Source organism: Prosthecobacter gellanilyticus, assembly GCF_007992435.1.
GTDB classification, from domain to species: Bacteria; Verrucomicrobiota; Verrucomicrobiia; order Verrucomicrobiales; family Verrucomicrobiaceae; genus Prosthecobacter; species Prosthecobacter gellanilyticus.
This window is the reverse complement of the sequence record NZ_BKAG01000037.1, coordinates 1-57,671: the sequence shown is the minus strand read 5'-3', so window position 1 is coordinate 57,671 and position 57,671 is coordinate 1. Positions and strand designations below refer to the sequence as shown.

The window sequence follows — 57,671 nt, the reverse complement described above, 5'->3', positions numbered from 1 at the left end:
TATGCTTTCGACTATGACAGTGGCAACCTGATCAGATGCCCTGCATTGCCAACCAGCGGGCATGTGACCATCTCCAAAAACCGCCTCGAATGGCTTCGTGGAGGAGCAGCGCTTGAGATCTCAAATGTTACATTTGAGCTCAGCACCAATAACGGCAGCACCTGGACACTCCTCGGAAATGCCAGCCACATCAGCGGGGGCTGGGGACTGTCAGGAATCAATCTCCCTGTCTCAGGCCGAATCCGTGCCCGTGGCCGCGCCTACCACGACAATAGTTCAAGCCTCGTTGAAACGCTGGTGGATTTTTACTGACTTGCCCAGACGTAACATGGTGGCGTCCAGATTGCCACCATGATCGGGACCTTGCCTAACATCGTTTGTGGTCGAGCCAAACCCCCGGGCTCATCAAGTCTTGTCGATGAGCAGCGAAGCAGCCCGTCTCGGATTCGGATGGAAGCCGTTCAGTCCCGCGCGGATGCGCTTCGCGCGGTCCACGCAGGCTTCGGCCTTTTGGAAGTCACCCGTGGCTTTGTACACCGCGCCGAGATTGATGTAAGTCTGCGAGAGATCGGTGGGATCGAGTTGATCGTTTGCGAGACTTTGGCGGATGCCCAGCGCATGCTCATGCATCTGCTGCGCGCGCTCCACATCCATGTTGGAATAGTAGAGCACGCCCAGGTTGTTCAGCACGCTGGCCACTCGCGGGCTCTCCCCACCATCGGTGGTGCGGAAGGTCTCCAGCGCTTCCTGATAGTACTGCTCGGCCTTCGGGTAGTCCCGCAGTTGCTTGAAGATCATGGCGAGGTTGTTCTTGATCGTCGCCACCTTGTCATTGTTCTCCAGATGAGCGTCATCGGCAATCTTCAGCGCCTTGCCATAGTACTCCGCTGCCTTGTCCATTTGACCCCAGCGATCATAGAGATGCGCCAGCAGGCTGTGAATGCCGCAAAGCAGATCCGGATCCGGCTTCTTCAGTTCCTGGGCACGATAAAGCGCTTCACGATAGAGCGACTCCGCCTTGCGAAAGTCCCCCTCCTTCTGCCGCAGATCCGCCAGCACACTGATCTGCTCCACGAGCTGGCCGATCCGTGCCGGATCACGATACGCGAGCCGACGGACCTCCTCGACACTGCGGGAGGCCGACAGAAGCTGACGCTCGAGGTTGGGGTCCATCACTAATATTCCTGATTTTACATTCCTGACTCCTGATTCAAACGGTGAAGGCAGACGAGTTGTTGAATCCTGACTCAGGAATCAAGAATCATGAATCACGAAGCGTCGCGGTAAGACTTCGCCAGATTGGCGATCGAATCACGCGCGGACGCCATCATGTCACGTGAGACGCCTGCGGCCTCATACCAGTGGGTGTAGGCGTGGTTGTCGAACATGATGTCAAACTGGCTCACCAGGCGCTCAAACACGGCTGCGATGCCCGTGTGGTTCACCAGCGCGAGACCGCTGGAGGCAAAGCCCTCCGGAGCAGTTTCAGCCACGCCGAGCTTCAGACCGCCGGCGGAAGGCATGTAGCTGGCGAAGCTCAGGCCCTTGCGGATGGAGGCCATGTTCTCATCCACGTCCTTCTGCTTGATGTCACCTCGGAAGAGCGCGCTCGCGGCAAGGTACACCCCCTGCTGCCAGTCGATGGCCGCAGTGAAGTTATCCTGGGAAAAAGTCTCGCGGGCGAGATCCGGGAAATTGCTGCGCACCTGGCCTTCCTGGCCGGCTGCGCGCATCGGCGCGAAGCTGGCGGTGAAGAAATGATTGCCCGGAAAGGGCACCAGGTTCGTCACAAACTCATTCAGGTCCGTGTTCAGGCGGCCTGGAAAACGCAGGGATGCCGTCACCGAGCTCATGATCAAAGCCACGATGTGGTTGAGATCCATGTAGTTAGGCGCGCGGTGCAGCTTCGCCTTCGCGATGCGGAAGAGCGCCTCGTTGTCCAGAATCACCGCACCGTCCGCATGATCGAGGATGCGCTGCAGCGTGAGGATCGCATTGTAAGGCTCCACCGCGGAGTCCGAGATCAGCGGCGAAGGAGCCACGGAGAACGTGAAGATCTTCTTCTTCGGATAAGCCTGGCGCAGACGCTCCAGGATCAGCGAGCCGAGACCGGAGCCGGAACCACCACCGATGGAATGCGTGATCAGGAAGCCCTGCAGGCCCTTGGTCTTCTCCACCGCGTTGTCGATGACGTTCATCACCTGGTCGATGACACGCTCGCCCTCGACATTGTAGCCGCGCGCCCAGTTGTTCGCGGCGCCCGGGATCTTGCGCACGATGCTGCTCTCATCAAAGAGCTGGGACATCTCACCGCTTTCGATTCGGGCGATCACGCCCGGCTCGAGATCCACGAGCACCGCACGCGGGACGTATTTGCCGTCACGGATCTTGTGAAAGAAGACCTCCATGTTGGCATTGTTCGCCACGCTGGCGCCGTCTTTTGGCGTGCCTTGGTCGGTGAGGCCATGCTCACGCAAAATCAACCGCCAGAAACGGTCCGCGATTTGGTTGCCGCACTGGCCGATGTGAATGCTCAGGATCTCTCTCACTGTGTTGTCGTGCTTGAAGTTAGGTAAAAAGAAGCGCTCGGGGGCGGGGCTGGATCAGCGGCGGTCCACGAGGTCACGCAGGCTGACAGACGAGGTGCGGCGGGGATCCTCGCCACCGGCATAGGCACGTGAGGCGGTCACGCTTTCGTCCTGGCTCTTCGCCTTGGCTCCGCTCTCCTCGGCCACCTGGTAGCTCTGGATCAGTTCCTGGGAGGAGGCGCGGAGGGCGATGATCTGCTCCTCGTTCATGCCTTCGTTGAGATACCAGTTCGCAAAAGCCTTGCGCTGCCAGAGCTTGTCGAAGTTGTGGCAGATCCGGTCCAGCACACGAGCGATCTCCGTGTTGTTCGCCAGCAGCACCATGCTCTTGCGGTGGGAAATGCCGGACTGCTCCACATAACCAATTTTGAAGGCAGTCGGGATCCAGTAAGTCAGTGGCAGCTTCTCGCGCATCGCCGCCAGGGAGGCATCTGCCAGCGGCTTGTCCTCCATGATGCCGCGGTAAAGCACCGCCGTGGAGAGGAAGCGGCCTTCCATCGGCGAGCAGGCGGCGAAGACGCTGCCGTTGTCGAACAGAGACTTGATCATGTCCTCAACACCCATCTCCTCAAACTTGCTGCGATCAGGCGGCGTCAGCGGCGCGAAGGCGCACATGAGGAAGTGCAGCGAAGGCTGCGGCACCAGGTTCGTCAGCAGCTCGCGCAGGCTGATTTCCACGGTGAGGAAGCCGCTGAAACGCATGGAAGCTGTGATGCCGGCCAGCGCCTCGGTGATGAGCAGGTTCAGATCATCCACCGTCGGGCTCTCGATGTTCCATTTGCGGTGAGCCAGCTCGAAGAGCGCTTCGTTGTCGAAGATCAAACACGCATCCGCCGTGCGGCGCAGGCAGTTGAGGGCAAAGACCGTGTTGTAAGGCTCCGTGACCACACTGGAGACCTGCGGGGAAGGCAGCACCGCGCAGCTCAGCACGGGCGCTTCCGGATACTTCTCCTTGATGGACTCGATCAGCAGCGAGCCGAAGCCCGAGCCCGTACCACCACCGGTGGAATGGATGACGATGATTCCGCCCACGTTGTCGCACTTGTCGATCTCAAAGGTCACGCGGCTCATCACTTCCGGCAGCACCTCGCGGCCTGCACCGGAATAACCCACAGCGAAGTTGCCACCGGCACCTTCCTGACGGCTGATGAGGTTGGCAGGATTGAAAAGCGAACCAGAGGTGGACTTCACGTGCTCGATCACGCTCGGCTCCAGGTCCACCATCACTGCGCGCGGGACAAAGCTGCCTGACCCCGATTCACCGAGCTGGGAAAAGAAGGAACTCCAGTTTCCACGCGGGCTGGTGCCTGGTGCGACGGAGCCAGAAAGAGGGTCAATGCCATGTTCCTGGCAGAGAGTTTTCCAAAAAGATGAGGCGATCTGATTGCCTGCCTGGCCGATGGAAATGACGATAGTGTTATTGACCTTCATCCGGTGTTTTCAGTTGTCGGAGTTGTTTTATTGTCAGTGAGAAAAATCGCAAGAATTGTTCCCGAATTGGAAAAAATATGTCAGGCAGCCGCCCTCAAAAGTGCGAAACCGGGAGGTTTCCGCCCATTTAAACCTGCTCGCTCTTGAGTTTTATGACGATTCGAAATGTAGCCGTTTTGCCGAGGCGGGATCAATCAAAATTGCTCTCCCCGCACACTTCGCGTACCCTGTGACCATCGCTTGTGCGCGTTGGCCAGGTGCCTCCTGACTCCAGACTCAGTGCAAAATTGTAAGTGGCAGGACCGATTTTATGCCGAATCTCGCCGCTGACGGCGTCTCAGACTCGTTGCCCGTTTTTTCAAAAAAATCCGCTGACCATGCACACACTCCGCTCCCTCGCTTGCGTCGTCACCGTCTTCGGATGGCTCTTCGCCTCAGCCTCCACCTTCGCGGCTGAGACACCCGCCTCGGCCGAGACCGACCGCCTCGCCGCCAGCCTGGAGGAAAAAGCCTCCACCATTGGCTCCCATTTGCTTTCCGGCTTCAAGGAGAACTCCGCCGTGCTGCCCGGCATCGGTCTGGCGGAGGGCGTCTCCGAGATCACCGGCGTGGCCATCAGCCCCATGCTCGGCATCAGCGCCGTCGGTGCCTGGAAATACTGGCACACCGAGGCCTCAGCCCGTGCTTCCCTGCCCTGGTACTGCCAGCCCTGGGCCTGGGGCACGGGTCTGACACTCATCGGCATCTGCCTTTTCAAGGATCTCTTCGGCGCCGCCGTGCCCGGCATCCTGAAGAAGCCGCTGGACTGGATTGAGCTCTTTGAGAACAAGGCCAGCGCCCTCGTCGCCAGCGCCGCGTTTGTGCCCCTCGTCGCCCTCGCCATGTCCGATTATGAGCGTATCCAGCCTGATCAGGCGAATGCCGTGCTCACCGGCTCCGGCCTCGCCGTGGCTCCACTGGCAAATGTGATCCATGCCTCGCTGCAGTCCCCCTGGGTCACGGTGCCCCTCTCGCTGGCCCTCTTCGGTGTGATCTGGCTCACCTCCCACGCCATCCATGTGCTCATCGCCCTGTCCCCCTTCAGCCTTGTGGATAGTGGCCTGAAGCTGATGAAGCTCTCCGTCCTGGCCCTTCTCACCGGCTGCGCCGCCATGATCCACACGGTCAGTCCGGTCCCGGCCATGGTCGTCTGCGGCATCATCGCCCTCGTCAGCCTGCTCCTCGCCCGCTGGTCTTTCCGCCTGCTCGTGTTCGGCAGTGTCATGGTGACAGACCTCTTGTTCGGCAAGAACACCGAGTCCGGCGATGTCCGCGAGCAGGGCCTCCGTGCCTTCCTCGCCCGTCCGCTCCAGGGCATCCCCGCCCGCAGCCGCGGTCGTCTCGAGATCGATGCCACCTCCGGGCAGGTCTGGTTCGTCCGCCGCCCCTGGCTGATCCTGCCCGTGAAAAAGATCGCCCTCCCCGTGGACGGCCTCGTCATGTGCAAAGGCCTCCTCTACCCCAGCCTCGGCCAGCGCCACACCCCGGATTCCAAGGTCCGCCGCCTCTGCCTCCTCCTCCCCCGCTACCGTGGTGTGGAGCTCAGCATCGCCACCCGCCTCCGCTGCACGGAGACTCTCGACAGCGCCCTCGTCCGTGGTTTCAAAGCCGCCCGCCAGTGGTTCATCGACGTGACTTCATCCGCGGCCGGAACGGAATCCAAGCTCAGCAGCTGATCGGTTTTTCGCGCAAGCGCTGCAGCCGGGGCTTCTGGCAGTGAGCGAACAAGAGTGCGTGAGTGATCGACTTCGCTTCTCGCGTATGCATGGACCCTCCATGCGTCTCCTCACTCTCGCTCTCTGTTTCCTCACCCTCACGCTTCAGGCCGCCCTTCCCCCGGAAAAGCGCATTGTCTTCCTTGGCGATAGCATCACCCAGGGCGGTGTCTACGTCGAGATCATCGAGGCAGCGCTCATCGCGCAGCATCCAGATTCCAGCAAAGAGATCATCCCCCTGGGTCTCAGCAGCGAGACCGTCAGCGGCTTGAGCGAGGATGGTCACGCCGGTGGCAAGTTTCCGCGCCCTGATCTGCACGAGCGCCTTGACCGCGTTTTGGAGAAGGCGAAGCCCAATCTCGTCTTTGCCTGCTACGGCATGAATGACGGCATCTACTACCCGCTCAGCCCGGAGCGCCTGAAAGCCTATCAGGACGGCATGAAGAAGCTGCATGACAAGGTCGTCGCCACGGGTGCGCGCATCATTCATCTCACACCGCCTGTCTTTGACCCCGTGCCCATCAAGGCCAGGACCCTGCCTGCCGGCCTCGATAAATACCCGACACCCTTTGAAGGCTACAACCAGGTGCTCGATGCTTACAGCGACTGGCTGCTCAGCATGAAAAAAGAAGGCTGGGAAGTGCTGGACATCCACGGCCCTTTCAACGCCGCCCTTGCGGAGAAGCGCAGAGCCGACCCGCAGTTCACCTATTCCAAAGACGGCATCCATCCCGGCCCTGAAGGTCATCTCATCATGGCTCGCGCCGTGCTCGATGCCTGGGACCTCAAAGTCACCGCCGATGGCAAACCTGATCACGTGAATGGAGATGCCATCCTGACGGCCATCAAAAAGAAGCAGGGCCTGCTGCGTCCCGCCTGGCTCAGTCATGTGGGCCACAAGCGCCCCGGCAATGCTCCTGGCCTGCCCCTTCCCGAGGCCGAGAGCAAAGCCGTCGTCTTTGATGCCGAGGCGCGCCAGCTCGCCAAAGGCAAGCCTGGCTCGGCCGCCGCCTCGCCTAACCAAAAAAGCTTGTGGAATGGCTATGAGAAGCGCGATCTCATCGTCGCCGGCAAACCGGTGACCCTCGTCGTTCCCAAGGCCGCCGCTCCCGGCAAGCCATGGGTCTGGCATGGCGAGTTCTTCGGCCACAAGCCCGCGCCGGACATCGCCCTGCTCGGCAAAGGCTTCCACATCGCCTACATGCAGATCAATGACATGCTCGGCAGCCCGCCTGCCGTGGCTCTGTGGAATCAATGCTATGAGGAGCTCACCACCAGGCATGGCTTGAGCAGGAAGCCCTGCCTCGTCGGTCTCAGCCGCGGCGGCCTCTATTGCTACAACTGGGCCATCGCCAATCCTGAAAAGGTCTCCTGCATCTATGCGGATGCTCCAGTCTGCGACTTCAAGAGCTGGCCCGGCGGCAAGGGCCAAGGCAAGAACGACCCGAAGAACTGGGGCTTCGTGCTGAAGCTCTGGGGCTTCAAAGATGACGCCGAGGCCCTCGCCTACAAAGGCAATCCCGTCGACAGCCTCGCCCCTCTGGCCGAACAAAAAGTGCCGCTACTCCACGTCTTCGGCGATGCCGACATCGTCGTCCCCTGGGAAGAAAACACCGGCCTCATCGAAACCCGCTACAAAGCCCTCGGCGGCTCCATCACCCTCATCCGCAAACCTGGCATCGGCCACCACCCGCATGGCCTCGATGACTCCACCCCCATCATCGAGTTCATCGCCAGGAACGCGAAGTGACGGTTGTCAGGGAGAATCCTGATCAACCCGCGCATGACACCACGCCAAAACGCGGCGATGGGAAAGGTGCTCCATGCAACGATTCACCTGTGAGTGCGGCAACGTGCTCTTTTTCAACAGCTCCAAATGTCTGGGGTGCGGGAATGCTGTGGCCTATGACCCGGCGAAGAACCTGATGGTCCGGCTGCTGCCGGAAAAGAAAATGAAGCGCTGCGCGAACGGGGTGAAGCATGGCGTGTGCAATTGGGCGCTGCCCGCGGAGGCAAAGGAATCCCTCTGCCCGGCCTGCACCATGAACCGCACCATTCCGGATCTGAGCACAGGACGGAATCTGATGCTGTGGGGACGCATGGAGATCGCCAAGCGGCGGCTGATCTACACGCTGATGCAACTGGGCATCCCCCTGCAGGCCAAGGCTCAGAATGCGCAGACAGGCCTGGCGTTTGACATCATCAGCACCGTCGCCAATCCCACCGTCACCACCGGACATCTGAATGGCGTGATCACCGTGAATCTGGAGGAGGCGGACGACACCTACCGGCAGATCAACCGCCAGCAGCTAGGCGAAAACAGCCGCACGCTGCTCGGGCATTTCCGACATGAGAGCGGCCACTACTTCTGGCAGCGTTGTCTTTCGAATCTCATGTGGGATGACCCGCTACGACTTGCCTTCCGAGAACGCTTTGGCAACGAGTGGATGGACTATGCCGCCGCCCTGAGCGGCCATTACCAGCGCGGCATCGTGCCGGGCTGGGAGCTGCAGTACATCTCGTCTTACGCGGCCTCTCACCCTTGGGAAGACTGGGCGGAGACCTGGGCGCACTACCTGCAGATTGTGGACGGCCTGGGCACCTGCGAAAACCTGGGCATCCAGGTGAAGCATCTCGCGCTTCCGCTGGTCATGCTGCCGGGCGAGGCCGGGACGCTGCCCTCCATGCTGCCGCAGAATGGCCTCGCGGATGGGGAGTTTCTCGCGTGGCTGCAGCGCTGGATGTGCATGTCCACGGTGCTGAATGAAGTCTCGCTGAGCCTGGGTGAACCTGCGGTGTATCCGTTTGTCATCTCTGTGCGTGTCGCTCAGAAGCTGCGGCTCGCCCATTATTTTGCGCAGGTTTGGAAGACGCCTGCGGCGAAGCCCGCCGAGCCGCCGCTGCCGCCGCCAGCACCTGTACCTCAGCCATGAGTCACGATCGGCGGTGCCGTGACGGTGACGTACATGTTCTGCATGGTGAATGAGCCAAACATCGTCGCCAGCGCCACATCGGCCGCATCACGACCATAAGCCACAACAATGCGATTGCCGCGGGTCGTCGGCTCCGTCGCATCAAAGGTGAACCAGCGTCCGCCGATGAAGGCCTCGAACCAGGCATGCAGGTCCATGGGATGCAGCTGATACAAAAAGCCCACCACCATGCGCGCAGGTACATTGATGGCACGACACAGCGCGATGCCGAGATGCGCAAAATCACGGCAGACCCCTTGCAAGCTGTCAGCAGTATCGAGAGCAGACGTGGAGCTGTCGCTGCTGCCTGACACATACGCGATGTTTTGATGAACCCAGGTGCGGATGGCGGCGACTCGCTCAAAGGTTTCCGGCAGATGCCCGACAATGGATTCTGCGAGCGAGGACAACTGATCGGACTGGCAGTAGCGGCTGGGCAGCAGGTAATGCAGGACGTCCGGCGGCATGTTCTGCACATATGTCAGTTGCGCACAGGGATCTGCATCGACGGTGTCTGAGACCTGCACGCGATACTTCACGGAGACATGAAAATCTCCCGGCATGATGACGACCCGCTGGCAGAGATTGCCATAGACATCCGTGAACTCGACCACCGGCACCTGGGGCTGGATGTAGAACTCCTCGCGCATGATCCACTGGGCCCAGCCGCTGCGGGGACGCAGCATGAAGATGGCTGGCACCACCTCCGTCGTCTGGTAGTCAAGCTGACATGTGGCGTCGAGAATCATGAAGTTTGGAAAGATGAGATGAGCAGAAAGCCAGCCAAGCCGTCAGCCCCCTCGTCGTTCACCGTGGAAGAGCAACCTGAATCGGATTGTCGGAGTTGATGCCTGATCGCGTGAGGTCACTCTCGTGGTCGCATGCAGACCACCAGACTCTCACTTCTTCGCACTGCGCTTCGTGTGCTCTTCAAAAGCTTCGCGTGCCTCGCTGGTCTTGCCGCCTTTCTTCAGGGCATACGCGAGGTTCTTCCACGCATTCGGATGTGTGGGGCGCAGGCGCACGGTGTTGCGATAAGCCTTCGCAGCCTCATTTGGGTCACCATTCTTGTCGAGTAGCAGGCCCTGATAATACCAAGCTTCGGAGTAGCCGGGGTTGAGCTTCAGGCTCTGCGTGATGGCGGTCTGCGCGCCTTCATAATCCTTCTGGCGGCCTTTGACATAGGCGCTGAGATAGTGCGCCTGCGCATAGTTCGGCGCGAGCAGCATGACGCGCTTCAGCGCATCATCCGCGCTGCCCAGATCACCATCACGCACACGGCGGCTGGCCAGCAGCAGCCAGGCTAGCGCATCATTCGGGCGCTGCTCCGTGGCGAGTTCGAGCGCCTCCTTGTCTTCCGTGGTGTCATCTGCCATGCCAGCCTTTTCACGCAGTTTCGCAAAGGCCAGCTGATGCCAGTAAAGACCCGCCTTGGGATCCAGCGCCACTGCCTTGCGCTGGCAGTTCAGCGCTTCCGGTGCGGCACCCAGATAAGAAGCACTGAGACCGAGCAAGGCCCAGCACTCCGCGCTGCGTGGATACTTCCGCGCCAGCGTCACGAACTGCCGCATCGCCGACTCCACCCGGCGCTTCTGCAGTGTCTCAAAGGCGCGCACAAACTCCGGATCATTCGCCACGTCACGCAGCTTCGGTGACTTCGGCAGGCTGGTCAGCGGCTTCAAAGGCGCGCGGCCTTTGCGCAACTCAAAGGCGGCCGCATCACAGGGCAGCGCGAAGTTCATCCAGCTCTTCAGCGGCACCTGCATGGCCACGATGCCGATCATCTGCCCCGCGTCATTCACCACCGGTGATCCCACACCGCCGGGCGAGTCCTTGCCGCGCACATTCAGCCAGCCCAGACCCGTCAGAGCGCCGTCCATCTGCACCGTGGCATCGGCCAGTACGAGACCGCGCTTCTCAGACATGGCCAGCACATGACTCGCCTGCTCCTGGCGGAAGTCCGTGTCAGCCTTGAGCTCCAGCGGCGTGGTATCCGTGTCCTCGCCCTGGAGCAGCGCGATGCCGCTGGTCAGATCCGCCACGTAGAAACCACTGACCTTGGTGTTCGTGCCATCCGCGCCAGTCACCGTGATGTAGTCGATCTTCTCCGCGATCTCCGGATGCAGCAAACCCGAGTCCGTGAGGATCACCCCATCCGCCGAGACATAGCAGCCCACGCCGCTCGCGAGCTGCGTGCCAAACGAATCCCATACGCGCAATCCCACCACCGAGCTCACGATCTTGATGCCGAGGCTGCGCAGACGCAGTTCATCCGGTGTCAGCGGCTTGTCCGGCGTACCCTCAGGCACCTTCTCACCTGGCAGATAGGGGGCGATCGGTGGCAGCAGATCGGGACTCGGTTCATCCGCCATCGGGATCTCCTGCTTTGCACCTTGGAAGAGCAGCAGCGGGTTCTCATAATTGTTCACGTCCACCGGGAAACCTGCGGCGCCCTCAGGCAGGTCAGGCTCCACAGAAATCACCGGCGGAGCCTTGGAGAGATCAGGCTTCGGCAGGGGCACCTGAGCGCAGAGAAACGCAGGCAAAAGGAGGGACAGCAGGCAGAGAGTTCTCATGTAGAGGCTACGCCTCCCAATGTGTCTGACATGTGACAAAACGCGGTGGCTTCCGTGTGACGAATTCTTCACATCGCAGGGATTTCCGTGAAGCAGCCCGCAGGCTAAAGGGCGCTCCGATTGTCACCTCCCATGCGCCAGCTTCTACTCACCACGCTTCTTCTTTCGGCCACGGCCCTGTCCGCTGCCGACCTGGAACTGAAATCGCTCGGCGCTGCCGCTGAAGGTCAGGCAGCCAAGCGCAAATACGGCCCCTACGTGGGTGTCTCCATGGGTGAGACCATGGGCCAGAGCGGCACGCTGCGTTCCGGCGGCAACCTGAAGGACGAAGGCGGGGCCGCCATCTTCAGCATCGAAGTCGGCAAGTCCTGGAAGTGGCAGAAACTGCCCATCATGACTTCCCTGGATGTGGAGGGCACCTTCATGTCCACCACGCTCACCGGTGACACCGTCGAGGCGGACATGAACTCGCTCTTCTTCAACCTGAACGGCACCATCGGCCTGGACCTTTACCGCTACCGTGCACGCATCGGCAAGTTCGCCGCGGGCTTCCGTCCCTATGTGGGTGGTGGTCTCGGGGGTGGCCAGGTTTGGTATCGCAATGCCACGAGCACCAACCCCGCTCAAAGCCCCTTCAGCATCGACGAGTTCGTGAACTCCTGGAACTGGTACGCCGGCCTCGAATGGACCTGGAAAGACCAGTACTCCATCTTCGCTGAGTATCGCGATCTCGGCATCGGCGACCTCGAAGACCTGCGCGGCTTCAGCACTGACGGCTACCTGGTCGGCTTCCGCTACCGCTACTAATTCCACGCTCGCGCGCTCTCTCTTTCCTTCCCCAAAACCTGACCATGCGTCCCGTCATCTCCCGTCTCCTCACCCTCGCCGCCGTCTCCCTCGCGCTGGCCTCGTGCAAGACCGTCACCACCCAGCGTGTGGTCTTCCCCAACACCCCCGTCGCCTTCCAGCTGGTGAGTGACATGGTGGATGAAGAGACGCTCGACTACACCGTGAAGTTCCGCAACGTCGGCAACCAGATCGTCAGCTTTGACTACACCATCGCCGATGAGCCGGATGTGCCTCACACCGATGCTGAAGGCCCTAACAGCGGCGTCATCGAAAACCTCTACCCAGGCGCTGAAGCCAGCGTGAAGAACCCGACGAAGAGCCAGCATGCTTATGTGGTGCTCGGTCGCGTGACGCATGGTCGCAAGTCCGGTGATGAGATCACCCGCCTCTATCGCCCGACTGCGGCCCGCACCGCCGCGGCCGCCAGTGCTGTCAGCGCCGCAGGTGCCCTGCCGCTGCTCGAGCCTGTGACCACTCCGTGATTCCTTCATGCGCCTGAGCTTCTCCAGCCATTCACTTCGCAGCCCCGGACTTCTGGGGCTGCTTTGTTTCCTGCTCATGGCAGGCGCCATCTGCGCCGTGGAGGATGAAAATGCCGTGCGCCTGTATCAGCGCGGCGTGAAGCTCATCGCCGATGGCGAGCCCGAGGAGGCGCTGGAGCGCTTCAACACCATCGCCACCAAGTATCGCCGCAGCGAGACCTGCGCGCAGGCCCTCTGGGAGGCTTACCGCATCCACGAACATCTTGGTGATGACCTGCCTGCCTTCGAAGCCCTGAACCGTCTCGCCACCGAGCAGCCCGGCCACTTTGAAAAAGCCCATGCCGCGCAGATGCGCGTGGCGCTTCGTTTGTTAGGCCGTGGCAAGGAGGCGACACGCCGCACGCTCGAGGCTCAACGCCCCTCTCAAAAGGTGGATCCAGAAATCATCATCGAGATGTTTCGCGTGATCATCAAGAACGGACCGCAGAGCGAGATCGGCATCCAGGCGCACTACTATCTCGCCATGGCCCTCGAGCAGGCAGGACAGAAACGTGAAGCCCGTGAGATGCATGAGGACTTCGCGGAGAACTTTCCGAAGCACGAGCTCGCGGACGATGCCTCCTATCAGTGCGCCTACATCGCCTACAAGGACTGGAAGCTTATGCGCGGTGACAGCCCGCATCAGCGTGAGGCAGCCGCGGTTTCACTTGCCTGGTTCATCGCCCGCTATCCCGAGAGCGACAAGGGTGCGCAAGCCCGCGCCTGCCTCGTCGATGTGCGTGTCGCGGAGCGCCGCGAGCTGCTGAGCCTCGCCCGTTATTACGAGGGCCGCGGCAATGCCAAGGCCGCCGCTATCTACTACCAGCAGATCGGCGAAAAATTCCCCGAGATCGTCGTCGCCGATGAAGACCTCCGCGGCAAGGTGGAAGGCGCTTCTGCCGAACCCAAAGACGATGTCGTGGGACCCACGCGATGAAGTGGTGAGGCGTCTTCTAAAGCCTCGGAGAGGCGAAAGGAAATAGCCCGCCGGCTTCAGCCGTGGGTCACTCGATGGACAACACCATCATCGTGTCAGAGTCTCGGAAGAGACGAAAGAGTGCATCGACTCCCACGCGACACCTTCGCATTCGCAAATTGGATGCGGGGCCTTCTTGCCCGCTCTCGCCTCTCCGAGGCTTCATGACACCACTGAAATCCTGACATATTTTTTACACACTGTTCGTTAGGCTCGATGACACATCACACACCGCCGTGACGTTTCTGACACTGCCAAAAACGTAACCGTGGTATGATTGGCAGGAGATGGCGCAGGTGGTTGCATGGTCCTCCATGACGTCCAAGAACAGCCTGCCCATCCTGCTATCACTCTGTGCCATCGGAAGTGTTGCCATGATGGTTCTGTCACGTCCGGTGGACTCGGTGACATCCGTGGAGCGCCCGGCGCCACAGGCCGTCACAGCTCCGTCACCCACACCAGCACCGGCTCCATCCTTGCGTGACTTGGCAGACGAATACGCACTGCTGCCCTTTGACGAACTCTATCAACTCCCCGCAGGCCCGAAGGGACTTGAGTTCACATCCGGGACACAAAGCCTCAACGACCAGAAAGTGCGCATGGACGGCTTCATGGTGCGGCACTTCCATGAGGATGCCGGTGTGTTTCTTTTCGCGGGTGTGCCTGCCGTGCATAACCAGGCCGAGTACATCCTCGCGGAAAGTCTTCCCACCTCGCTGGTGCATGTGCTGATGCCGGAGATCGCGGGTCGCACACCATCCTGGCGGCCACAGCGCATCACGGTCTATGGCAGGCTGGAGCTCGGCTCGCGCCAGGAGATCGACGGACGTCTCTCCCACGTGCGCCTGATCGCCGAGCACGTGGCGGACAGCAAAACCCAGGAACCCATTGAGCTGCGCCGCCCCATCGCGCTGCAGCGTGACCGCATGGCCTCCGGCGTGCGCACCGTCTTTCGCTCCTCCCAGGGCGACACTCCCCCGACAAACAACCTAACAAACACTGCTCCATCCACACTCCGATGAAACCCAGCCTCCTCCTCGCCATCTCCATGGCAGCAGCCTCCCTGGCAGGCAGCGCCTCCGCCGCGCCGGCCGTGACGCGTCTCAATCCTCCCAGCGCCCTCTTCACCAGCGCGGACCCCACGCCGCCTTACATCTCCCGCTTCCTGCCTGACCAGCGTTTTGACCTGCAGGCCACCATCCAGGCAGATGCCGGCCAGACCATCACCGGCGCTGTCTTCAAGGTGAACAACGTCGTGGTGCCAGGCACCGTGACCGTGACGAACATCGGCAGTGACAAGTTCAGCGTGGCACTGCGCGCTTACTCCACCCCTTCCGCTGGCGTGAAGACTCTCACCGTCGAGGCCACACAGTCCGGCGGCACCACCGCCTCGGCCCAGGGCAATTTCGAAATCGTCGCCCTTTCCCGCACTCGTCTCAATGGCGTGCGCAAGGCGAAGAACATCATCTACCTCATCGGTGACGGCATGGGCATCGCCCATCGCACCGCTGCCCGCATCGTCGCCAAGGGCGTGTCCCAGGGCAAGGCCATCGAGCCTCTCGCCATGGACCGCATGCCTTACACGGCGCTGCTCATGACCAGCTCCCTGAACTCCATCGTCACGGACTCCGCTCCTGGCGCTGCCTGCTACTCCACCGGCAACAAGAGCAACAACAACCAGGAAGGTGTCTTCCCGGATGACACGACCGCCACGCTCTCTGACAACAAGTGGGACAACCCGCGCGTGGAGCACATGGGCACCTATCTGGCCCGCAAACAGGGCAAGGCACTCGGCATCGTCACCACCGCTGATGTGGAAGACGCCACTCCGGCCTCCTTCGGCGTGCATGCCCAGGACCGTGGTGCAGGCACCGGCATCTGCGATATGTTCCTGGATGAAGCCGCAGTGAAGTCCAACCTGCGCGTGCTCATGGGCGGCGGCCGCAAATGGTTCCTGCCTTCCACCACCGGCGGTTCCGGCCGCGTGAACAGCACCACTGCCAGCGGTGCTGACTATGTGCTTCCTGCTGACATCGTCGCCGGCTGGAACGTTGCCGCTGGCGCCGTGGATCCAAACCGCGACCTCATCGCGGACTTCCAGACCGCCGGTTTCGCCTACACGCCAGATGCCACCAGCCTCGCCGCGATCCCTGCGAACACCACCAAGCTGCTCGGTCTCTTCAACAACGGTAACATGGACGTGTCCATGGACAAGATCGCCGAACGCCGTGGCGGCGCTTCAGTGGGCACCGTGGCCACCTTCCCCGACCAGCCGATGCTGGACGAGATGACAGACAAGGCCCTCCAGGTGCTCAGCAAGAACGCCCAGGGCTTCGTGCTCATGATCGAAGGCGCCTCCATCGACAAGCAGGCGCACAACATGGACACCGAACGCTGGATTCTTGAAGCCATCGAGTTCGACCGCGCCATCGCCAAGTGCCTTGCCTTCGCCCAGACGAACCCAGACACACTCGTCATCGTCACCGCTGACCATGAGTGCGCCGGCATCAACATCATCGGTTCCAGCATTGTCACCAATGCTGAGCTCGTCACGCGCTCCACCGCGCTCGGCAATGACGCCACCCAGGGTGTGATCAATGGTGCCACGGGTGCCTCCACCGATGGCCAGACCAAGCTACGTACCGGCGTGGTCGGCACCTACGAAGCCGCCAGCTTCCCGCAGTATCAGATCAATGCGGACGGCTATCCGCAGACCCTGGATGTGAACTACAAGATGCTCATCGGCTACGCTGGCAGTGGTGATCGTTATGAAGACTGGCTCACCAACGCCACGCCGAACGTTTCCGGCGCCGCTCGTGACACCGCCGGTGACTTCTTCATCCCGGGTCAGGCTTCCGGCGCTGGTGCTTCCACCGCCGTGCACACCGCCTCAGACATCCCTCTGTCTGCCGCCGGTCGTGGTGCCAGCCTGTTCCATGGCGTGATGGAAAACACCGACGTGTTCTTCCACGTCATGCAGGCCGCCCTCGTCGGCGCCCAGTAATCCCTGGTATTGTTGTTCTGATTGCGAAGCCCGGCAGGAGTGATCCTGCCGGGTTTTTTTCATGTACGGGCACAGAGCAGAAAGCATGAGATTCAGAGTTCGATGTTCATACTCTCTGCGCTTCACCCTATGCTCTTGGCGCTCCGCCTCAGCAGCAGCCCGTGCCGCAGCACGAAAGCTCCGCGCGTGCACGACCACGATCCGCTGGCAGACCACAGGCTTCTTTCGCGAGGCAGTCTGTCTGCTTCGTGGTCAGATTCAGGATCACGGCATCTTTCGTGATCTCAGCGTTGGCGATGGGATACTGCGAAATCACCTCATCCTGATATTCGATCTCCAGCGGCACGCCTTCGTCCGGCAGCAGGAAGGCGGCTTTGCGGAAGATGCTGAGCAGCTTGCTGGCGGCGAGGCGATGGTCCTCATCGTCACCCACCCAGGCCTGGATCTGACACGTGTCCGTCTGGCGAAGCTCACCTCCACAGTCGAGAAACGTCTTCGTCACACGACCCACTTCCGTGATGTGAAAAGACGCAGGCACCTCGTCACCACCAGGCAGGCGAAGCTGAAAAGCTTTGCCGTCATTGTGACGCAGAAGAGTCTTGAATTCGCGAAGGGTCATGGAGAGCACATTCTGAAACGCAGGAATTCGCCCGCTCAATTCACTGATTTGTCACTTAGCGCCATGCTTTTGCAGGCCGCCTACTTATTTCGGAGCATGCCCTTTGTGACAAAAATGTCGCCATGATTCAGGCCTTCCCAGGGAGGTCCTAACCAGAGGCGTGGCTCGGTTACGAAAGTGTTTCCGTGGAGACTTTGGAAAACGGTCCTGGTGAGTGGAAAAGCGGCACTGATGCACCGGACAAGGTGCGCTCCCGAAGAATTCCCCAACGACCATCCATGATACCACACCCTAAATCCACGCTCGCATGGCTGACCATGCTGGCCCTCGCTTCCGGCGCGTCTCTTCGCGCGCAGGACAACATGATGCCCGTGAGCCGCACCACTGGCACGATGACGGTGAGCCTGCCCAAGGGCAAGCCAACCCTCCTCGCCATTCCTTTTGCCGACATCGTGGCAGCCGGCGAGATCGACTCCGTCAACGGCACGGTCTATGAGGTGACCTCTTCTCCGGCAGCGATGCCAAACGTGATCGCCACGCCGCATGCGCTGAAGATCACCACTCGTGTGGACCAGCGTGGCGCCGGCACGAATGCTCCTGCAGGCACCAGCCTGAATGCTTACGGCCTCACCGCCCGCATCACCGCCCAGGTCGGCCAGGAAATCACCGCCGCTCTCAGCACGGCTCCGAATCCTGATGACCGCTTCGTGGTGTACAAGCTGCAGACGCTCGGCTCTCTCTTCGGCGCTGCAAACACCGCTGGCCTCAAAGGCAGCACCGATGCCGCCACTGCGGACATCGTGTACCTGAACGCTGACGGTAACTTCACTGGCTACTTCTACAGCACGACGGCCAACGGCTGGCGTCTGGTCAGCGCCCCGGCGGGCGCGGATCAGGCCGGCACGGTCATCCCACCGCGCAGCGCGCTGCTCGTCGTCCGTCAGGCCGATGGCAATGACACGTCCGTCCGCGTCGCCGGTGCCACCATGCCTGCCCGTGAAACCTGGGCCATCAGCTCCGGCTACCGCCTCATCAACAATCCCTTCTCCGTGGCCACCACGCTGGAGGCCAGCGGTCTCCGCAGCCACGTGGCTGGCGGCACCTCCGCCGCCGCAGCTGACCTGCTCTACCTGGAAGATGCCGGGGTGATCACCGCTTACTGGTACAAGACCGGCGGCCTCGGCGGCAGCGGCTGGCGTGAACTCGGTGACAACGTCACCAACAAGGGCGGCACCCTCCTCAGCCCGGGCAAATCCATCCTCTTCAAGGAGCAGGCTGGCAGCACCGCCTTCGCCCTCCCCGAGCCTTTTGAGGACTAACCGACACGATATTTCGAACCCCAGCTTTTCCCTCTGAATTCCATGAAGAAAACTTTCATCTCCGCCCTCGCCGTCATCGCCGGTCTGGGCACCACGCGCGCGGCTGACCCCGTGACGCTTTACGCTTCCAATCTGGGCAGCGGCATCACCGCCCAGGGCGGCGCCACCGCTGTGGCCCAGGGCACCATCCGCTTCGGCACCTTCCCGGCGGGCTTTGACTTCGCTGCCAACGCGGAAAACTTCCCCGCTCTGGATGCAGCCTTCACCCAGGTCTACTCCGTCTCCGGCCCGATCAGCGCCCTCTCGAGCAACGGCTTCTTCGACATCGAGCAGGCCATCACCACCAGCGGCGCTTATGAAGGCGTGCAGTATGACAGCAGCGCCAGCAGCACCACTGATGTCGCTGGCGATCTCGCCGGTGAGAAGATCTACATCTGGATCCTGAACAACATCAATCCCTCCGCAGCGACCCAGCAGGCCATCTTCTCCAGCAACCAGACCTGGCCTGACAGAGATCTGCCTCTGGCCACGGACGTCACCGTTTCCACAGACAGCGGCACCGCCGGTCTCACCGCACACCTCGGCCAGCTCGGCGGCGGTGTGAACATCGGCGCTGGCGGACCTTCCCACTCCATGGGCGGCGCCACGGAAATCCCTTCCGCCGTGGTGGCCTCGCGCACACCTTCGGCTGAGACCGTTCTCGTCGGCACCAGCGTGACCTTCAGCTTCCAGGCCGCAGGCACACCTCCCTTCACCCAGGAATGGTTCAAGGTGGGCAGCGCGACTCCGATCGGCACCGGTGCCACCCTCACCATCGCCAACCCCCAGCTCACCGATGACGGTGACTACCGCGTCGTCGTGACCAACGGTGCTGGCAATGCCACCTCCAACAACGTGTCCCTGGACGTGATCACCCAGATCCCGACCGTGGAAACACAGCCGATCCCGCTGGCTGTCAACGCGGGTGGCAATGCCACCTTCTCCGTCGTGGCCAAGGGCGCCGGCACTCTGAGCTACAAGTGGCTCAAAGGCGCCGCTCCGGTTCCTGGCGCCACACAGCCCAGCCTGACCCTCTACGGTGTCGCCCTGGCTGATTCTGCCGCCTATCGCTGCGAAGTCAGCAACGTCGTCGCTGGCAAGACCAACAAGGTGCTGAGCAACACGGCCCAACTAACGATTGTTCAAGACAACGTGCCTCCGGCCGTCGTCAATGCCCGCGCCAGTGCCACCGCCTCGGTGACTCTGACCCTGGCCTACTCTGAGACCGGCGTCGCTGCCACCAGCAAGGCCGCTCTTCAGTGGCTCAAGGACGGCGAACCCGTCGCTGGTGCTACCACCAAGACGCTGAAGATCACTCCGCTGACCGCTTCCGCCACTGCCTCCCTCTACACCTGCCGGGTCACTCCTGTGGGTGCCGCGGCAGTCATCGGTGCCTCCACCATCCTGCGCGTCTTCGACACCGCTCCTGAGTTCACCTTCGAGGTTCCCAACACTCCGAACATGGGCACCGCCAAAGTGGGTCGCGTCTACACCTATCAGATCCCCGTGGACACCGCGGCCAACAAGGCTCCAGCGACCTTTGACGCCACCGGCCTTCCTCCAGGCCTCGTGATCAACAAGGCCACCGGCCTCATCTCCGGCAAGCCCACCAAGTCCGGCACCTACAACAAGATCGTCCTGAAGCTGAACAGCCCTGTGCCCCAGGGTAACCGCAGCGTCACGGCCACTCTCGTGGTGACTGACCTGCCTGAGAACATCGCCGGCACCTACGTGGGTCCTGTGGAGCGCATCAACGTCCTTGGCGCTGATCTCGGCGGCAAGCTCGACAACATCATCGTCGCCACCACTGGTGCCATCTCCGGCAAGCTCGTCCTTGGCACCGCCACCTGGCCGCTCGTCGGCGCTGTGACCGTTGCTCCAGACAGCAATGAAACAACCGCGACCGTCACCGTCAAGCGCCTCATCAGCCAGGCTCCGCTGACCATCACCTTCGACCTTGGCAATGATCTGCTGACCGATGGTGACATCACCGACGGCACCCAGCACGTGTTCTTCAAAGGCTGGAGAAACAAATGGCTGGCCAAGCCAGTCGAAGCCACCGCAGCCAGATACGTCGCGACCTACAACATCGCCCTCGGCCTTGATGAAGACGACGTGAACGCCAGCAACCCGCTGGTTCCCCAGGGTTTTGGTTACGCCAGCTTCCCCGTGAAGGCTGATGGCAAGCTTACCTTCGCCGGCAAGTTCGCGGATGGCAACGGTGTGACCGGCTCCACCTTCGTGGGTCCGAATGGTGAGGTCTTCCTCTTCCAGACCCTGTACGGCAACAAGGGCTCCTTCCTGGGTGATCTCGTCATCAATGACATGAGCACCGAACAAGTGGACGACACGGATCCGAAGAACAACCAGATCGCCGGCGACGCCTCCTGGAGCTGCCCGGCGAACGCCGCTGCCGCTAACAAACTGTATCGCAGTGGCTTCGACTTCGATCTGCTGATCGCCGGTGGTGCCTTCACCGCCCCGACCTCGAAGATCGTGCTCGGCCTGGCTGAAAACACCGTGGTCAATCTGGACTTCGAAGACGCGAACATCGGCACCGCTCCGCAGAATCCGAACACCACGGTCACCCTGCAGGCGAACAACAAGCTCAGCCTCGCTCCTGTCGCTGCCAAGACCGCCCTCACCGTCACTCCGGCGAGCGGCCTCTTCACCGGCAGCTTCGAAGCCGTGGCGAAAAAGAAGACCACCTTCAACGGCCTGATCGTCCCGATCGACGGCGTGCAGCAGGGCCTTGGTTACTTCCTGCTCGACCAGGCAGGCACACCCGCCACTCAGCAGTCCGGCGCCGTGTTCTTTGAAGCACCTGAGGAGGAACCCGTTCTCCCGTGATCGCAGCCCGCTCTTCCATCACAGACACATTTTAAGAACGAACTATTTATGAAACCCATCTTTTCCAAGCTCCTCCTGCTGGCGGGCGCCGCTTTTCTCGGCACCTCCGCGGCTCGTGCCGACATTGTCGAGATCACGACCAACATCACGGAAGACACCCGCTGGTCCGCTGACAACGTCTATGTTCTGACCAAGATCATTTTCGTGCTGCCTCCGGCCAAGCTGACCATCGAGCCCGGCACCCTCATCCGTGGTGCCGCTGACTCCCTGACCGGTGGCACGAACAATCCTGGCACGCTGACCTGCTCACGCGGCGCCAAGATCATCGGCAACGCCACGCCTGATCTCCCCATCGTCATGACCTCCATTGACGATACCCTCGTCCCTGGCGGCCCGAAGACACGCCCCGTGGCCGTGCTTTCAAACACGGTCACTCCGCTGAACTTCGACCCCAACGGTCCGACGGCGAACAATGCCTTCTTCCACACGAAGCTCACCGGTGGTCTCGTCATCTGCGGTCGCACCCCGATCGGCTATGATGGTGATGGCGCTGGTGATCTGCGCTACAGCAACGGCGTCTTCAGCGGTGACACGCTGAGCGAGCCCACGGGCAGCGGCAGCGGCACTGGCGTGAACGCCGCCCAGGGCAATGGCACCGGAATCGCCGTGCCGGAAGGTTACTCCATCACCAGCGTGACGCTGGCTACCGCCTATGATCCGGATGGTCCTACGGGCACGGGGAATGGTGTCGGCACTCTTCCTGCAAGCACCAGCTTCATCCCTGGCGCTTACGGTGGTGTGAGTGAAAACGATGACAGCGGCATCTACCGCTTCTGGTCCGTGCGTTACGGCGGCTTCAACGTCTCCGCGAACAATGAGATCAACGGTGTCACCCTCTGCGGCGTCGGCCGTGGCACCACCTTTGAGTGGATGGAAGTGGCGCAGAACGTGGATGACAACTTCGAATGGTTCGGCGGCTTTGTGGACTGCAAGTACCTCTTCGGCATGTTCTGCGGTGATGACGCCATCGACGGTGACCAGGGTTACTCTGGCAACCTTCAGCACATCTTCGCCATCAACGACAACGAGAACTATGACACGGTCGGCCGTCCAGGCTACCTGACCACCACCGCCATCGGTCGTCTGACCTCCGGTGTGACCGCCACGGTGTCTGACAAGCTCGTCGAGTGGGATGGTTCCGAGCCCAACATGGCCGGTGTCACGCCTAACACGCTGTCCAACGCCTACAACTTCACCCTGCTTGGAAACAAAGGCGCCGTCGGTGCCGGCGTCGTCGCTTCTGACGATGCGTTCAACTGCAAGGTGGGTGATGCCGCCCAGTTCCTGCGTGGCGTCATTGAAGACGTTCACGACACACTCTGGTCCCCCGGTGATGCAGGCGCTGCCTCCAACCCCACCATCTCTGACCTGCGTGACAGCCTCTACTTCAACGTGACCACCGCAGGTGCCACGGTGAACGGTGCTGAAAACCTGGCCACGCTGGCCGCTGCCAGCAACGTCCGTGCAAAGGGTCACACCACCTTTGGTGGCCTGGACCCACGCGCCACGGTGAACACCGCTGCGACCAATGATGCACGCGACCTCACCTTCGCCACCATCCCGAGCAGCGTCACCTCCCCGGACTTCTTCACTCCTACCCAGTGGACCGGTGCCATGCGTGACAACAACTACCTCTTCGGCTGGACCTGGACCCACGAAGTCGGCCTGATGCCGACCACGAACATCGCCCGTCCGAAGCTCACCCTCGCCATCAACGGCAACAACCCTACCGTCAGCTTCGCAGCCACCGCTGCAGGCGGCGTGGCTGGTGACGCTGTGGTGTACGTGGTCGAGCGTTCCGTGGACGGTGGCGCCCATTGGGTGCCCGTCGGCTTCGTGCAGGATGGTGTGGCCACCGCGGATGCTCCGGTGAAGCGCCTCGCTGACAGTGATGCTGGCAACCTGGCCATCACCGTCACTGACAGCGGCTACAACTACACCGGTTCCCCCGTGCACTACCGCGTGATCCCGCAGTAATCGAATTAGTTCACAAAGTCTCATTCGACTCCCACGAGGGGCGGCCTGCAAAGGCCGCCCCTTTTCGTTGATGGATATGGCCGCAGGACCTTGGAGCATCGCGGAGCGTCCCGGACTGCGGTGGCAGAGATGCACGGGCCACCGTGCATCGTCGACACCGCTATCGAACGCACGCGACTCCTCCCCTTTCGAAGATATCCTCTGCGCGCACAGCGATGTCTCGCCTTTCACGCTTCACTCCGCATTCCACAACGCTTCAGGACTTCCACAGCCCACACCCCAACCCGTGACAGACTTGTCACGGGAAAGCCATTGGGACGTGACAAATGTGACGGCAGCTATTCAGAGCATGTCCCCTCGTTCCATTCTCTGCTCCTCAGTGTGCTTGCTTCTGGCCCAGCCTCTGCTCGCAGCCCAAGACGCTGCCTCCCAGCCAGATGCCTTCATTGAAAAGCTCATCCAGGACTCCCAGAAACACCGTCGCCAGCGTGCGCTGACACCAGAAGACTCCCTCTTCCAGGCCGAGATCGAATGCGCCGAGCTCGCCGGAGATGTCAGCGAATACTCACACGGCTTGCGCCTGGTGATGAAGGGCTATGCCGAGCGTGGCTTGTGGGATGAGGCCGAGTATCTGACCACACGCATGGTCGGCAGTGGCGTGCCTCTGGGGCTGGCAGAACTGGCCCTGCTTTCCGCGCAGAAGCACCGTCCGGAACAAGCCATGGATCTCGTGGCCAAGACACGCATTCAGTTAGGCCTCGCCCGCGCTCGGAAAAAAGACATCGCCCTCCGGGACTGCGCCATCGCCTGCTTGCTCGCAGGAAAGAAGGACGAGGCAGCCGCGCTTCGTGCCGAGATGAGCAGTGAAGAAGCCTGGATCGTGGCCGCAGCCTTTCTCGATGCCGATGCAGCCGGACCGCTCCCTGAGTTCGACGCCGCCAAGGAACTGGTCTTGAAGGCTGCGATCCCCGCTCATGCAGCCGCAAAATATCTGCTCAGTGCTGCGGGCGCCCAGCTGCGCGCCGGCCATCGTGAGGCAGGCCGCGCCTTCATCGCCGAGGCCATGCAGATGGCCGACCACCCGAAGTTTCATGAGGCCATGGAACGTCTGCTGGAAGCGGCCACGCTGGCCCAGCTTCATGGACTCACCGAAGATCGTGATCGGGCTCTGAAGCTCTTCAAAGACTATGCCGCCAGTCTCCCTGCTGGGGCGGATTGGAAGCCTGCCGCCCACGTTCATCTCGCCGCCACCTTGCTCTCCTTTGGCCAGCGCGCCGAGGCTGAGGCAGAACTCAAGCTGGCGGAGGAGGCCGCGCCTAAAGTCCTGGTGGTCACCGCTGCGGAAGGCATGATCGAGATCGCGCAGTTGTGGGACAAGCTCGGCCAGCCAGACAAGGCGGCAGACTGGCTGAAGAAGGCAGCGGTGGTCGGAATGGCTAACACCCATCAACGGGCACGTGGTGCAGCCGGTGTCCGCATCTGCCTCTACTTCGCCGCTCAAAAGCTGCCTGTGCCAGAGACGATTCGTCAGCAGCTTCGTCAGGCGAAGGAAAGATCATAGGCTTGTGACGCTTCTGCCACACAGCACGATGATGAATGCTTCGTGTGTGACTGATTTGTCACCCGAATCACCTTTGTTTTTAAAGGCCGTTTGCCATGTCTGAAACCCGTTTCCACAGCCGCATGGCGGACTGAAACGGCCTCTCGAATGGTTTCCCACTTTCTGCCCTTCCGGCCTGTCCGGACCCTGGTTCTAAACTCCCTTTTGACGGCCCTCGTCCTCCTGCTGACGACGCCTCACATCTGGGCGCAGTCAGCCAATGGGGGTCTGCGTGGAACCGTGCTGGATGCGGACTTCTCCGTGCCTGTGGCCGGTGCCACCGTGGTGCTCGAAGGCAGCAACATGAGCGCCTCCACAGGTGAGGACGGCTCCTTCTTCATCAATAACATTCCTTCGGGCTCGTATGCGGTGCTCGTCAGCAAGGAAGGCTTCATTCGTGAGCGTCGTGGTGATCTCGTGGTCACCTCCGGCAGTGTGAAGGAAGTGGATCTGGAGATGACGGCCGAGGTCGTGGAGCTCGACGAGTTCGTCGTCAATCAGGAGGAGATCGTGGACACATCCTCCAGCACCATGAGCGTGGACATCCGCAAGGATCTCAAAAGCTTCACCGATGTGCTGGGTGCGCAGTTCATCGCACAGACAGGCGCTTCCGATGCCGCGAAGCTGCTCGCCAAAAGCACCGGTGTGAACGTGGCGGACGGCAAGTTCGTCGTCGTGCGTGGTTTGAGTGACCGTTACAACAGTGTCACGCTGAACGGGCTTCGCGTTCCCAGCTCGGATCCTGACCGTCGTGCCGTGGCGCTGGACCTTTTCCCAAGCGCCGTCATCCAGGACGTGCGCACGAACAAGACCTTCCTCCCTGACATGCCCGGTGAGGCCACGGGCGCGGGCATCGATATCAAGACCAAGTCCGTGCCCGACAAGGACTTCTACAACTTCAAGACCGGCACCGGCTTCAACACCAACGTCACCGGTGACGACAGCTTCCTCTCTTACAAAGGCGGCGGCACCGGATTGTTAGGCACCGTGGGTGAGCGCGCCATCCCAGGCTTCCTGAAAGCTGCCGATCTCCCAGGTCCGGGCCAGGACGGTTATACAGACACACCCGCCGACCGCGCCTTCCGTCAGCGCGTCAATGACACGCTCAGCAAGGAAATGGGCACCCAGGAAAAATCCGCTCCAGTCGACTTCACACTCGAAGCCAGCATGGGCATCCGCGGTGAGTTCATGGGCGCTCCCGCAGGCCTCACCATCGCGGTGGATTACTCGAAAAAATACACAGGCAATGACGACGACAGGATCGGCCGTTACTTCTTCAGTGAAGCAGCGGGTGACCTCGGTCTCGTCAACCAGGTGCGCCGCAACGCCGTGGTGCACAATGGTCAGGAAACCATGCGCGCCGGCATGCTCGTCTCCCTCGGCATTGAGCTGGACACAGACAGCCAGATCACGGCGACTTACTTCTTCAACCGCGTCGCTGAAGACCGCGCCTCGCTTCAGTTTGGTGTGGACCCTGACCAAAACGCAGGCGTGCTCGACTATCGTGAGTCCATTCTCTACACCGAACGCCAGCTCCGCGTCTTCCAGCTCGAAGGTGAGCATCTGATGGACCGCGAACATGACTTCAAGTTCAACTGGGCGCTGTCCTACAACCAGTCCAGCCAGCTCGAGCCGGATTCACGCTTTGTGAACGCGCGTGTGGATGAAGGCACGGGCAACTACTTCCAGCCTCCGCTCTCCGCTGTGCCGCCCTTCCAGCGCTTCTGGCGTGAGCTGCAGGATGAAAACTACACCGCGCGCATGGACATCGAGACACGCATCCTGGGTGATGGCGGTGATAGTGCCCCGAATGTCAAAATGAAGTTCGGTGGTCTGCTGGATTACAGCGACCGCTCGTATCGCGCGGACAGCTTCGCCTACAGCACCGGCTTTGACAATCCGGGCTTCCCCGCGGCTGCTGTCGGTGCCTTCCCCGGTTTCCCGGGCTTCGGTGGCAAGCCTCGCGCCAACAACGAGCAGACCTGGGGTGATGTCTTCCTCTATGGCAACGTGCCCATCACGCAGGTCTCCACCTCCACCTTCGGCACCTTCCTTTTCCGCACGAATGATCCTGAGACCTACAACGCCTCGCAGATGATCTCCGCGGGCTATGTGATGTTTGACGCCGACCTCGGCGGCGGCCTGAATGTGACCTTCGGTGCCCGTGCAGAGACGACGGATCTGAAGACCCTGGCATCCCCAGTCTACACCTATCTCGATGAGCCTATTCGCTTTGCCCTGCTCAGCGCGGAGCAGCGTAACGACATCGTCTATCAACAGCTCATCAATGATGCCTTCGGTGGTGATGTGGCCGCGCAGAATGACCCGCGTCTCGAAGCTCGCCGCCGCGCCAATATCTCCGAAATCTCCATCCTCCCTTCCCTGTCGGCCTCCTGGGATTATGCGGAAAGCCAGCGCCTTCGCGGCGCCATCTCCCGCACGGTCGCCAGGCCTTCGTTCAAGGAAATCTCCCCCGTGGCCTTCGTGAACGTGGAGAGCGGTGACATCTTCGTCGGCAATGCCGACCTGCAGATGTCTGACATCATCAACTACGACACACGCTGGGAATGGTTCCCGGAGCCGGGCGCGATGATCGGCGCCAGCTTCTTCGCCAAGCACATCGAGAACCCCATCGAGTTCAGCCAGGACGGCGACATCCAGCGCTTCATCAACGTGGAGAGCGGCCGCGTCTATGGCATGGAGCTCGAGTTCCAGCGCAGCCTGAACTTCATCACCGAAGAGCTGGGCCACTTCTCTGTCGGTGCCAACTACTCCTACATCCAGTCCTCCGCCACACGCCCGGAAGTCGGCCGCGAAAGCATCTACGGCCCCACCCGCCGTCTGCAGGGCCAGCCGGACTACATCTTCAATGCCAACCTCACCTATGACAATCCAGACACGGGCTGGAGCTTCGGTACTTTCCTGAACGTCGTCGGTCCGCAGCTCTTCGCGGTCGCCTTCAACTACCAGGATCCGGACATCCTGCAGGAGCCCTTCACCACGCTCGACATGAGCATCAGCAAGCGCATCGGCAAAAATGCCAAGCTCACCTTCCGTGCTCAGAACCTGCTGAACGAAACCATGGTGCGCTATTACAACAATCCGCAGCGTCCGATCCACTCCACCCGTTCTCCTGGCATCAACTACTCCGTCAGTTTGGGCCTCAGCTGGTGACGACTTTGTCAATAACCGGCATTTCCTGAGCCAGCCTCTGCAACGGTTTCGTCACCCAACAGGAGATGCGGCAAGGCCCCGCTCAGGGCAGCTATGGGTGCAACGACTTCCCTCATTCCCTTCTGGTGAAACTGTCTCTTCATCTCTCCATCTCCCTTGCCTTGGCAGCCTTCGGCTTCGCCACCGCCCAGGAAACTCAGACACCGGCTCCAGCGCCTGCGCCTCAAGGCCAGTCCCCTGCCGCCGCTGCCTCCACGGCCATGGATGAGACGCGCAGCCTGCTTCAGCAGTGGGCAGCCACGCAGCGCCTGATCTCCAGCGAGCGCACCGAGTGGGAAACCGGCAAGGCCATGCTCGAAGGCCGCATCCAGCTTCTCAAAGCTTCCATCGAAGAAACCGAGAAGAAGATCGCTGAAGCAAAGACGAAGCTTGATGACGCCAAGAAGCGCACCACCGAGGCCGAGACTGAGAAAGCCCAGATCAAGGAAGCTTCAGATGCTCTCATCGCCTCCGCGCCTGAGCTGGAAAAAGGGGTGAAGAACCTCTTCACCCGCGTGCCCGGAGTCGTGCAGGAAAAGGTGAAGGTGCTGCATGATCGTATTCCCAAAGAAGGTGCGGACACGAAGAACATCACCGCCGCAGAGCGCTTCCAGAACGTGCTCGGCATTCTCAACGAGCTGAACAAGGCCAACAACGAGCTCAACTCCCTGCCTGAAATCCATGATCTCGGCAATGGCAAGAAGGCCGAGGTGAAAGTGGTCTACGTCGGCCTGGGCCAGGGATACTTTGTGAACTCCAACGGTGACGTCGGTGGTCTCGGCCTGCCTTCGGAAACCGGCTGGGTCTGGAACACCGACCCCGCCATCGCCCCGAAGATGCGCGAGCTCGTGGAAGTCATGAAGAAAGCCGTCGCGCCGAAGCTGGTCGAACTGCCCGCCCAAATCCAGTGAGAAGCCAACCCCTAACCATTATTGCCGTCATGCGTCCGCTCATTCTGCTCACCCTTCTCACCGCCAGCGCCGGAGCCCAGAGCCTGGGTTTCTCCAAGGCCAAGGACTCGGCCCAGGCCGACTTCGATCGCAGCAAGGAGGAACTCTCCAAGGTCCAGGTTGAGATCGGCAAGGAAAAGGAGCCGCTGAACCGCGAGCTCTCCCAACTCGAGGACAAACTGCGCCAGCTTCAGGATCAATACGCCCCACTTACCCGCGAGCTGGACGCTGCCGAGCTGAACTACTCCAACCTCAAAAACCAGGTCAAGCTGGCCACCGAGGAGAACTCCTATCTCACGAACATCCTCGACGAATACACGAAGGGCTTCGAGTCCAAGGTGCACGTCAGCGAGATGCAGCTCTACCGTGGTGATCTGGACAAGGCCAAGATGGCCGCTGAAAACGACAAGACACCTCTGAAGGAGCGCTTCCTCACGCAGGTGAGCCTGCTGAAGTCCTCCATCACCCGTCTCGGTGAAATCATCGGCGGCACCATCTTCGCTGGGAAGGCCGTGGATTCCCAGGGCTTCGTGCTCGATGGCAAGTTCGCCCTCATCGGTCCCATGGCGCTCTTCTCCACGGCTGATGGAAAGTCCGCCGGCATTGCCATGCCACAGGTCGGCAGCGCCATGCCCATCGTGCGCAGCATCACCCCTGAGATCAATGCAGCCATCAGCGTGCTGGCCAACACCGGCAAAGGCCTCCTGCCTCTCGATGGCAGCCTCGGCGCCGCCATCAAAGACTTCGTGACCAAGCATAGCTTGTTAGACACCTACAAGCACGGCGGTCCTATCATGCACCCGCTCTTGCTCGTGAGCATCCTCGTCTTCGGCACTGCCCTGGAGCGTATCTTCTTCATCCTGCGTGAGAAGAAGCGCCGCAAGCCGAAGGACGTGCTCGCGATCCTCGATGCCGTGGAAGAAGGAAATTTCGACCAGGCCATCGCCAGCGGCAAGAAGTCCCTCGACTACGTCGCACGTGCCCTTGCCCATGCGCTCGCTCACGTGGAGACCAACATCTCCGATGCGCTCGGCATGTCTGCCTCCATGGAGATCAAGCGCTTCAAACGCGGCTTCTTCGTCCTCGATACCGGCATGACCATCGCTCCGCTTCTCGGCCTGCTTGGCACGGTGACCGGGATGATGGGCTCCTTCGCCGCCATCGGTGGTGACATGGGCGCTCCGACCGCCATCACGGGCGGTATTGCCGAAGCTCTGATCGCCACGGCCTTCGGCCTGGTGATCGCCATGGCCGGTCTCGTGCCTTTCAACTATCTCAACAACATGGTGGAGGATGCCGAGCATGAGCTTGAGGTCGCCGCCTCGAAGCTTGAGCTGATCATCGAGAAGAACAAGAAGCACGAGGAAGAGCTGCGTCACCGCCACCGCGCCGAGCTCGCCGCTGAAGACGGCAGCAAGGCTCCCGCCGCCCAGCAGGCTGGCAATCTGAAACCCGTCACCGCCTAACCAACGAACGATCTATGAAGTTTCGCAAACGTCCGAAAAAGCACGCCAAGATCGAGGTTGTGCCGCTGATTGACGTGGTGTTCTTCCTGCTCGCCACCTTCGTCATGGTATCCCTCTCCATGACCAAGAACGAAGGGATCACGGTCAATGTTCCCGCGGCCTCGTCATCGGCGCCGAAAGAGAAGACGGATGCACCCTTGACCCTCAGCGTGGCTCAGCAGGGGGAGATCTTCTTCAACAAGGAGAAGATCAACTTCGCGCAGCTACCCATCCGCCTGCAGAACTTCAAAGCCGCGAACAAGGAGCCCCAGGTCGTCATCAATGCGGACGGCAAGGCCGAGTACTCCAATGTCGTGGCCGTGATCGATGAAGTGAAGAAGACCGGCATCACCAAGGTGGCGCTGTCGACTGAGCGGAAGTGATTTTTTGCTCCTACCCTTAACCGCATTCTCGTCCCATGAAGAAAGCAGTCCTCGGAGTCATGGCAGCCGTGTTCCTGCACGGCGTGGTCTTCCTCTTTGGTGGCTTTCTCATCCCGAAAGGTGAGAAGGTCGCGGAGAAGAAGGACGTGCTTCAGGAAGTCGATGTCAGCAAAGACGACAAGAAGAAGGACGAGGAGCCCAAGGAGAAGGTCGAGGAGCCTTTGGAAGATGTGAAGCAGGACATGCTCACGGACATCAAGGAGCTGCAGCAGGCCGTGGACTCCGCGCCGAGCGCCCCTGCCCTTTCCAACATGAGCCTGAGTGATCTCGGCTCCGCGCTCAGCGGCGCTGGTGGTGATGGTGGCTTCGGTGCCGGCGGCGTGGGCTTCGGCAGCGGCGGTGTCATCGGTGGCACAGGATCCGGCACCGGTGGTGGTGGCGCGGACGACTCCATGTCCAGCGGCATGCTCGACACCAAGCCCACTCCCACCAACCGCGTGTCTCCCAAGTTCAGCGCGGATGTGCGCAAGCGCCTCAAGGGCAAGGTCGAGGTGCTCATCGTTGTCGGCAAAGATGGTTCGGTGAGCCGTGCTGAAGTGCTGAACTCTCCTGATCCTGCTGCCAACCAGCCCTGCATCGAAGCCGCGCGCGAATGGCGCTTTCAGCCCGGCACCCGCAGCGGCAAGCCCGTGAGCTTCAAACTCAAACTCCCCTTCCGCTTCGATTGAAAACGCTTCTCCCGCTTTTTGTTCTCCTCGCTGCTTCCTCGGCTTCCGCTGTCGGCACAGCGCAGCCTGCTGCTACAGCGCCCGCCGCCACCACCTCTGCGCCTGCTCCTGAGGAAAAGCCCACGCCCGGAGCCTATGCGCTTGAGCTTTGGAAGGACCCGAGCTTCGCCAAGTTTTTCCTCGGCACCTACAGCGTGTTTCCAGATGTGGAGCCGCCTCTTTCGGACAGTGATCGTGAGATCCTGAACCAGCTGCTGCCGATGATGAAGAAGCCGCAGGACGCTGCTGCCGCGCTGGTGAAGTTCATCAAGACAGACACCAACGCCATCTTCGACCTCACGCTGGCGAATCTGTACCTCGAAGCTGGCCAGGCGGATGCGGCTATCATGATGTTCCAGCGCGCGGTGGACAAGTTTCCGTCCTTCCGCCGTGCCTGGCGTGGCCTCGGCATGGCCCAGGTGCGCCAGCAAAAGTGGCTCGGCGCGGTCACCAGCCTCAGCCGCGCCATCGGCCTCGGTGCGCAGGATGGACCTTCCTACGGTCTTTATGGTTATGCCTTGCTCTCGCTGGACCGCCCCGCGAGCGCGGAGAGCGCCTACCGCATGGCGCTGATGTTCCAGCCTGATCTGCTCGACTGGAAACTCGGCCTGGTGCGCTGCGTGCTGAAGCAGCAAAAGGCCGCGGAAGCCGTGGCCGTGTGCGAGGAGATCATTCGCCACAACCCTGACCGCACCGAGTTCATCAGCCTGCAAAGCGAGGCCTACCTAGCCCTCAAGGAGAATACCAAGGCCACCGAGAACATCGAGTTCCTGGCCCGCCTCGGTCTCGCGAAAGCACCGGACCTTCAACGCCTTGGAGACATCTATCTCATCAACAAGGACACCGGCCTCGCACTCAGCGCTTACAAGCGCGCACTCGAAGCAGGTGAGTTCGAACCCTCCAAGGTCATCACGCAGGCCGAGAACCTCTCCATGCAGGGCGGCCTAACGGAATCTGCCGAATTGATCAAGACCGCGCGCACCATCAGCGCCGGCAAGATGGCCAAGGAAGATGAAGCGCGCCTGCTGAAACTCGAAGCCCGTCTCGCCGTCAGCGCCGGCAAGGCCGATGCCTCCGTGCCGATGCTGGAGCGTGTGGTGGAGCTCAATCCGCTCGATGGCGCGGCCCTCATGCTCCTCGGCCAGCACTACCAGGACAAGGGCGACACGCCGAAGGCCGTCAGCTACTACGAACGCGCCACCAAGATCAAAGACCAGGAAGCCCCGGCCAATATGCGTCTCGCCCAGATCCATCTCGCAGCCAACAAGCTCGCCGATGCCCTGCCTCTCCTGAAGCGCTCCCACGAGCTGAAGCCGAGCGACAGCGTCGCCAAGCTCATCTCCGACATCGAGCGCGCTTTGCGCAAAGGCAGCAAATAGCCTTCGAGCTTCGCGCAACTCAATCCCGGCTGCGCAGCTTCGCCAGCAGGCGCAGGATCTCGATGTAGAGCCAGACGAGGGTGACCAGCAGTCCCAGCGCGGCCTGCCATTCCATGTACTTCGCGGCGCGCATCTCGACACCGTTTTCGATGAAATCAAAGTCGAGCACCAGATTCAGCGCCGCGATGATGACGACGAACACACTGAAGCCGATGGCCCACATGCTGTTGCCAGCCACCAAGGGCACACTCACGCCGAAGAAGCCGAGCACCAGGGTCACCAGATAAAACAGGAAGATCCCTCCCGTGGCCGCCACGATGCCGAGTTTGAAATTCTCCGAAGGGCGGATCAAGCGTGACTGGTAGGCCAGCAACAACGCGAAAAGGATGCCGAACGTGAGCAGGGCTGCCTGGAGCACGATGCCGTTGAAACGCGCATTGTAGGCGAAGGAGATGACACCGACGGCAGCACCTTTGAGAATCGCGTAGCTGGGGGCGATGGCAGGTGCCCACTGGGGTTTGAAGCAGGAAACAATCACCAGAATCAAGGCAAGGATGCCGCCCCCGATCATCACAGGTGAGGCCAGGGGAGAGCCACTCTCCGCGACTCTCCAGCCAAAGCTGCCCGCGACCGCCAGCAACGTGGTGAGGATGAAGGTCTTGTTCACCGTGCCTTGCAGCGTCATCACCGGCTCGTTCGCCAGCGCGGGCTCCTTGCGGAAGACTTCGTCATTGAGAGTAGGGTTCGAGGTACGCATACAGAGATCAGGCTAGGAGAGCCTTCGACAAATGCAAAGCATGAAATAGGCCGCTCGTTTAGAGAAGGCCTGCCGCTTCCGGTTTTTTCGCCGACTCAAATCCAGCATCGATGAGCAGATTTCCAGACCGTGTGGCCGCCACGGCAATCTCATCGCAACGATTGTTGCCAGCATTCGAAGCATGCCCTTTGACCCACACCAGCTTCACCTTGTGCTTCGCCAGCAGGTCCAGTGCACGCGCCCAGAGATCTGCATTGGAGGCGGGTTGCTTGTCCGCTTTCATCCAGCCGCGTGACTTCCAGCTCTTCGCCCAGCCTTTCTCAATGGAGTCCACCACATAGCGTGAATCCGAATACAAAGTCACCGTGCAGGGACGGGTCAGAATGCTCAGTCCGGCGATGACGGCCATGAGCTCCATGCGGTTGTTGGTGGTGCGGCGGTAGCCCTGCGCGAGCTCCTTTTGATGCTTGCCGCTCTGCATGAGCACACCGTAACCGCCGGGGCCTGGATTGCCCGAGCATGCGCCGTCGGTGTAAATGGTGACTGGGGTCATTCGTGAGATGTGCTGCCCGCCATAGGGCTTTGTTTCCGGGCTGGCAAGGTTCGTTGTCCTGAAACCTGCCCGCCATCATTGACGATAAGAGTCTTTTCTATGACAACGAATGCGGGTTACCTTCTCGCACTCAATCCCGATGCTCGATCCCTTCTCCAAACTCGCTGAGGCTGGCTTTTCCCAGCAGGGAGGGCTGATCACGTCTGGCGCGGAGGAGGAGCATTGGACCCCGGAGCTGATCGCCAGCCTGGACTGGATGCGCGTGGCGGAGCTGGTGCGCGCCATCGCCGCTCATGGCGGCTGCGAGCTCGCGCGCTCCATCGTGCTGGAGGACGGCTCGGTGATGTTTGCCATGATGGAGCAGCCGATGACAGCGCATCCGCAGCGTGCGCTCGTGAAAATCTCCGCCTGGAATGAATGGGGGGCCATGCCTGAAGCCGTGATCCATTTCGCCCAGGAAGTGCGCACCGCACAAAATGCGCGCGGCGTGCTGATCGCACCCGGTGGCTTCACCCCCGCAGCGCTGATGGCCGCGCAGGAGTATCGCATCGAGGCCGTGGATGCGGCCACCCTGCATCAGGTGCTGCTCACGCTGCCTTCGGAACGCAGTGACTTCTTCTTCAACATCGCCACCTCGGGTGACTACACCACACCGACCTGCCCGGTCTGCCTGCAAAAGCTGAGCAAGGTCGAGTCCGTCACTCGCACGGAGCTCCCTGAGCTGCGTGAGATCTGTGAGTCAGGTCTGGTCGCAGATCATGTGCATGCCAGACGTGTCGTCGTGCCTACCGGCACGGAGATCACATTTCTGCATGCGGTGCGCGCGCAGGAGATCCAGATCGCGGGTGATGTGACCGGTGATTTCATCTGTGAAGGCCCAGTCACGCTGCTGCCAGGAGGCACGCTCACCGGCACCGTGGCGGCGCGATCCGTGAATGTGGAAGATGGCGGCGAACTGCGTGGAAAATTCCGCATCCTGCAAGGGCCGCCGGAATCTTTTGTGACCGAGATCCGCCGCTGGCAGTGGAGCTGCCGCAGCGTGCGCACCCGGCCGGAATGCCAAAGGGTGGTCTTCGATCCGCACGGTGAGTCCAAAGAATGCTGATCACGGCAGCATCTCGACCCGCACCTGCACTGCGGCGCTCCGGCCCTGGTCATCCAGCACATGCACGCGCCACCGGCCGGCTGCCGCGCGCCACATCACCGGCTGTGTGGGTGTGCTGGCACCGAGAAAGCGGCTGTCCGCAAACCAGAACACTCGGCTGACTCCCGGAGCCGCATCCGCGCGCAGCGGGATGGTCTGACGATCTGACGCAGAAGCTTGCAAGGTGTAGACCAACGCGCTCTGCGGTGACGTGATTTTCGGTCCCTGAGCTGTTTCCGCCGTGCTGAGAGACTCTGCACTCGCCTCGAGCGGCGGCGGCGTCTTGCGCGGCACGCCGGCCTTGCGAAACAGCTCCAGCATCTCCGGCGGCCAGAACTCCTGCACACTGCGCTGCAAGCCCGGGCGGCCATCGTCACGCGCCACGCGCAAACCGCTGGCGGAGTCGATGATGACCTCCCGATGAATCTCACAAGGAGTGATCGGTGACACACCTGGAATAAAACCACCGCGCACACGATGCTGGCACATAGGGCTGGGCAGCTGACCGGACACAGCACACAAATCAATCTCTGTTAGGCCAGGAGGTGTCGTCTCACGCTTCCGGGGCAGGCGCAGATGGCGGAAGGTCTCAAACAGCAACGGCGCAGCACATTCGCGAGCGATGAAGGCTGGGTTCGCACGACCATTGAAGTTGCCGATCCACACCACGAGCACGTAGTCACCGCGAATACCAGCCGCCCAGGCATCACGGAAACCATGCGAGGTGCCGGTTTTCCACAACACCCCTGGATCATCCAGCGCTGGCTCACCCTCACGCGTGCGCATCATCTCACGCGTGAGGTGACGCACTTCTGGAGTCAGCAAGGGCTTCGCCGTGGAAGCTGCCGCAGTGCCTGGGGTGAACTTCACCGGCCGCGCGCAGCCATCATCCGCCAGCAGGCAGTACATGGCCGCGAGTTCCTCCATCGAGACCTCCGCGCCGCCGAGAGGCAAGGAGAGCCCGTAATGCTCCGCAGGCCGCGGCAGCGCGACTCCAGCGGACTTGAGGAAGCCATAGAGACCCGGGTGAGCGAGCCGCTGCGCGAGTGACACCGCCGGAATGTTCCGGCTGTGATACAGCGCATCACGCGCCGCGATGGGGCCGGAGAACTGACGGTCAAAGTTCTCGGGGTTATAGCCACCGAAGGAGGTCTGTCCATCGCGTAACAAAGTATACGGATGAATCAAACCCTGCTGCATCGCCAGCGCATAGATGAAGGGCTTCAAGGCCGATCCTGGTGAGCGACGAGCGAGCACCCCATCCACCTGACCTTGGATCGTGGAATCCAGGAAGCCGCTGGAGCCGACGTAGGCCAGCACCTCGCGCGTGGGCGCATGCACGAGCAGCGCACAGGCATTGGTGATGCCCACATCACGTTTCCGCCCGATGTAATCGGACAGTGCCGACTCGACACGACGCTGCTTCTCCACCTCGATGGTGCTGTGCACGGGAATGCCAGACATCTGCAAATCTGGACTCGCCGACTCGCTGAACAATCGACGTGCTAAATGCGGAGTTTCGCGTGGCACCGGCAGGAGCTCTCGCAACGTGAAGGTCTCATCCAGAGGATCCGCTGGCAGACCTCGAATCTGACGCAGCCTTTCCCACAACCGATGCTGCGCATTCGCGAGGCTCTTGTTGTCGCCTTCGCGAGGTCGACGCCGCGTCGGACTCTGCGGCAGCACGGCAAAAGCAACTGCCTCACGCAGCGTGAGGTCATGCGCGCCCTTGCCGCACCAGAGCAGGCTGGCCGCGCCGATGCCTTCCACATTGCCGCCATAGGGCGCTTGATTCAGATAGGCCTCGAGGATCTCTGCCTTCGTGTAGTGGCGCTCCATCTGCACGGCGCGGAAGATCTGCCAGAGCTTCCCCCAGGCGGTGCGCGTGTGCATATCATGCCGCAGCCGTGCGAGCTGCATGGTGATGGTGGAACCGCCACCCCGTGCGCTGCCTGAAACTGCACCCCAGGTGGCGCGCAGCAGCGACATGGGATTGAAACCTGGATGCCGGTAAAAATGCCGGTCCTCCAGCTCCAGCGTGGCTTCGATCAGATCCGGGCTGATCTCTGCCAGGGGTGTGTGGCGCCGATACTTTCCGTCTGTTGTCAGCGTGAGATGCAGCAGCTTGCCATTTCGGTCCTCCAGCGTGCGTGAGAAGCGGAAATCAGGTGGATAAAGTCCGGGATCCGGCAGCAAGGCGTAAACCAATAGTGCGGTAACGAGCGCTGCGCCGAGGTGGCGCAGGATCCTTCGCTGCCAGAGTCTCCGAAACATGGCTGAATGCGGTCTGAGGATCACTCCACCTCCACCTTGCCGCCGCCCGAGCTGCCTTTGATGCCGCGGTCATACATGCTTTCAGCAAAGACCGGCGGGATCACATAGCTGCCCGCGGCGATGGGCTTGATACGGTAAGCAAAAGTTTTGGTCTCGCCCTTGTCGAGCGAGCAGAAGAAGACGTTCCGGTCCTCACGCACGTCCACATAGTCCGCGCCAGCGACCGTGTCGCGGCCCGGACGCAGACCATTCGGCTCCAGCTCAAAGCTGCCGGGCATGAGATCGAGAAGCGCGATGTTCGTGAGGGCATCCGGCGAGACATTGCGCACCCGCAGACGCACCAGCGTCCCCGCGCCGACCTTCAGCTTCGTCAGCGGCTTGCCTTCGGCATCCACGATCTCGCGGGAGACCTCCAAACCATCGGCAATCCGCTCGCTGGACGGAGTCTTGTCAAAGCCCGACTCCGTCACCTGATAGAAGGCACCGAGGTCGGCATTGCCACCCTGCGTGAGATTGAAGCGGAGCGCACCTGCGCCGGGATTGAAGGCGCCCTTCAGCAGGCCGGTCATCTCCGGCACCAGCACCTGCGGCGCACCGCCCGCGCGAGGGATCTCGCTGAGCGAAAGCTTCACCTGCATCTGCCCGGCTGCATCAGCATAAGCCTTGAGCGCGAGGATGGTGGTGGCCGCGCTGATGGTGTTGAAGCGCTGGCGTGCGAGCGGCTCTGTGATCACCGAGATGTCCTCATAGCCGAGAGTTTTCGCGCGATCTGGAAAGTGCTTGCACAGCAGCGCAAAACCTTCTGCCTGGCCGACCTGCGGCTCCAGATAGTAGGCACCAGTCCAGCGTGTGGCGGAGCGGGCCTTCTTCGCGGCCTTCCAATAGTCGTTGATGAGTGTCTCAGCCTCGTTCTGCTGCTTCAGCAAGGCATAGGTGCCCGCGAGATAGGCGCCGGTCAGCGTGGAGCGCCAGGCTTCCTGATGCTGGGTGCGCAGGTAGTCACGCAGGTTCAGCACAAGGCTGGAGGTGTTCTCACCATGACGCGTGAGCAGGTAGATGGCAGCGGCCTGGATGGAGGCTTCGTTGAGGCTGCTGATTTTAGCGCGACCCATCTCGCGCATGCGGCCGCGGGCATCGTCCAGCATCTCCGCAGGCACGGCATGACCGGCATCACGCGCCTCGGTGAGGAAGCGTGTGACATAGACGGAGAGGTAATCCATGCCTGCATCGGCATCGGAATCCCAGTAGCCAAATCCACCATTGGAATGCTGGCGGCTGCGCAGAAGCTGGAAGGCATCCTCGAGCTGCTCCGCGGATTCCTTCGGATCAAAGCCAAAGTCGGCATCCTTGGCTAACAACAAGCGTGAAATCGCACGGCTGGTGATCTGCTCGGAGCATCCATAGGGATACTCATGCAAATAGGCTTCCAGGCCACGCGCAAGACCCAGAGGCAGCGCAGAGGCGGTCGCATCCAGCTTTCGATACTGCGGGAACATCTCACGGCTGACTTTGACATCCATCTTCGGCTCGCGGAACCAGCCGCTCTGCACATTCGTCATGTAGGGCGCGGCAGGTCGCACGCTCAGCGTGGCACGACGCAGCACCGTCTGGCCTGCAGCGTCCGCCTTGAAGGTGATCTCGGCGCCGCCAAGCTCTTCCTTCACCTTCACGCGGAAACGCACGGTGCCTTCCTTGCCGGTGGCGAGGTTCAGCGCGCCCTGCGGTGACTCGATGACCTCCAGATGCGGTGTGACATTCGCCGTGATGCTGATGGGCTGCTGCGCATCTGCACCTTCGAGGTTGTTCGCCACCGTGAGTGAGGCGGTGAACTCATCACCCGGTGCCGCGAAGAAGGGCACGTTCGGCGTCAGCACCAGCGGCCCACGAACCGTCGTGCTCGTCTCGGAACGCCCCACACCATCTGCGGAGACAGCCACGGCCATGATGTTCAGTTTGCCCGCGAAGTAGTCGGGCACGGTGTAGGTCACCTCCTTGCGCTCAGGTCCGGCTTCGACCAGGCCGCTCCAGTAGACCACCGGAGGTTCGCGACGACGCTTGAAGGGGTTCAGGTTCAGCTTCAGCGGCTTGTCCGCATCACCGCCAAAGGCCTTGCTCTGCGAGATGAAGCGGAACTCCGGCAGGATGAGGTCCATGAGCTGCTCCGTCTCCACCTCGAGAGCGCGCTGACGGTTCAGATGCGAGAGCGGATCTGGCAGCTGATAGTCCGTGATCTGATGAATGCCTGCATCCACCGCATAGATGGCGATGCGCGATGGCTTGGAAGTCAGATAACCAATCTTCAGAACCTCGCCGGGTTTGACGAGAGTCGGGGCATCCACGGTCACATCAAAACGGCGCTTGTCCGGATTCGCCACGAAGTGACTCACGGCATAACTCAGCGGCGAAGTAAAAATCTCCGGCGAGTCCAAGGCGCGAACAAACGATGCGCTCACGTAGGCGGACCCTTCCATGTCCGCCGGCACAGTGATGTGCTGCACACTGGCAGGCGTGCCGGCTTTGAACCACTGCCAGCCGAGCACGCGATCCCGCTCGATGGTGAGCAGGCCCGCGCCAGTGTAAGTAGCGCTCAGGCTGGCTTCGAGAAGATCGCCGCTGTTCCAGTTCGCCTTGGCCAGCTTGATGCCCAGCTCGGCATCACGCTCGAGACTACGCTCAGCATCGCCCTTGCCCACGATGGTGAAGGCGGTGGCACAGACCACATTGCTTTCTGCATCACGCAGCTCCAGACGAAACTCGCCCGCAGTAGCGGTGGGCAGCGTGTAAGTCGCGCCTTCGACGGGGAGGGCAAAGCGCGCCTCGCTGATCATGCTCTCACGCTGCGTCGAGACATAGGCATAGCTGCCGCTCTCCTGCTTTGTCAGCACAGAGACATGGCGGATCTGCAGCACGCGTGCCGTGAGGTCGGGTGGCGCCATCGGCTTCACATCCGGGCCGAGCGCGATGAACTTCACCGTGGCGACGGTGTCCTTGCCGAGGTAGTCGAGCCGAGCCTCTGGTTTGTAACCGACGACGTAGGGCAGCGACGCCACCAGAAAATCTTTGCCAGCGCGCACGCTGCGGCCGCCATCAGCCTCAAAGGCCTCGACAAGCAAGGTCGCGCGGAAGCAGCTTTGGTCAAAGCGCTCCATGCCGAGATCAAAGACCGCCTTGCCAGCCTCATCTGTTTTCTGCTGGCCGAGCTCCACCTTCTGGCCGGGTTCCAGTGTGTGCTCATCCACCAACGTGGTCATGGGCAGGCGGTTGTGGAAGGTGTAGTCAGGGAAAGCCGGGAAAGCAAAATCACCGGGCACCAACTCCAGGCGCGCCTTCAGCTCACGATCCGCGGCGGCGAAGCCGAACAAAGTTTGCAATGACACTGCCGCCTGGATGCCGTGGGGTTGCAGCCAGCCCGCGTTTTCATCTCCGGTCAGCTCGACCGCAAGCTTCATGCGGTCCGGCTGGAAGTCTTCCACGCGGAAGACCATCTCACCGAGCCGTGTGCGGCGGTTCTCCTCCTCGTTTTCGATGAGGAAGAGCCGCGCCTTGTATTTGCCGGTGGGATCTGACTCGTCGGTTTCAGTGGTCACGGAGAGGAAGCCATCCTCGCTGAGCGCGACCTTCTGCGTGTCGATGACTTCATCCTTCGCATTGATGATCTGCATCTCCAGCGGCAGGCCTGTGGGAACAGCGAGCCAGTCACGACGCTTCACCACCGCCCCAAGATGCACCTTGTCTCCAGGACGATACACACCGCGCTCGCTGAACAGGAAGGCTTCCAGGCGCTCGCCTTCGGAGGCCATCACGCCACCGATGTCAAAGCGTGAGAAATCAAGCAGACGGTCCGGGCGCTCGAACGGCAGGAAGGAGAGATCACTGCCGAGCGAGGCGATGATGGCCACGGGCTTCTTCTCACGCAGGAAGTTTTCAATGTCAGGCAGCTGCGCGTGGCCGTCCGTCGTGGTGCGTTGCAGCAGATACTCGCCGTTCTTCGCCAGCACGGTGATGGTGGCGCCATTCACCGGGTCACCTGTCTGCACGCTCTGCACAAAGACATCACGCGTGCCATCAGCGTTCCGCTTCACCATGAGGCCGAGATCCGTGATAAGCACGAAGCGCTGCGCCGAGGCATGGTCGATGTCTTCCCAGTCATCCTTCGTGGCATCACCTTCGGTGCGCTTTTCGGAGTTTTCCTTCGGCTCCACACCTTCCGCGGTGAGGAAGAACAGGCCGCGTGAGTTGTCAGGATCACTGCTGTCCTGGGTCTGCAAAGCGCTGGCGAAATCAATGACCGAGTAGCTGGCCTCGTACTCATTCTTCATGGCCACCGGCTGCACACGGCGCAGGAAGCGCGCGATGTTTGATTCATCAAAGCCCTCGCCCATGACAAAGTGAGGACTGGCGAAATCACCTTCCGTCATGACGACGAGATGGTTCACCTGCCGCGCAGGCACGCGGGCCATGGTCACACGCAGGTTCGGCACGCCGCGTGTTTTCACGGAGAGCTTGCGCTCGCCATTCAGCGCGAGCACACCGCCCTTGCCGAGCACTTGAACTTCCTTCGGAAACTCAGGCACGGCCGCGAACGCACGAAACTCCTTGGCCAGACGGAAGCCGCCGAGCGCTTCGAGGCCTTTGTTCACACGCACAAAGATTCGGCCGGATTTCTCCGCGAGGAACTTGAAGCCATGCTTCGTCGTCACGGAGCCGCCTTCAGTGGCTTCCAATTCGACAGGCTTCAGCTTCACCGGGGCAAACTGCTTCAGCACGGTCTCGGTCACGTCATTCACGCCGGCGACCACATCGTGCCCCTGATTATCCTTGATGGTGAACTCCAGCGGCTCGAGCCACACATTGAGATTCTTCATCAGCACTTCACTTCTGGCATAACCTTCTGTGTGTACAAACAGGAACTGCTCGGGATCGCCGTCCTCCGTGGTGACAATCTCCGTGTCGGTGGAAGTGATCTTGAATCCGCTGTCGATGTCAGGCACACGCACCTTCCTCACAATGTCAGCCCCGAGAGGCTTGCCGCCCAGGCTGGACGCGATGGACCCACGCAGTGTGATCTTCACGAAGTCTTCCTTCTCCGGGATCTGGATGCGTGTGGTGCGCATCCAGAACTCACGCGCATGGACACCCTCCGTGACCGTGAAGAGACGGTCGGGCTTCTGGCCTTTCCATTCAAAGATCTTGGATCCGCCGATGACCTCCAGCGAGATCCGGGATTCCACCTCAGCCTTGGTCAGCGGATGGCTGGACTGATAACCGACGACGACGGTTTGCACGGCGGGGTCCTCAGGATTGATCTCGAACTCTTCCTTGGAGATCTGGATCACCAGCGCGGGCGTGCTGGCGGTCCATTCGTTTTCTTTGAGCACCACTTCCGGAGGCAGGGATTTTTTGTCGAGCTCAATGTTATACTCTTGAGCTGGAGCCCAGTCTTTCACAGGCGTGAAGGTGAGCTGGCGGTCCGAGGTCCACTTCCACTCGCCCTCATGCGCGGGTGTGAGGGTGATGCCTTCCGCCTTCTTGTTCACGGCATCGAGCTTCGCAGTCGAAGCATCGAAGTTCAGGATGATGGGCATGGGCTGCAGCTTCCCCTTCACCACGGGCGTGACACCGGGCATGGTGAGCGTGCCTTTCACCTGGCGTGACTCCGTGAGCTGACGCGCATGCGGCTGGTGCGCGCGCTGCCATTCGAGCAGCTTGGGCACGGCCAGAAAGCCAATGCCGATGACAACGATGAGACTGGCGTAACGGCCAGGATTGGCATGCAGGTGCTCGTCAGCCGCACGTGCGAAGACCGGCATCCAGCCCGGAGGTTTGTAGTGAAACTCACCTAACAAAGCACGCAGCATGCGTGCTACCCGTGAACCGGAGGATTGGGACATATATGAGGAGGTCGGTCCACTAAAGTATGGGTCCGCCTTCACTTAGCGAGCGATCTCTATGGGAATACTGCTAGTGAAGTATTCCCATCACCCCCGGATCTGTGGCAGCCGGTCAAAAGACGGCTTTGCGGTGGAAGAGGAAGCTTTCCAGCACCAGCACCCCCAGCGCGAACCAGAGCAGCAGGCGCGGCCAGTCACTGATGCCGGCATGAGCCGTGATCTTGGGCAGCGCGGTGGCGGGAGCCGCCTCCTGCGTGTGGCCGGGGAGGTCGGTCTCACCCATGGAAGCCAGCACGCTGACACCGCGACGGTCCGCTGCCTTCCAAGCACCAATGCGCTGGACAGAAAGAAGGTTATTCTCCGCCTGGTCGCTGCTCTCGGTAAACTGGCTGCCGGTCCACTCCGTCCATTCGACGAGGCCGGATTCCGTGATGAGATCGCCGGGATGCAGCACGCGCAGGTCGGAGATCGCGTCGCTATTCTCCGCGCACCAGTAGAGTGCATTTCCCAGCAGCAGCGGGAAGGCCGGGAGAAGCGCGAGCTGCTCCGACCGAGCCGGTGAAAAGGTGGTGACCACCAGCCGCTGGCCATTCACCTCGCCTGCGGCGAGCACGGGTTCGTTTCCGGCCATCCACAAAGGTTCCAGAGATCCACCCAGCTCAAGCACACCGGTCTGGGTGATGGCGAGACGGCTGGTGGCGATGCGGAACAGCAACGGATGATCCGGCGCGACACTGCGGACGCTGTCATGCGGAAGCCCTGGCTCCTGCAGATGGCGCACCTGCACAGGGCCGCTGCTCTTCGGGGGATTCAGCACGATCACAGGCCGATCCGCGGGCAGGGCCTCAGGCACCCAGTTCTCAAAGACATACACGTCAGGCTTGTCCTTCATGGGCCAGGCAGCGGGCTGGCCTTTCAGCACTTCCAGGCGACCGGCCTCAATCATGGAAGCCAGAGCCAGCTCGGTGAAGGGATCCGCTTTCTCCGCCACGACGGCGACCACCAGCGGGCGGGTCTCCGGCAGAGGAGCGACGACGGCATCATCCCAGCCGAAGCAGTCTCCTGCGGCCTTCAAGTGCATCTCCATCAACTGTCCGCGCACACCTTCCAGTGGCACGATGAGGGAGGCGGAGGCTCCTGGCTCGAGATCGATCTCACGCAGCTGGGCCAGGCGACCGGCCAAAGTGACCTCAAGCGTGGCGGTGAGCTTGGCCGCATTCGCTTTCGCCGCGCTGACCTTCACAAAGGCCTCGTAACGGTCCCGTGCGAGCAGGGCACGGCGGATCTGGAAGCCGGTGATGCCTACATTCAGCGGAGCGTCCATGGCCACGTCCATGAAGGCATAGGCGGCTTTGTCCACATCGGGAAGCGGCGCATCACCTGCATGCCAGATCTGGGACTTGGTTTCCAGCTCAGTCAGACGCTTCACCACGGTGAGCGCAGCATCCGGGCGGCCGTCCATGGGCTGAGGCTGCAGCTCGTTCAGCAGCCGCAGGCACTCACGGCGGTTGCGGCTGCGGGAGAGCAGCACGCGCGGGCGCGCATCAAAAGCCACCAGGGAAAGGATGACCTGATCCGGCAGGCCGTTGATACGATCCCGAAGGCGCTTTTTGGCTTCCTCCAACCGTGTGCGGCCCTGGGCGTCCCGCGCGCTCATGGAGGCTGAGCGATCCACCACGACCACCACGGCTCCAGGTGAGTCCGCGCCCGCTTCGCCCGTGGGTCGAGCCAGCGCCAGCACAGCGGCGGCGATGACCAGCAGCGTGAGCAGGAGCGAGAGCCACTTCTTCAGCTTCCGCAGCCAGGCAGACTCCTGGTGCTCACGCGAGAGCGACCTGAAGAACAGCAGCGTGGAAACCGGCACCCGCCGCGCCCGCTTCCTGAACAGGTAAAGCGCCAGCGGAATGAGCGCCAGCCAGGCCAGGTGCAGGAGGTGGGGGGTGAGGAAACGCATGTCGCGACCAGACAAGACATAACATCACGGCTCCGGTGAAGTCATGCGCGAACTTCTCGTCCAGGATGCGCATCGGTATGTTGGAGTGCAGCCTATAGGCGATCTGGGGCTCCAGGACATTGCCATCTCCATCTCCCAGATCGGCTAAAGCCTTCACTCCAACGTGAGGTTTCTACCCACAAAAAGCGCCAAAGCCCGGAGAGGACTTTGGCGCTGAGTTGTCAGAAGAGGAGAACCTTACTTCGTCTTCACCTTGAAGCTGCGGAAGACGACCGGGTCACTGTGACCAGCAAAGCCGATGAAGCCCTTGGTGTGGTCCAGGCCCTTCGGAGGATGGGCGATCTGGCTGCGGTCAAAGGTGGCGGTGTCTACATCGAGGATCTTGGTGCCATTGAGCGTCACCTTGATCTTGCTGCCCTGGACTTCGATCTCCTGGAAGTTCCACTCACCCACCGGACGCAGGTAGCCGTGCTTGGCGCCCACGCAGTGGTAAAGGCTGCCATGATACTGCTCGGGCTTGAGGCCGGGCTTGCCAGCGGCAGCCTGCTTCTCGTTGTAGCCATCGCTGTCGATGACCTGGAGCTCGAGGCCATCGGCAGCGGAGTGGCCGCCCAGCGGGGTGCGCAGGGCGATGCCGTTGTTGCCTGCCTTTGGCAGCTTGAACTCGACGCGGATGATGCCGTTTTCGAATTCTTCCTTGGTCAGCAGATCACCGCCCTTGCCCTGCTTGCAGGTGATGGCGCCGTCTTTGACTTCGTAGTTCTCCACCGCGCCCTGCCAGTTGCTCAGGTCCTTGCCATTCACGTGCTCCACGAAACCTTCGGCATCACGGGCGGCGAGTTCCTTGTTCGCCTCATCCGCAGGGATTTCGCGGATGAAAACATTGCGCCAGCGGATCTCGCTGCCGTGGGTCTGGAGCTGGATCGGGCCTTTGGCGAAGGCTGGATCAGGCATGAACCCATTCGGCAGCTTCTCTGCAGGCTTGTCCTTCGCCTTGTCGTCCTTTTTGGCATAGGCGATGAAGCCAGCCTTCTTGTTCGCGAAGAAGTTTTCCAGCGGCGCATTGTTCACCACGATCTCGCCATTGAAGCGCACGGTCACGCGCTCGCCGATCATCTTGATGTGGAAGGTGTTCCACTCGCCGAAGGGCTTGTCCATGCGCTTGGAGGGGAACTTGCCCTCCTCGTTCTTGTTGTTCCAAAGGCTGCCGGAGCCCTTGTCCGCGCCGAGCTTGAACTTGGCCTCTTCCGTGTAGTCCCAGATCTGCACCTGGGGAATGCCGCGCAGGTAGATGCCGCTGTCACCCAGAGGGAGCATCTTGTAGTCCACCATGAGTTCGAAGTCGCCGTAGTCCTTGTCGGTGGTGAGGTAGAGGCCTTTGCCATCATTCACCAGTTCACCGTCCTTCACGCTCCAGTGCGCGTTGACGTGGTCGCCCTTGTCATTGCCTTTGGCGTCCTTCAGACCGCCTTCGACGGACTGCTTCTTGTACTCCGCCTTCTTCTCAGGCGTCATGTTCCAAAAATCCGTGGGGTCCTGGGTGCCCCAACCATACCAGCCGGACAGGTCCTTGCCGTTGAAGAGGGGCTTGAAGCCCTCAGGCGGCACATTGTTTTCAGCCGATGCCGTGACAGCAAGTCCGGCGACCAGGGCGAGGGTGCAAAAAGCAGGTGATTTCATGATGGAACGATGAGTCGGCCAGCTGCGCAGGGTTCTTTCAGCAGGCCGCCACCCAAACGCGGCGTGTTTGCATACTTTCAGTCTCTGCCTAATGGGCACGACAAAGCACCAGTGCTCTTGTGAGAACTGCATGGGTGGGTCTGCCCCATCCGAGGGGGGGTATCCCGGATGAGGAGTCATGGGGTGTCTGTCCGCACGATCAACTCTCAACCACCAGCCGCGCTTGTGAAGAGCACGGCGTGCTGGTCATAGGTGGCCTTGGCACCGGCGATGCGCGCCACGTAATCAATGGCGGTGGGCAGAGGCACGTCCGTCAAAGTGAGCGATACCTTGGCCTCGCCGACTTTGGGATCGGTGACGAGGAAGTTCGGCACCACCTGGCCATTACTGGCGTTCTTGGAAAGTGCTCGCAACCCATCGAGCGCCTCCTGCAGGGTGACGTCCGTGAGTTCCACCTTGGGCAGCTTCACTCCGGAGTACTTCAGCTTCAACGAGGACCCGGCGGACATCTTCAGCTTGGCATTGATCTGGCCAAGAAGGATGCGCGACTCCTGATGACGCGGCTGCTGAGCCTGGACCATCGTGAGAAGCTGCCGTGCCTGTTCGAGGTCGCCCTTGTAATAGGCATCGCGGCCCATCTGGAAGAGGTTCTCGAGGTTTTCAGCCGCGCGCAGAGGCGCGGCCCCAATGGATGCACCAGTCACAAGGACCAGCGCCAAACGAACCACGAAGCAATGAAGGTTGGCTTTCATAGCGGGGGGGATATCGGGTTTGTCCGATAACCGCGATTGCAGCAAAACGGACGCAAGAAGGCAAGACGGAATCTTGTCTTCGTTCATAAGATCGTTAGGCTCATTACTATGATTGTGAATAAATGGTTCGTCGCTCTGCTCGCCCTCACCAGCCTTGTCGCTCAGGGGGATTCGCCCATCGCCTTCGCCATTCACGGAGGCGCAGGTGTGGCGCCCAAGGACCTCACACCTGAGCAGGAAGCTGAGTGCCGGAAGGTGCTGGCCCAGGCGGTGCAGGAAGGTCATGCCACCTTGAAGAGCGGAGGCAGCGGCCTGGAGGCGGTGCAGAAGGCCATCATCATTTTGGAAGATTCACCGCTCTTCAATGCAGGCCGTGGCTCCGTGCTCACGGCCGCAGGCACGGTGGAGATGGATGCCTCAATCATGGATGGCAGGACCCTGCAGGCCGGAGCCGTGGCAGGCATCACCACCGTAAGGAATCCCATCCTGCTGGCAAACGTGGTCATGACGAAGACACCGCATGTGCTCATGATCGGCGCGGGAGCTGAGGCGCTGGCTCGTGAGCATGCTCTCAAGACCGAGGCGCCGGAGTGGTTCATCACGCCGAAGCAGATGGAGAAGCTGCGCCGGGCTCAGAAGAAGTCTGCAGTGACCCTATCACCGGAAGACATCTGGATGCGCGTCGGCACGGTGGGTGCCGTGGCGCTGGACAAGGAAGGTCATCTGGCCGCAGGCACCTCCACCGGTGGCCTAACCAATAAAAAGGCGGGACGAGTGGGTGACTCGCCCATCATCGGCGCCGGCACTTATGCTGAGGATGGAGTCTGTGCTGTGTCAGGCACCGGTCACGGAGAGTTCTTCATCCGCAATGTGGTCGGTCACGATGTGGCCGCGCGCATGAAGTATGGCAAGGCCACGCTCGTGGAAGCGGCCGATGCCGTCATCGCACGTCTCAGCGAACAGAAGGGTGTGGGGGGCATCATCGCCATCGACGCGCAAGGCAGGGTGCACGCCCCCTTCAACACTCCCGGCATGTTCCGCGCATGGATCGGCACCGATGGGCAGGTGGAAGTGAAGATCTTCGTGGAGTGAAAGCGGGAGCCATCTAGATACCACTGATGGACACTTATGTTCCAATCCCTGAATGGCTTGGTCATAAGTGACTATCAGTGTCCATCAGTGGTATAAAGTGTCTCGGCTAACACGGGATGTTTCCTGTCTCAACCTAACCAACAAACGCAAAAATGCCCTGGAGGAGACAATCTCCTCCAGGGCACCAAGGCTAATTGAGCTGCTTCGAAGAACCGTTTACAGGCTGCTCATCAGAGGACCCGAGCTGGCAGGTTTGCGCACCCTGCCGGCCAGGATGGAACTCGCGCCGGCATTGGAGCCGTAATAGCGCTGGTTCGCTTTCTTGTCCGTGCCGATGACCGTGCCTTCCAGCGAGACGCCTGCGAACAGGCCCTGGCTGCGGCTGTAGGCATAGACCGCCGCACGCGGGGTCACGCCAGCCTCAGCACTTCGTCCCACCGGACCAGCGGCGACACTCAGTGCGCCGCCCAGTTGCACGTTGGCGTCTTTTGAGAACGCCTGCACGGCTTCAGGTGTGTTCAGCACCAGCACAAGTTCGGTGACTTGGGCGCCGATCTGGGCGCCGAAGCCCACTCCACCCGTGCGAACGAACGACGGGGCGGACCAACCGTTTCTTGTGCGGGCCACAACCACACCTTGCCCAACCTTGCCTGACCAGACGAATCCACCTTTGGTCATGGTGATAATGGCCAGACCTCTGGCCTCACTCAGCACATGCTCAGGGATTCCTTCTTCAGGCATTGCCTTGAACCGCTGCATGATGGCAGCGGCCTGTCTCACCCTTTGATCCTCCTTCGGACCTGCCATCACCGAAGTGCTGGAGGCGAGGAGAGCCAGGGCGACACTCAAAAGAATGTAGGGTTTTGATTTCATGTTACTTGTTCCTTTCATGCCCTGAATACGGGGCAGAAATGCAGGGAGGATGTTTCAATCAAACCGTCTGAACTTATGAACAGCGCCGTACTTCTGCGTAACTAACTTGTTTTCAACGGATCACGAATCTCCCCGACCTTGTTATCGGGGGAACCACGATGCCCTATCAGAGCCCAAATGGCCTCCCGCCCTTTTTCCTGCCTTGCATCCATGCTTTGCCCGCTTCCAGATAGGGTTGCCGGGCGTTGATCACGAACGGCTTTGTTTTGAGCACGGACCCTGTCCCCCCAACTCGCACCGCACGCCCTCGCCGCAAGCAGGCGGACGCGGACCCGGCCACCGCTTCACCTGCCCCGCAGGCCGACAAGCGGGTGGATGCGCATGGCCTGGTGCAAAGGGTGGCTGAGACACGGGAGTTCACGGCGAAGCTGAAGACGCTGGGCAAGGAACGCATGATCTGCCTGGAGCACGTGACGCCGGAAGCGGAAGGCTTTGCGGTGGCGCTCGTCATCGGGAGGGCAAGGCAGCTGAAGAAGAGACTCTGGGTGCTGTGCCCGGAGCCTCGCACACAGGACCGCATCCAGGCCGAACTTTTGGTTTGGCAAACACCGGCGCTCTACTTCCCAAGGCACTCGCAAAGCTTCGGTGATGATGCGCTGCCGGATCCAGATCTGGCAGCAGAGCGTGTGGCGGTGCTGGAGAGATGGACCGCAGCCATTCCTTCCACGAGCAAAGGCAAGCGAGCCTCCGCTGATACCACTTCGAGTGATGCTCCGAATGCACTGCTGCTCTGTGCAGATAGCTGGAATGAAACAGTGCCTGCTTCAGCAGAACTGGCGAAGCAACGGCGGCAGATCGAAGTCGGGCAGACACTGGATGTGGAGGCCTTTGTGGCCCAGCTGGCGGAGGCAGGCTATGAGCGTGTGCCAGTGGTGATGGAGCGCGGGCAGTTCGCGCGGCGTGGTGGCATCGTGGACTTTTACTCCTGGCAGGCGGAGGAGCCGCTGCGCGTGGAGTGGTTTGACGAGGAGATCGAGTCCATCCGCGCCTTTGATCTGCATAACCAATCATCCGTCAAAAGACTGGAGCGCGCGAACATCATCCTGCAGCTCACGGAGCAGGCAGGGGAGTCCGGCCAGGTGCGTGACTACATGACGGCCGAGGATCTCATTCTCGTCATCGGTGATGAAGCCGTGGATGCACCGGTGGATGCACGCATCATGTCCGGCACCATGGAGCATGAGGGGCCGGAAAACTTTGACACGGCCATCCATGAGAATCCGCTGGGTGTCTTTGATGCCTCGGACTTCGTGCTTCATGAAGCACGGCGGAAGCAGTTCGCCATGCAGGTGGATGAGTGGAAGAAGCTGGGCTGGCAGATCATCATCTTCTTTCACAATGAGGCGGAGCGTGATCGCTTCAGCGAGCTGTCCCAGGTCACGGAAGATTCTTGCCAGACGCTGCTCGGTCTGCTGTATCGCGGCTTCACGGTTCCTTCAGCGAAGCTCGCGGTGCTGACAGGGGCGGAGATCTTTGGCAGGCATCAAGTGTCACGCCGGTCACGCGGCTCCAAGCTCGCGGATCCGGAAACCCTGCGCAAGGCGCGCGATGTGCTGAGCGAGCTGCGGGATGGCGATCTGGTGGTCCATAGCGAGCATGGCATCGGCCGCTTTGCAGGCGTGGAGGTGCGCACGGCTCCCAACGGCAAGAAGGATGAGGTGCTTGTGCTGCTGTATGCGGACGAGGCGAAACTCTTTGTGCCGGTGGTGCAGGCGCACATGGTCAGCCGCTATGTCGGTGTCGGAGGACGCGCTCCCCAGCTCAGCAAGCTTGGCGGCGGCTCCTGGCAGAAGACCCGCAAAACGGCGGAGAAGAGCGTGGAGGAGTTTGCGGCGAAGATGCTGACCATCAGTGCCGAACGCCGCAGTGTGAAGGGTCATGCGCACTCGCCGGACACGAAGTGGCAGGTGGAGTTTGAGCAGTCCTTCCTCTACCGCGAAACTCCAGACCAGCTCCGCTGCACGGAGGAAATCAAACGGGACATGGAGTCTGAGAAACCCATGGACCGTCTGCTCTGCGCTGACGTGGGCTTTGGTAAAACCGAGGTGGCGATTCGCGCGGCCTTCAAAGCGGTGATGGGTGGTAAGCAAGTGGCCATTCTGGTGCCGACGACGGTGCTTGCGCGGCAGCACTGGCAGAACATCCGCCAGCGCATGAGCGAGTTCCCCGTGACGGTGGAGATGCTCTGCCGTCTGACGCCGAAGAACCGTGAGAAGCAGATCCTCCAAGGCGTGCGCGATGGCACGGTGGACATCGTGGTGGGCACGCATCGTGTCATCTCCAAGGATGTGCGCTTCAAGGACCTGGGCCTTGTCGTCATTGATGAGGAGCAACGTTTCGGCGTGAAGCATAAGGAGAAGTTCAAAGAGCTCTTCCATCTCGTGGATGTGCTGACACTCAGCGCCACGCCGATCCCACGCACGCTTTACCTCGCGCTCATGGGTATGAGAGACATGAGCACCATCGAGACACCGCCACCTAACAAACAAGCGGTCGGCACCATCATCACGCCGTATGACGAGCGCGTGATCAAGCAGGCCGTGGATGCCGAGCTGGACCGTGGCGGCCAGGTCTTCCTGCTGCACAACCGCGTGATGACCATCGAACGCACGGCCATGCGCATCCGCGAGCTGTGCCCGCAGGCACGAGTCATTGTGGGACATGGTCAGATGGACGAGGAGATCCTGGAGGATGTGATGCACAAGTTCGTGGATGCCGAGGCCGATGTGCTGGTGTGCACGACCATCATCGAAAGCGGTGTCGACATCCCAAATGCGAACACGATCATCATCGATCGTGCGGATCGCTTTGGTCTTGCGGACCTGTATCAGCTTCGTGGCCGCGTGGGCCGTGGCGGCCAGCAGGCTCATGCCTACCTCATGCTTCCGCGAGATGCGGTGACTGCGGGCGATGCGCGCAAGCGTGTGAATGCGATCAAGCAATACACCGGCCTGGGCAGCGGCTTCAAGATCGCGCTGCGGGATCTGGAGATCCGTGGCGCGGGTAATCTGCTCGGCACGGAGCAGAGTGGCCATATTGCCGCAGTGGGTTTTGACATGTACTGCCAGATGCTGAAGCAGGCGGTGAACCGCATGCAGGGCCGGCGCGTGCCACGCCCTGTCGATGTGGCGCTGCGTGCGGATTTCCTGGTGCAGAGCGAGGCGCTGATGGCCCAGTCGGAGAAAGCCGTCATCGGAGCTTTCCTGCCTTCCAACTTCATCGAGGACACAAGAATGCGCATCACCGCCTATCGCCAGCTGGGCGAGGTGATGACTCGGAAGGAACTCGATGAGCTCGAGACCCAGTGGCGTGATCAGTTTGGCGACAAGCTCCCCTACCCCGTGCAGAACTTGCTCGCCTGCGCATTGCTGCGTCTCGCCGCCGCGCATGCCGGCATCAGCGATGTCGAGATCAAGGAGCGGAAGCTCATGCTCACGCGCAACGGCAACTTCGTGATGCTCAACGGCAAGTTCCCCCGCCTTGCCGAAAGAGCCGGACACAAGCAGCTCGCGGAAGCACTGGGCATGGTGAGGAGTTTGTGATGCCGCTTTGAAATCCAGCATGAGCTCCCTCGAACAAGATGGCTACGCCGTGGTTTCCGACGTGCTGACATCAGCAGAGTGCACTGCCCTTGCTGACCTTCTTGGAGCTCCGCCATCCGCTGGAAGACGTGGTCTGCTTTCGGTTCCAGAGATCAGACATTTGGCGGCATCGGAGAAGCTTCTCACTTTGGTCCGACCACATTTGCCCACCGAGCCCTTCGCGGTTCGGGGCATCTATTTTGACAAGTCGCCTGACACCAACTGGCTCGTCTCCTGGCATCAGGACCTAACGATCTGTGTACAGGAAAAGCGTGAGGTGCCTGGCTTCGGACCGTGGAGCGTGAAGGAAGGTGTGCCCCATGTGCAGCCTCCGGTGGAAGTGCTAGAGAGCATGCTGACGATCCGGTTGCATCTCGATGATACCGATGAGACCAACGGCGCGCTACGGGTGATTCCAGGCAGTCACAAATTGGGGAGGCTGGGCAACTCGCAGATTCAGCCGATCACGGCGAGCGGCCAGGAAAGCATGTGCATAGCACCTCAAGGAGCTGCGCTTCTGATACGACCGCTGATTCTGCACTCATCGTCACGCTCGACTAGCACAAGGCGCAGGCGCGTGATTCATCTGGAATATGCCTGCACCCCATTGGATGCAGGCTTGGAGTGGCAGGAAGCTTGAGCCCTGCTTCGAAAATTAGATCTGAACCTCGGCGCTCTCGTCAAACGCATCGGTGATCGGCTTGATGATCATGCCGGCGGCGACGGTGTTGTTCGTCTGCTCGTCCACAAGCACAAAGGAACCAGTCGTGCGGTTGTCGGCATACGAATCAAAGAAGATAGGAGCCGAGGTGCGAATGCGGACGGAGCCGATGTCATTCAGGCTGAACTCCTGGCTCTCCTGCGATTTCTCGAGAGTGCTGATGTTCACCTTGTAAAGCACATCGGTGACAACAGCACGCACTTCATTCGTGGTGTGGCGAAGATGGAAACGACCGCGGGGCTTGAGGGTCTTTTTGTCTGCGAACCAGCAGACCATGGCATCAAACTCCTGGCCGCTCTGCACAGGCTCATTGGCCTTCACGATCATGCCGCCACGGCTGGTATCGATCTCATCAGCGACGGTGATGCTGTAGCTGAGCTGGGGAATGGCTTCGCTCTGCTCACCGGCGAAAGTGTGGATGCCGGTGATCTTGGTGCGCATCGCGGAAGGATGCACAACGATGTCATCACCCACGTTGAAGGTGCCGCTGGCGACACGACCTGCGAAACCGCGGTAGTCATGAAGGTTGCCGAGCTTCGAGTCATCCTGATCCGAGATCGGGCGGATGACCCACTGGACGGGGAAGCGTGCTTTGTCAGCGGCTGTTTCAGCCTGCACTTGGACGGTTTCGAGATGCTCGAGGAGGCTCGGGCCGTCATACCAATCTGTTTTGTCAGAGCGAGTGACGACGTTGTCGCCATTCAAAGCGCTGATCGGGATCGGACGGATGTTCGGCGTGTATTCCAGGCCTTTCGCGAAGGCCATGTATTCGGCGACGATCTTGTGATAGGTGTCCTCGTCAAAGTCCACGAGGTCCATCTTGTTCACGGCAACGACGATCTGGCTGATGCGCAGCAGGCTGGCCAGATAGGTATGGCGCATGGTCTGCTCGATCACGCCGAGACGTGCATCGATGAGGATGATGGCAAGGTCAGCGGTGGAGGCACCGGTGACCATGTTGCGGGTGTACTGAATGTGCCCCGGGGTGTCTGCGATGATGAACTTGCGCTTCGGCGTGGCGAAGTAGCGATAGGCCACATCAATGGTGATGCCCTGCTCGCGCTCAGCGCGAAGACCATCCGTCAGGAGCGCAAGGTTCACGTGCGCATCACCGCGGCGCTTCGAAGATTCTTCCACAGCGAGGAGCTGGTCTTCGAAGATGGATTTGGAATCATAAAGCAGGCGGCCGATGAGCGTGCTTTTGCCATCATCAACGCTGCCGGCAGTGGTGAAGCGGAGAAGGCTGGATTCGGTGGGGTTGACGAGAACGTCCATGAATGAGGAGAGAGAAAAGGTTCGGTGCGTGTGGAGTCAGGATGTCCCGGCAGATATCAGAAGTAGCCTTCCTTCTTGCGGTCCTCCATGGCGGTCTCGGAGCGTTTGTCATCAGCACGTGTGCCACGCTCTGTCTGACGAGCGGCAGCGACTTCGGCGACGATCTCATCAATGGTGGAAGCGGTGCTTTCCACGGCGCCCGTACAAGTAGCATCCCCCACGGTGCGGAAGCGGATGATCATCTCCTTCACGTTCGGCTTCTCTTCGTCGAGCAGAGGGATGAAGCCTGTCTCGGTATCGAGGAGCTGGCCGTGACGCTCGATGATCTTGCGCTTGTGACTGAAGTAGAGAGTCGGCAGCGGGATCTCTTCCTGGCGGATGTACTGCCAGATGTCCATCTCGGTCCAGTTGCTCAGCGGGAACACCCGGAAGTGCTCACCGAAATGCTTGCGGCCATTGAAGATATTCCAGAGCTCAGGGCGCTGGTTTTTCGGATCCCACTGACCAAACTCATCACGGTGGCTGAAGAAGCGCTCCTTGGCGCGGGCCTTTTCTTCGTCACGACGACCACCACCAAGGCAGGCATCAAACTGATGTTCTTCGATGGAGTCGAGCAGAGTGACGGTCTGCAGTTTGTTGCGGCTCGCGTTGGCGCCTTTTTCTTCCTGCACGCGGCCTTCATCAATGCTCTTCTGCACGCTGCCGACGACGAGCTGGGCGCCGATCTCCTTCACGAACCAGTCGCGATAGGTCATGGCTTCAGGGAAGTTGTGACCTGTGTCCACATGCAGAAGCTTGAACGGCATGCGCGCTGGGTAGAACGCTTTGCGTGCCAGCCAGGCCATGACGATGGAGTCTTTGCCACCCGAGAACAGGAGCGCGGGCTTTTGAAACTGGGCGGCGGTTTCGCGAAGGATGTAGATGGCCTCGCTCTCAAGAAACTGAAGGTGGGTGATGGCGGACATGCGGCGGGAAAAGGGATCGGCGTGTGAGGTTTCGCGACTCGGTTTAGTTCGCGGCGGTGACGAGCTTGGCATGCAGGCCGCACTCGTGCTTTTCATCACCCTTGGCGGGATCGTAATAGGTGCGCTCATCCGGGAGCTGATGCTCACCGAGATAGGCTTCCAGTTCGGTGGGGGTCCACTCGAGGATCGGGTTGATCTTCAGGCAGTTGAACTTGGCGTCCCACATGACGGGCTTCAGCGTCGCAGCGCGCTGGGGATTCTGTTCCTTGCGTAGTGCCGTGATCCACACCTGAGGAGCGAGCTCGCGCATGCCGCGCTCAAAGGGCTCCAGCTTCATGATGCGGCTGAAGGACTCCACGCGCTCCACTTCATCCGGCATGGGCACCTGGCCGCCATTGAGCGCCAGCCAATGGGCACTGGTCATGAGCGGCAGGTAGGGCTTCAGATTCAGGTTCAGACGCTGGCGGGAGGCCTCGGCGAACACGTAGGTTTCAGGAAGATTCGTGCCGTGATCAATCCAAAGCACAGGGATGTCTGCCTGCGCCTGAGCGGCGAGATGCAGAATCACGGCTTCATAAGGGCGGAAGTTCGTGGTGACGATGGCTTTCCCCTGCTGGACGGCCCAGCGGATGATTTCCAGGGGGGTAGCACCTTCCAGCTTTTGGTTGATCGAATCGAGGTCTTGCGGACTCATGGTTGGATATTTGTCCTTATTCCCTATCTGTAAAGTCGGTTTTTCATCACGGCAGAAAAAACCCCTCTCTTGA

40 protein-coding genes (1 of these 40 running past the window's edge) are annotated in these 57,671 nt (G+C 60.9%); 23 read left to right on the top strand and 17 right to left on the bottom strand.

The genetic code is table 11. The features are described 5' to 3' along the window. Positions 1-312 carry the 3' end of a choice-of-anchor D domain-containing protein gene (locus BGE01nite_RS20700; protein ID WP_146853228.1) on the top strand. It extends 4,719 nt beyond the left edge of the window, so the window shows 312 of its 5,031 coding nt (coding positions 4,720-5,031); its start codon lies beyond the left edge, outside the window; its stop codon occupies positions 310-312. A gap of 93 nt (positions 313-405) precedes the next feature. Here BGE01nite_RS20700 and BGE01nite_RS20695 read toward each other — a convergent pair whose 3' ends face one another. The 3 genes from BGE01nite_RS20695 to BGE01nite_RS20685 all read right to left on the bottom strand — a co-directional run bounded on the left by BGE01nite_RS20695 (position 406) and on the right by BGE01nite_RS20685 (position 4,019). Next, positions 406-1,173, bottom strand: a complete 768-nt coding sequence (locus BGE01nite_RS20695; protein WP_146853226.1) for a tetratricopeptide repeat protein — start codon at positions 1,171-1,173, stop codon at positions 406-408. 95 nt (positions 1,174-1,268) lie between these two features. Further along, positions 1,269-2,549, bottom strand: a complete 1,281-nt coding sequence (locus BGE01nite_RS20690; protein WP_146853224.1) for a tubulin beta chain — start codon at positions 2,547-2,549, stop codon at positions 1,269-1,271. 54 nt (positions 2,550-2,603) lie between these two features. Then, a complete protein-coding gene (locus BGE01nite_RS20685; protein WP_146853222.1) occupies positions 2,604-4,019 on the bottom strand; it encodes a tubulin beta chain in 1,416 nt (471 codons plus the stop codon). A gap of 377 nt (positions 4,020-4,396) precedes the next feature. Here BGE01nite_RS20685 and BGE01nite_RS20680 point away from each other — a divergent pair, with 377 nt between their 5' ends. The 3 genes from BGE01nite_RS20680 to BGE01nite_RS20670 all read left to right on the top strand — a co-directional run bounded on the left by BGE01nite_RS20680 (position 4,397) and on the right by BGE01nite_RS20670 (position 8,706). Then, the gene (locus BGE01nite_RS20680) at positions 4,397-5,734 is read left to right on the top strand and encodes a hypothetical protein (protein WP_146853220.1); all 1,338 of its coding nucleotides are present in this window, start codon (positions 4,397-4,399) and stop codon (positions 5,732-5,734) included. Between the two features lie 100 nt (positions 5,735-5,834). Then, positions 5,835-7,523, top strand: coding sequence for an SGNH/GDSL hydrolase family protein (locus BGE01nite_RS20675; protein WP_146853218.1), 1,689 nt, complete (start codon positions 5,835-5,837; stop codon positions 7,521-7,523). Between the two features lie 73 nt (positions 7,524-7,596). Then, on the top strand, positions 7,597-8,706 hold the full coding sequence (locus BGE01nite_RS20670) for a zinc-binding metallopeptidase family protein (RefSeq protein WP_146853216.1): 1,110 nt from the start codon (positions 7,597-7,599) through the stop codon (positions 8,704-8,706). On the opposite strand, the gene BGE01nite_RS20665 is transcribed toward BGE01nite_RS20670, so the two are convergent. Then, complete coding sequence (locus BGE01nite_RS20665; protein WP_146853214.1) at positions 8,697-9,494, bottom strand: transglutaminase-like domain-containing protein; 798 nt, start codon at positions 9,492-9,494, stop codon at positions 8,697-8,699. The genes BGE01nite_RS20670 and BGE01nite_RS20665 overlap by 10 nt on opposite strands. Before the next feature lie 150 nt (positions 9,495-9,644). Then, on the bottom strand, positions 9,645-11,321 hold the full coding sequence (locus tag BGE01nite_RS20660) for a tetratricopeptide repeat protein (RefSeq protein WP_146853212.1): 1,677 nt from the start codon (positions 11,319-11,321) through the stop codon (positions 9,645-9,647). Positions 11,322-11,453: 132 nt separating this feature from the next. Between BGE01nite_RS20660 and BGE01nite_RS20655 the strand changes: the two genes are divergently transcribed. The 5 genes from BGE01nite_RS20655 (at position 11,454) to BGE01nite_RS20635 (ending at position 16,671) form a co-directional block, all read left to right on the top strand. After that, positions 11,454-12,128 carry an outer membrane protein gene (locus BGE01nite_RS20655; RefSeq protein WP_146853210.1) on the top strand — a complete coding sequence of 225 codons (675 nt, stop codon included), beginning with the start codon at positions 11,454-11,456 and terminating at the stop codon, positions 12,126-12,128. Between the two features lie 44 nt (positions 12,129-12,172). Next, entirely contained in the window at positions 12,173-12,652 is a 480-nt protein-coding gene (locus BGE01nite_RS20650; protein ID WP_146853208.1) for a hypothetical protein, read from the top strand. Positions 12,653-12,659: 7 nt separating this feature from the next. Beyond that, entirely contained in the window at positions 12,660-13,628 is a 969-nt protein-coding gene (gene bamD / locus BGE01nite_RS20645; protein ID WP_146853206.1) for an outer membrane protein assembly factor BamD, read from the top strand. A gap of 413 nt (positions 13,629-14,041) precedes the next feature. After that, entirely contained in the window at positions 14,042-14,689 is a 648-nt protein-coding gene (locus BGE01nite_RS20640; protein WP_218033053.1) for a hypothetical protein, read from the top strand. Beyond that, positions 14,686-16,671: an alkaline phosphatase gene (locus BGE01nite_RS20635; protein ID WP_146853203.1), complete on the top strand. Its 1,986-nt coding sequence runs from the start codon at positions 14,686-14,688 to the stop codon at positions 16,669-16,671. The genes BGE01nite_RS20640 and BGE01nite_RS20635 overlap by 4 nt, the downstream gene beginning before the upstream one ends. Positions 16,672-16,819: 148 nt before the next feature. Here BGE01nite_RS20635 and BGE01nite_RS20630 read toward each other — a convergent pair whose 3' ends face one another. Beyond that, positions 16,820-17,290, bottom strand: coding sequence for a DUF6428 family protein (locus BGE01nite_RS20630; RefSeq protein WP_146853201.1), 471 nt, complete (start codon positions 17,288-17,290; stop codon positions 16,820-16,822). A gap of 278 nt (positions 17,291-17,568) precedes the next feature. On the opposite strand from BGE01nite_RS20630, the gene BGE01nite_RS20625 reads away from it, so the two are divergent. The 10 genes from BGE01nite_RS20625 (at position 17,569) to BGE01nite_RS20580 (ending at position 33,332) form a co-directional block, all read left to right on the top strand. Continuing rightward, positions 17,569-18,609 (top strand): hypothetical protein, encoded by a 1,041-nt coding sequence (locus BGE01nite_RS20625; protein ID WP_146853199.1) that lies wholly within the window; start codon positions 17,569-17,571, stop codon positions 18,607-18,609. A gap of 42 nt (positions 18,610-18,651) precedes the next feature. Further along, on the top strand, positions 18,652-21,498 hold the full coding sequence (locus BGE01nite_RS20620) for an immunoglobulin domain-containing protein (RefSeq protein WP_146853197.1): 2,847 nt from the start codon (positions 18,652-18,654) through the stop codon (positions 21,496-21,498). Positions 21,499-21,546: 48 nt separating this feature from the next. After that, positions 21,547-23,535, top strand: coding sequence for a hypothetical protein (locus tag BGE01nite_RS20615; protein WP_146853195.1), 1,989 nt, complete (start codon positions 21,547-21,549; stop codon positions 23,533-23,535). A gap of 349 nt (positions 23,536-23,884) precedes the next feature. Further along, positions 23,885-25,096 carry a tetratricopeptide repeat protein gene (locus tag BGE01nite_RS20610; RefSeq protein ID WP_146853193.1) on the top strand — a complete coding sequence of 404 codons (1,212 nt, stop codon included), beginning with the start codon at positions 23,885-23,887 and terminating at the stop codon, positions 25,094-25,096. 204 nt (positions 25,097-25,300) lie between these two features. Next, positions 25,301-28,309: a TonB-dependent receptor gene (locus tag BGE01nite_RS20605; RefSeq protein ID WP_170266940.1), complete on the top strand. Its 3,009-nt coding sequence runs from the start codon at positions 25,301-25,303 to the stop codon at positions 28,307-28,309. Positions 28,310-28,434: 125 nt separating this feature from the next. Beyond that, the gene (locus BGE01nite_RS20600) at positions 28,435-29,259 is read left to right on the top strand and encodes a DUF3450 family protein (protein ID WP_170266939.1); all 825 of its coding nucleotides are present in this window, start codon (positions 28,435-28,437) and stop codon (positions 29,257-29,259) included. Between the two features lie 29 nt (positions 29,260-29,288). Further along, positions 29,289-30,764, top strand: a complete 1,476-nt coding sequence (locus BGE01nite_RS29445) for a MotA/TolQ/ExbB proton channel family protein (RefSeq protein ID WP_218033052.1) — start codon at positions 29,289-29,291, stop codon at positions 30,762-30,764. A gap of 14 nt (positions 30,765-30,778) precedes the next feature. After that, entirely contained in the window at positions 30,779-31,186 is a 408-nt protein-coding gene (locus tag BGE01nite_RS20590; RefSeq protein ID WP_146853187.1) for an ExbD/TolR family protein, read from the top strand. A gap of 35 nt (positions 31,187-31,221) precedes the next feature. Next, positions 31,222-31,914, top strand: a complete 693-nt coding sequence (locus BGE01nite_RS20585) for an energy transducer TonB (protein ID WP_146853185.1) — start codon at positions 31,222-31,224, stop codon at positions 31,912-31,914. Continuing rightward, positions 31,911-33,332, top strand: a complete 1,422-nt coding sequence (locus tag BGE01nite_RS20580; protein ID WP_170266938.1) for a tetratricopeptide repeat protein — start codon at positions 31,911-31,913, stop codon at positions 33,330-33,332. Before BGE01nite_RS20585 ends, BGE01nite_RS20580 begins: the two co-directional genes overlap by 4 nt. A 19-nt stretch (positions 33,333-33,351) precedes the next feature. Here BGE01nite_RS20580 and BGE01nite_RS20575 read toward each other — a convergent pair whose 3' ends face one another. Together BGE01nite_RS20575 and rnhA are read right to left on the bottom strand one after the other, a co-directional pair. Beyond that, positions 33,352-34,089: a Bax inhibitor-1/YccA family protein gene (locus tag BGE01nite_RS20575; RefSeq protein WP_146853181.1), complete on the bottom strand. Its 738-nt coding sequence runs from the start codon at positions 34,087-34,089 to the stop codon at positions 33,352-33,354. A gap of 58 nt (positions 34,090-34,147) precedes the next feature. Next, positions 34,148-34,642, bottom strand: coding sequence for a ribonuclease HI (gene rnhA / locus BGE01nite_RS20570; RefSeq protein WP_146853179.1), 495 nt, complete (start codon positions 34,640-34,642; stop codon positions 34,148-34,150). A gap of 139 nt (positions 34,643-34,781) precedes the next feature. Here rnhA and BGE01nite_RS20565 point away from each other — a divergent pair, with 139 nt between their 5' ends. Beyond that, positions 34,782-35,747: a bactofilin family protein gene (locus tag BGE01nite_RS20565; RefSeq protein ID WP_170266937.1), complete on the top strand. Its 966-nt coding sequence runs from the start codon at positions 34,782-34,784 to the stop codon at positions 35,745-35,747. Here BGE01nite_RS20565 and pbpC read toward each other — a convergent pair whose 3' ends face one another. The 5 genes from pbpC to BGE01nite_RS20540 all read right to left on the bottom strand — a co-directional run bounded on the left by pbpC (position 35,748) and on the right by BGE01nite_RS20540 (position 48,337). Beyond that, positions 35,748-38,060 (bottom strand): penicillin-binding protein 1C, encoded by a 2,313-nt coding sequence (gene pbpC / locus BGE01nite_RS20560; protein WP_146853175.1) that lies wholly within the window; start codon positions 38,058-38,060, stop codon positions 35,748-35,750. A gap of 20 nt (positions 38,061-38,080) precedes the next feature. Next, on the bottom strand, positions 38,081-43,951 hold the full coding sequence (locus BGE01nite_RS20555; protein WP_146853173.1) for an alpha-2-macroglobulin: 5,871 nt from the start codon (positions 43,949-43,951) through the stop codon (positions 38,081-38,083). Positions 43,952-44,063: 112 nt separating this feature from the next. Further along, the gene (locus tag BGE01nite_RS20550; RefSeq protein WP_146853171.1) at positions 44,064-45,905 is read right to left on the bottom strand and encodes a vWA domain-containing protein; all 1,842 of its coding nucleotides are present in this window, start codon (positions 45,903-45,905) and stop codon (positions 44,064-44,066) included. 237 nt (positions 45,906-46,142) lie between these two features. Next, on the bottom strand, positions 46,143-47,585 hold the full coding sequence (locus tag BGE01nite_RS20545) for a 3-keto-disaccharide hydrolase (RefSeq protein WP_146853169.1): 1,443 nt from the start codon (positions 47,583-47,585) through the stop codon (positions 46,143-46,145). 206 nt (positions 47,586-47,791) lie between these two features. Then, on the bottom strand, positions 47,792-48,337 hold the full coding sequence (locus BGE01nite_RS20540) for a hypothetical protein (protein WP_146853167.1): 546 nt from the start codon (positions 48,335-48,337) through the stop codon (positions 47,792-47,794). 108 nt (positions 48,338-48,445) lie between these two features. Between BGE01nite_RS20540 and BGE01nite_RS20535 the strand changes: the two genes are divergently transcribed. Next, a complete protein-coding gene (locus tag BGE01nite_RS20535; RefSeq protein ID WP_146853165.1) occupies positions 48,446-49,429 on the top strand; it encodes an isoaspartyl peptidase/L-asparaginase family protein in 984 nt (327 codons plus the stop codon). Positions 49,430-49,645: 216 nt separating this feature from the next. Here the strand turns inward: BGE01nite_RS20535 and BGE01nite_RS20530 are convergent, their stop codons facing one another. After that, positions 49,646-50,302 (bottom strand): lipid-binding SYLF domain-containing protein, encoded by a 657-nt coding sequence (locus BGE01nite_RS20530; protein ID WP_170266936.1) that lies wholly within the window; start codon positions 50,300-50,302, stop codon positions 49,646-49,648. A gap of 266 nt (positions 50,303-50,568) precedes the next feature. On the opposite strand from BGE01nite_RS20530, the gene mfd reads away from it, so the two are divergent. Both mfd and BGE01nite_RS20520 read left to right on the top strand, forming a co-directional pair. Then, positions 50,569-53,904 carry a transcription-repair coupling factor gene (gene mfd, locus BGE01nite_RS20525; protein ID WP_246145769.1) on the top strand — a complete coding sequence of 1,112 codons (3,336 nt, stop codon included), beginning with the start codon at positions 50,569-50,571 and terminating at the stop codon, positions 53,902-53,904. A gap of 19 nt (positions 53,905-53,923) precedes the next feature. After that, positions 53,924-54,583, top strand: a complete 660-nt coding sequence (locus tag BGE01nite_RS20520; RefSeq protein ID WP_146853162.1) for a phytanoyl-CoA dioxygenase family protein — start codon at positions 53,924-53,926, stop codon at positions 54,581-54,583. 15 nt (positions 54,584-54,598) lie between these two features. On the opposite strand, the gene BGE01nite_RS20515 is transcribed toward BGE01nite_RS20520, so the two are convergent. The 3 genes from BGE01nite_RS20515 to BGE01nite_RS20505 are packed head-to-tail and all read right to left on the bottom strand — an operon-like array spanning position 54,599 to position 57,598. Continuing rightward, complete coding sequence (locus tag BGE01nite_RS20515; protein WP_146853160.1) at positions 54,599-55,939, bottom strand: sulfate adenylyltransferase subunit 1; 1,341 nt, start codon at positions 55,937-55,939, stop codon at positions 54,599-54,601. Positions 55,940-55,995: 56 nt separating this feature from the next. Next, complete coding sequence (gene cysD / locus BGE01nite_RS20510; RefSeq protein WP_146853158.1) at positions 55,996-56,904, bottom strand: sulfate adenylyltransferase subunit CysD; 909 nt, start codon at positions 56,902-56,904, stop codon at positions 55,996-55,998. A 43-nt stretch (positions 56,905-56,947) separates the two neighbouring features. After that, a complete protein-coding gene (locus tag BGE01nite_RS20505; RefSeq protein ID WP_146853156.1) occupies positions 56,948-57,598 on the bottom strand; it encodes a phosphoadenosine phosphosulfate reductase domain-containing protein in 651 nt (216 codons plus the stop codon). Between the last annotated feature and the right edge of the window lie 73 nt (positions 57,599-57,671).

Excerpts from the sequence above, each read along its gene's own strand:
- BGE01nite_RS20515 (WP_146853160.1), bottom strand. The coding sequence starts at position 55,939 with ATGGACGTTCTCGTCAACCCCACCGAATCCAGCCTTCTCCGCTTCACC.
- cysD (WP_146853158.1), bottom strand. The coding sequence starts at position 56,904 with ATGTCCGCCATCACCCACCTTCAGTTTCTTGAGAGCGAGGCCATCTAC.
- BGE01nite_RS20660 (WP_146853212.1), bottom strand. The coding sequence starts at position 11,321 with ATGAGAACTCTCTGCCTGCTGTCCCTCCTTTTGCCTGCGTTTCTCTGC.
- BGE01nite_RS20540 (WP_146853167.1), bottom strand. The coding sequence starts at position 48,337 with ATGAAAGCCAACCTTCATTGCTTCGTGGTTCGTTTGGCGCTGGTCCTT.
- BGE01nite_RS20550 (WP_146853171.1), bottom strand. The coding sequence starts at position 45,905 with ATGCGTTTCCTCACCCCCCACCTCCTGCACCTGGCCTGGCTGGCGCTC.
- BGE01nite_RS20620 (WP_146853197.1), top strand. The coding sequence starts at position 18,652 with ATGAAGAAAACTTTCATCTCCGCCCTCGCCGTCATCGCCGGTCTGGGC.
- BGE01nite_RS29445 (WP_218033052.1), top strand. The coding sequence starts at position 29,289 with ATGCGTCCGCTCATTCTGCTCACCCTTCTCACCGCCAGCGCCGGAGCC.
- BGE01nite_RS20665 (WP_146853214.1), bottom strand. The coding sequence starts at position 9,494 with ATGATTCTCGACGCCACATGTCAGCTTGACTACCAGACGACGGAGGTG.
- BGE01nite_RS20635 (WP_146853203.1), top strand. The coding sequence starts at position 14,686 with ATGAAACCCAGCCTCCTCCTCGCCATCTCCATGGCAGCAGCCTCCCTG.
- BGE01nite_RS20640 (WP_218033053.1), top strand. The coding sequence starts at position 14,042 with ATGATGGTTCTGTCACGTCCGGTGGACTCGGTGACATCCGTGGAGCGC.
- pbpC (WP_146853175.1), bottom strand. The coding sequence starts at position 38,060 with ATGTTTCGGAGACTCTGGCAGCGAAGGATCCTGCGCCACCTCGGCGCA.
- BGE01nite_RS20655 (WP_146853210.1), top strand. The coding sequence starts at position 11,454 with ATGCGCCAGCTTCTACTCACCACGCTTCTTCTTTCGGCCACGGCCCTG.
- BGE01nite_RS20675 (WP_146853218.1), top strand. The coding sequence starts at position 5,835 with ATGCGTCTCCTCACTCTCGCTCTCTGTTTCCTCACCCTCACGCTTCAG.
- BGE01nite_RS20630 (WP_146853201.1), bottom strand. The coding sequence starts at position 17,290 with ATGACCCTTCGCGAATTCAAGACTCTTCTGCGTCACAATGACGGCAAA.
- BGE01nite_RS20505 (WP_146853156.1), bottom strand. The coding sequence starts at position 57,598 with ATGAGTCCGCAAGACCTCGATTCGATCAACCAAAAGCTGGAAGGTGCT.
- BGE01nite_RS20685 (WP_146853222.1), bottom strand. The coding sequence starts at position 4,019 with ATGAAGGTCAATAACACTATCGTCATTTCCATCGGCCAGGCAGGCAAT.
- BGE01nite_RS20615 (WP_146853195.1), top strand. The coding sequence starts at position 21,547 with ATGAAACCCATCTTTTCCAAGCTCCTCCTGCTGGCGGGCGCCGCTTTT.
- BGE01nite_RS20590 (WP_146853187.1), top strand. The coding sequence starts at position 30,779 with ATGAAGTTTCGCAAACGTCCGAAAAAGCACGCCAAGATCGAGGTTGTG.
- BGE01nite_RS20520 (WP_146853162.1), top strand. The coding sequence starts at position 53,924 with ATGAGCTCCCTCGAACAAGATGGCTACGCCGTGGTTTCCGACGTGCTG.
- BGE01nite_RS20625 (WP_146853199.1), top strand. The coding sequence starts at position 17,569 with ATGATACCACACCCTAAATCCACGCTCGCATGGCTGACCATGCTGGCC.
- BGE01nite_RS20680 (WP_146853220.1), top strand. The coding sequence starts at position 4,397 with ATGCACACACTCCGCTCCCTCGCTTGCGTCGTCACCGTCTTCGGATGG.
- BGE01nite_RS20695 (WP_146853226.1), bottom strand. The coding sequence starts at position 1,173 with ATGGACCCCAACCTCGAGCGTCAGCTTCTGTCGGCCTCCCGCAGTGTC.
- rnhA (WP_146853179.1), bottom strand. The coding sequence starts at position 34,642 with ATGACCCCAGTCACCATTTACACCGACGGCGCATGCTCGGGCAATCCA.
- BGE01nite_RS20585 (WP_146853185.1), top strand. The coding sequence starts at position 31,222 with ATGAAGAAAGCAGTCCTCGGAGTCATGGCAGCCGTGTTCCTGCACGGC.
- BGE01nite_RS20555 (WP_146853173.1), bottom strand. The coding sequence starts at position 43,951 with ATGTCCCAATCCTCCGGTTCACGGGTAGCACGCATGCTGCGTGCTTTG.
- BGE01nite_RS20575 (WP_146853181.1), bottom strand. The coding sequence starts at position 34,089 with ATGCGTACCTCGAACCCTACTCTCAATGACGAAGTCTTCCGCAAGGAG.
- BGE01nite_RS20535 (WP_146853165.1), top strand. The coding sequence starts at position 48,446 with ATGATTGTGAATAAATGGTTCGTCGCTCTGCTCGCCCTCACCAGCCTT.
- BGE01nite_RS20565 (WP_170266937.1), top strand. The coding sequence starts at position 34,782 with ATGCTCGATCCCTTCTCCAAACTCGCTGAGGCTGGCTTTTCCCAGCAG.
- bamD (WP_146853206.1), top strand. The coding sequence starts at position 12,660 with ATGCGCCTGAGCTTCTCCAGCCATTCACTTCGCAGCCCCGGACTTCTG.
- BGE01nite_RS20670 (WP_146853216.1), top strand. The coding sequence starts at position 7,597 with ATGCAACGATTCACCTGTGAGTGCGGCAACGTGCTCTTTTTCAACAGC.
- BGE01nite_RS20530 (WP_170266936.1), bottom strand. The coding sequence starts at position 50,302 with ATGAAATCAAAACCCTACATTCTTTTGAGTGTCGCCCTGGCTCTCCTC.
- BGE01nite_RS20545 (WP_146853169.1), bottom strand. The coding sequence starts at position 47,585 with ATGAAATCACCTGCTTTTTGCACCCTCGCCCTGGTCGCCGGACTTGCT.
- BGE01nite_RS20610 (WP_146853193.1), top strand. The coding sequence starts at position 23,885 with ATGTCCCCTCGTTCCATTCTCTGCTCCTCAGTGTGCTTGCTTCTGGCC.
- BGE01nite_RS20650 (WP_146853208.1), top strand. The coding sequence starts at position 12,173 with ATGCGTCCCGTCATCTCCCGTCTCCTCACCCTCGCCGCCGTCTCCCTC.